The organism is Pseudomonas putida (genome assembly GCF_025905425.1).
Classification (GTDB): Bacteria; Pseudomonadota; Gammaproteobacteria; order Pseudomonadales; family Pseudomonadaceae; genus Aquipseudomonas; species Aquipseudomonas putida_AF.
This window is the reverse complement of sequence record NZ_CP109603.1, coordinates 5,237,083-5,292,591: the sequence shown is the minus strand read 5'-3', so window position 1 is coordinate 5,292,591 and position 55,509 is coordinate 5,237,083. Positions and strand designations below refer to the sequence as shown.

The following is a 55,509-nucleotide window of genomic DNA, read 5'->3' as shown; positions in this document are numbered from 1 at the left end:
ACCACCCTGCCCTGCTCATCCAGGATCGGCCGCAGTTCGACATCCACATGCTCAGGGCCTCGTGGCGTGTGATGAATGTGCAACACACGCTCCGGAACCTTGCTGTCCCATGCCTTGCGCATCGGGCAATGCTCACCGGCCTGGTCGCAAGGCACGGCATAGTGGTGCGAGACCTTGTGGCACTTTTCACCCAGCGGCGCTTGGTCGTCTCGGCCGAACTGACGGCGATAGGCCGCGTTGGCGGCGAGGATGTTGTAGTCGGTATCCAGCACGATGGTAGGCAGCGCATCGTGTTCGAGGTAGGAAACCAGCGCTAGGATGATGGGATGGGCTTGAGGCATGAGGGCACCGATGTGATAACCCGGCGCAGGGTAGCAAGGACTGCCAAACACTGCCATTGGCTGACAGTCGACTGCCAGTGTCACTGCCATGTTGCCGGGCAAGCGCCAGTCAGGCCCGCATTCATTGGCCAAGACCTGTGAAAAACCCTGGCATGCATCTTGATAAACCTCCGGTCACTGCCTACGCCTCTACTAGGGGTGGAGGAAACTTTGGAGAACGTGATGATCATCGGTAACAACCTTCACGTGGAAGCCTTCTTCGATGAGGCGACCTCGACCATCAGCTACCTGCTCATGGACGGCGAGACGCGCAAGTGCGCGTTGATCGACAGCGTCCTCGATTACGACCCCAAGTCAGGGCGTACCTGCACCGCCTCGGCAGACCGGTTGATCGCCAGGGTGGAGGCGCTGGGTGCGCAGGTGCAGTGGATTCTGGAAACCCATGTTCACGCAGATCACCTTTCGGCAGCGGCCTACCTCAAGCAAAAGCTCGGCGGCCACACAGCCATCGGAGCGCACATCACTCAGGTACAAAAAGTCTTCGGCGCGCTGTTCAATGCCGAACCCGGCTTTGCCCGAGATGGTAGCCAGTTCGATGCCCTGCTTGAGGACGAAGAAGGTTTTCGCATCGGCAACCTGCATGCCCGTGCCTTGCACACGCCGGGGCACACACCGGCATGCATGAGCTATGTGGTGGTGGATGGCGGTGAAACGGCGGTGTTCGTCGGTGACACGCTGTTCATGCCTGACTACGGCACGGCCCGCTGCGACTTCCCCGGTGCTGACGCGCGTACCCTGTACCGTTCGATCCGCCGCCTGCTGGCCTACCCCGACCAGACCCAGTTGTTCATGTGCCACGACTACCTACCGGGCGGGCGCGACATGCAGTACGTCACGACCGTGGCCGAGCAGCGCAGCAGCAATATTCACATCCACCACGGCATCGACGAAGACAGCTTCGTGGCCATGCGCGAAGCCCGCGACAAGACCCTCGACATGCCCGTGCTGATCCTGCCATCGGTGCAGGTCAACATGCGCAGCGGCCACTTTCCGAAGCCCGAGGCCAATGGCGTGAGCTACCTGAAGATTCCACTGAACAAGCTGTGATCGCTTTTCCCATAACGAGATTTCCAGGAATTACCGCCATGCCTGCCTTGCTGTCCCCTGCCAACGCTTCCAATACCGACCACCACAAAGTGGTCGTCGTCGGTGCCGGCGCCGCCGGTATCGCCACGGCGTCCAGCCTGATCAGCCGTGATCCATCGCTGGATATTGCGCTGATCGACCCTGCCGAAGTGCATTACTACCAGCCCGGCTGGACCATGGTCGGCGCAGGTGTGTTCAAGGCGCCGAGCACGGCGCGCACCATGGCCTCGACCATTCCCCGGGGCGTGCAGTGGATCAAGGCACGGGTGCAGGGCTTCGACCCCTTGGGCCAGCTCGTTGTCCTCGAAGGTGGCCGCACCATCAGCTACGAGCAACTGGTGGTTTGCCCAGGCCTGAAACTCGACTGGCAGGCTATTGATGGCCTGAGCGAGACCTTGGGCCGCAACGGCGTGACCTCCAACTACCGCTACGACCTGGCCCCTTACACCTGGCAACTGGTGCAGAAGCTCAAGCAAGGCCGTGCCCTGTTCACCCAGCCGCCGATGCCGATCAAGTGCGCCGGTGCGCCGCAGAAAGCGCTTTACCTGTCTTGCGACCATTGGTTGCGTCACGGTCATCTAGGGCAGGTAAAAGCCAGCTTCTTCAACGCCGGTGCCGTGCTGTTTGGCGTGGCCGACTACGTCCCTGCACTGATGGCTTATATCGACAAGTACGCTGTAGACCTCAACTACGCCCACCGCCTGGCGGTGGTGGACGGCCCCGGCAAGCGTGCGACGTTCGTGCGTACATTGGCCGATGGCAGTACTGAAACCCGCATCGAGGCCTTCGACATGCTGCATGTGGTGCCGCCGCAGGTGGCGCCCGAGTTCATTCGCGAAAGCCCGCTGGCGGATGCCGCTGGCTGGGTCGATGTCGACCCGCAGACCTTGCGCCACCGAAAGTTCACCAACATCCATGCCTTGGGCGACGTGGCCAACACCAGCAATGCCAAGACTGCTGCGGCCGCGCGCAAGCAGGCGCCGGTGGTGGCCAACAATGTGCTGGTGGCGTTGGGCAGGCTCCCTACCCTCGCCATGTACGATGGCTATGGCTCCTGCCCGCTGACTGTCGAGCGCGGCAAGATCGTGCTGGCCGAGTTCACGTATGGCGGTAAGGTGGCGCCGAGCCTCCCGCGCTGGTTGCTCGATGGCCGACAGCCGACGCGTCTGGCCTGGCTGCTCAAGGCGCGGGTGCTGCCGCCCTTGTACTGGAAAGGCATGCTCAAGGGGCGTGAATGGATGGCGCGGCCGCAGCCGTTGGTAGCCGAGGCTGGGAAGTGATCGAACATCAACTGTTGGGCGCGGTGCTGGGGGCGATCATCGGGGCTGTGCTGGCATTGACCGGCGCAGGGGGCGGTATTCTCGCGGTGCCGCTGCTGGTGTTCGGCCTTGGCCTGTCGATGGTCGAAGCGGCGCCGGTCGGCCTGTTGGCGGTGGGCCTGGCTGCAGCCGTAGGTGCCGTGCTGGGGTTGCGCCAGGGATTGGTGCGCTATCGTGCGGCGTTGTTCATTGCCCTGATCGGCGTAGCGGTCGCGCCCTTGGGGTTGATGCTGGCGCATCGCGTGCCCAATACGCCGCTGCAATTGGTATTCGCCGGCGTGCTGGTCTATGCCTGCCTGCGCATCTGGCGCAAGGCGGCCAGGGAGCTGCGCGGCGCAGCCAACGACGCTCACCGGTACATCGAACCGTGCGTGCTCAACCCCTTGCAAGGGCGCTTGCGTTGGACGCTACCCTGCGCACGTGCCTTGGCAATGACCGGTGCACTGTCGGGTTTGTTGTCCGGCCTGCTGGGGGTGGGCGGTGGTTTCGTGATCATTCCAGCCTTGAACCGCTACACCAATTTGCGCATGGCCAGCATCGTCTCCACCTCGCTGGCGGTGATTGCGCTGGTATCCACCGGTAGCGTGGTCAGCGCCAGCCTGGCAGGCGTCATGCACTGGCAGGTCGGCGCACCTTTTGCTGCTGGGGCGGTGATCGGCCTGCTGCTGGCGCGGCCCCTGGCGGCCAGGCTGGCAGGGCCGCGCGTGCAACAGATGTTTGCCGTGGCGGGTTGGCTGGCTGCCCTACTGCTGGCCGGCAAGGCACTATGGAGCTAGCAATTCGCCCTGTTCAGCGGCACACAGCGCCAGCAGGTAGTCCCACACTACCCGCAGGCGTACCGACTTGTGCAGTTCACGCCGGGTGCAGATCCAATAGCTGCGCTGGATGGTTTCGCTGGGCAGCACACGCACCAGCGTCGGGTCATGGCGCGCCATGAAGTTGGGCAGCACGGCAATGCCGAGGCCTGCACGAGCGGCCTGTTGCTGGGCGATCACGCTGGTGCTGCGAAACGCCACATTAGGGGCGCGGCAGAAGCTGTTGAGAAACAGCAGCTCCTGGCTGAACAGTAGGTCATCGACGTAGCCGATCCAGCTGTGCCGGGCCAGGTCTTCGCGGTTGCGCAGCGGCGGCGCGCGGTCGAGGTAAGCTTGGCTTGCGTAGAGCGCCAGGCGATAGTCAGTGAGTTTGCGAGTGATCAGCAGGTCGGCATTGGGCCGCTCCAGGTGGATGCTGATTTCGGCCTCGCGGTTGAGGATGCTGACGAAACGCGGCACGGCCACCAGTTCCACCTCAAGGCCTGGGTAGCGCTCGAACAGCGCATTCATGCGTGGAGTGAAGAACATGATGCCAATGCCTTCGGTCACGCCAAGGCGGATCTTGCCCAGCGGGGTGATGGCCTGGGTGATTTCTTCCTGCGCCAGCAAGGCGACGTTTTCCATGGCTTCGGCGTGCTTGAGCAGGGCCTGCCCGGACGGGGTCAGGTCGTAGCCTTGGGCGTGCTGTACGAACAGTGGCGTGCCCAGGCTTTTCTCGATGCTCTCGATATGCCGGGCGACCGTGCTGTGGGTGGTGTTGAGGCGCTTGGCAGCAGTTAGCAGGCGGCCGCTGCGCTGCAACTCTAGGAAAAACCGCAGATCGTTCCAGTCGAACATGCTGATCCCTGTGCATCCCGATTACGCGGTCCTTGTGTAGGCGCGTGTATTTCCCATGGTGGCCGCTGTGCTAAAACGCACAGCGGCTGCGCGAAATCTCGTGTTTCCACAGCGAAATTAATCAATAAGATGGGTCGGGACAAGAACAATAATCAGGCGCGAGGTTGCACATGCCATCAGCCGATTCTGTCTTCGACTACGTGGTCGTAGGCGCCGGTCCCGCCGGGTGCCTGCTGGCCAATCGTTTGTCCGCCGACCCTTCCTGCCGCGTGCTGCTGCTGGAAGCGGGTGGCCGTGACAACTATCCCTGGATCCACATCCCCGTCGGCTACCTCTACTGCATTGGCAACCCGCGCACCGACTGGTGCTTCAAGACCGAGGCGCAACATGGCCTGGGCGGGCGTAGCCTGGGTTATCCACGGGGCAAGGTGCTTGGCGGTTGTTCCTCGATCAACGGCATGATCTACATGCGCGGCCAGGCGGCCGACTATGACCACTGGGCCGAGCAAGGTAACCCAGGCTGGGCCTGGAAGGACGTACTGCCACTGTTCAAAGCCAGCGAAAACCACTTTGCCGGTGACAGCGAGCACCATGGCGCTGCCGGTGAATGGCGGGTCGAGCGCCAGCGTTACAGCTGGCCGATTCTCGACGCGTTCCGCGATGCGGCCGAGCAAAGTGGCATCGCCAAGGTCGACGACTTCAACACCGGTGACAACCAGGGCTGTGGATACTTTCAGGTCAACCAGCGCAGCGGTGTGCGCTGGAATGCCTCCAAGGCGTTTCTGCGGCCCGTGCTCAGCCGGCCGAACCTGACCGTGCTGACCGGCGTGGAAGTCGATCAGGTGTTGCTCAATAACACCCGTGCCCGTGCGGTAAAAGCCCGCTGGCAAGGTGCCTGGAATGAGTTCGCTGCACGTCGCGAGATTGTTCTGTGCGCGGGTGCCGTAGGCTCGCCGGGCATCCTCCAACGTTCTGGCATCGGCCCACGCAAGCTGCTGGAAGACCTGGGGATTGGCGTACGGCATGACATGCCCGGCGTCGGCGGCAACCTGCAGGACCACCTGCAATTGCGCCTGATCTACCAGATTCGCAACACTCGCACCCTTAACCAGATGGCCAACAGCCTGTGGGGCAAGATGGGCATGGGCCTGCGTTATCTCTATGACCGCAGCGGCCCGCTGGCCATGGCGCCGAGCCAGCTGGGCGCCTTTGTGCGCTCCAGCCCCGAGCATGCCACCGCCAACCTGCAGTACCACGTGCAGCCCTTGTCGCTGGAGCGGTTCGGCGAGCCGTTGCACCGCTTCCCGGCATTCACCGCATCGGTGTGCAACCTGCGCCCGGTCAGCCGCGGGCGCATCGATATCCGCGCTGCAGATATGCAAAGCGCCCCACTGATCGACCCCAACTACCTCAGCGACCCACAGGACTTGCGTGTCGCCGCCGACGCCATCCGTATGACCCGGCGCATTGTCCAGGCCCCTGCCCTTGCGGCTTTCGCCCCACAGGAATACCTGCCGGGCGCTGCCCTGCAAAGCGAAGAAGACTTGTTCGAGGCTGCAGGCAAGATCGGCACCACCATCTTCCACCCTGTGGGTACCTGCCGCATGGGCAGTGGCCCGCTGGATGTTGTGGATAACCAGCTGCGGGTGCATGGCATACCCGGCCTGCGGGTGGCGGATGCCTCGATCATGCCGCAGATCACCTCCGGCAATACCTGTTCACCCACGCTGATGATCGCCGAGAAGGCCGCGCAACTTATCCTCAGAGGAGCTGCAACCCAGACCTACCTAAACGAAGACGCAATACCGACGCCCTGACCCGGGTGCGTGCAACACCGGCAGCTTGCGGTCGGAGGCTGCCGACAGTGGAACAAAAAGAATAATCACTGTGGCCTGTGGGCCGAGGACAGCAACGATGTCGGATTACATCCAAGAGCAGGGTGCGACGGCCAGCAGCTCCAGCCGTCGTGAAGAACGAAAGATCATTTTCGCGTCATCCCTCGGGACAGTTTTCGAGTGGTATGACTTTTTTCTCTATGGCGCGCTGGCGGCGGTCATCAGCAAGCAGTTCTTTGCTGGGGTCAACGACACCACGGCCTTCATCTTTGCGCTGATGGCCTTCGCTGCGGGCTTTTTGGTCCGCCCTTTTGGTGCGCTGGTGTTTGGCCGGTTAGGCGACATGATCGGGCGCAAGTACACCTTCCTGGTGACTATCGTGCTGATGGGCCTTTCGACCTTTGCCGTTGGCCTGCTGCCCACGTATGCCAGCATTGGTATCGCGGCGCCGATCATCCTGGTGATCCTGCGCATGCTGCAAGGCTTGGCGCTGGGGGGCGAGTACGGCGGCGCGGCAACCTACGTGGCCGAGCATGCGCCACCCGGTAAGCGCGGGTTCCATACCGGTTTCATTCAATCCACCGCCACGCTCGGGCTGCTGCTGTCGTTGCTGGTCGTGTTGGGTAGCCGTTACATCAGTGGTGACCAGTTCGAAACCTGGGGCTGGCGCCTGCCGTTCCTGCTGTCGATCTTCTTGCTGGCGATCTCCACCTGGATCCGCATGAGCATGCACGAATCGCCAGCCTTCGTGAAAATGAAGGCTCAGGGCAAGATCAGCAAATCGCCGATCCGCGAATCGTTCACCTCCTGGCCGAACCTCAAGGTGGTGCTCACTGCCCTGTTCAGCATCAACGCCGGCCAGGCCGTAACCTTCTACACCGCGCAGTTCTACGTGCTGTTCTTCATGACCCAGATGCTCAAGATGGACCCCGCCCAGGCCAACACGTTGCTGATCATCAGTGTGGTGATCGGCGCGCCGTTCTTCGTGTTCTTCGGTTGGCTGTCGGACCGCATCGGGCGTAAGCCGATTTTGATGGTCGGCCTGCTGCTTGCGACCGTGCTGTACTTCCCGCTGTTCAAGGCGCTCAGCCATTACGCCAACCCGCAGATCGACGCCGCCAGCCGCCAGGCGCCGATCGTTGTGACCGCCGACCCGCAGGGCTGCACCTTCCAGTTCGACCCGGTCGGCAAGGCGCGTTTCGACAGCCCGTGCGACAAGGTCAAGACGTTCCTGGTCAAGCAGGGGCTGCCTTACAGCTCGGTGAGCGTGGCGGGCAGCGAGGTGGTGGTCAACATCGGCGACAAGAGCATCAATGGCTTCGACGAGGCTGCCATGCGCTCGGCGATCGAGCAGGCGGGGTACCCAGCCAAGGCTGACCCTGGGCAGGTCAACCAAGTGATGGTGGTGGTGCTGATCGTGGCCATGATCCTGATCGCGACCATGACGTATGGCCCGCTGGCAGCGGTGATGGTCGAGCTGTTCCCGACCCGTATCCGCTATACCTCGATGTCCCTGCCCTATCACATCGGCAACGGCTGGTTTGGTGGCTTCCTGCCGACGGTGTCGTTCGCGCTGGTGGTGTATACCGGGGATATTTTCTATGGGCTGTGGTACCCGGTGCTGGTCACCGGCATCAGCTTGGTAGTGGGTATCTTCTGCCTGAAAGAAACCAAGGATGTGGATATCGACAAGGTCTGACGAGCCCTAGGCTCACCCATAAAAAAACCGGCTTAAGCGCCGGTTTTTTTATGCCTCTGAAAAACTTATGCACGTTTTTCGCAAATCTGTCATGTGAAGAAATAAACAGCTAATTCAATCACTTACTGCATACTTCAAACAGGTGTCGGAAAAATTGCTCACAAGTTATCCACAGATCGTCAGGCAATCTGCTCCTGCGGTTTTTCGTCAACCGGCGGCAGCGAACCCAGGGCCCTTTGCGTGGCCTCGTTCCAGGCGGCGGCGCGGTCATTGAGCTCGGCAATTGCACGAGGACCGGTGCCGTTGGCATACATCGGTTCACCGATCACCACCTCGATGGTGCCCGCACGCTTGCCCCAGCCAGCCTTGGGCCAGAACTTGCCGGCGTTGTGCGCGATCGGCAGCACCGGCAGCCCGGCGTTCACCGCCAATGCGGTACCACCGCGGGAGAACTTGCCGACCGTCCCAAACGGCACACGCGTACCTTCCGGGAAGATCAGCACCCACACACCCTGCTTGAGCAGCTCGTCACCCTTGCTGGCCACATGGCGCAGGGCTTCCTTGGGGTTGTCGCGGTTGATTGCGATGGGCCGCAGCATGGCCATGGCCCAACCGAAGAACGGCACGTACAGCAGCTCGCGCTTGAGCACCTGGCTGAGCGGCGAGAAGTACTGGGAAAGGAAGAAGGTCTCCCAGGTGCTCTGATGGTTGGACAGGATCACGCACGGCTCACTCGGCACGTTCTCGGCGCCGGTGATCTTGTAATTGATGCCCAGGATGGTGCGGGTCAAAAATAACGCGCAACGGCACCAGTACACGTTGATGAACGTGTAACGCTTGGGGAACGACAAGAATGGCGCGACAAAGAAGCTCAGGGAGCACCACAGCAGCGAACTGGTGCCCAGCAGCAGGTAAAAAAGAAAGATTCTGATCGCCTGCAGGATCGACATAGTGGCATGTACCGTTGCGGGGCTTGCCCGCCTCAGAAAATGCGCCCGAAGGCGCACCGTTTAAATTAGTTCTCTGGCGATAGCTGCCAGATCGTCGAAAATCAGTGTAGTTTCAGGGACGCCTTTTTCCAGGGTCCGCTCGCCCTTGCCGGTTTTAACCAGCACGGGCTGTGCACCGACGGCCAGGGCGGCCTGAAGGTCACCTTGGCTGTCGCCGACGAACCATACGCCGCTCAGGTCGGCGTGGTAATGGTCGGCAATTGCCTGCAGCATGCCTGGCTTGGGCTTGCGGCAAGCGCAGCCCTCGTCCGGCCCATGCGGGCAATACACGATATGGCCCACTTCGCCGCCCTGCTCGGCCACCAACGCACGCAGGCGCGCGTGCATGGCCTCGAGGGTATCCAGCGAGTAATAGCCGCGGGCGATGCCGGACTGGTTGGTGGCCACGGCCACCGTCCAGCCCGCCTTGCTCAACTGCGCGATGGCCTCGACCGAGCCGGGAATGGGGACCCACTCCTCCAGCGACTTGATGTAGGCGTCGGAGTCGTAGTTGATCACCCCGTCACGATCGAGAATCAGCAGTTTCAAGGCTTACCCCAGCAGCGAGATGTCGGCCACACCCAGGAACAGACCGCGCAGGCGGCTGAGCAGGGCATAACGGTTGGCGCGGACCTTGGCGTCCTCGGCATTGACCATCACCGCCTCGAAGAAGGCGTCGACCGGGTCACGCAGGGCCGCCAGGCGGGCCAGCGACTCGCTGTACTGACGTGCAGCGGCCATCGGTTGCACGGCCTGGTCGGCCTGCTGGATGGCCGAGTACAGGGAGAACTCGTTGGCGTTGTCGAAGTACTTGGGCTCGACCTGTTCGGCGATGGCGCCTTCGGCTTTGCTTAACAGGTTCGACACACGCTTGTTCACCGCAGCCAGGGCTTCGGCTTCCGGCAGTTTGCGGAAGGCCTGCACCGCCTGCACGCGCTGGTCGAAGTCCAGGGCAGAACCCGGCTTCAGGGCACGCACCGACAGGTAGGTGGCAACGTCGATGCCTTCGTCTTCGTAGCGCGCACGCAGGCGATCGAAGATGAACTCCAGCACCTGCTCGGCAAGGCCAGCGGCCTTGACCTTGGCACCGAACTGTTTGACCGCGAACTCGGCGGCACCGGTCAGGTCCAGGTCCAGTTGCTTCTCGATCAGGATGCGCAGAATGCCGAGCGCGGCGCGGCGCAGGGCGTACGGGTCTTTGCTGCCGGTAGGCAGCATGCCGATGCCGAAGATGCCGACCAGGGTGTCGAGCTTGTCGGCGATCGCCACGGCAGCACCGGTAACGGTCTCTGGCAACTCAGCGCCAGCGCCGCGTGGCATGTACTGCTCGTTCAGGGCCATGGCGACGTCTTGCGGCTCGCCATCGTTGAGCGCGTAGTAGTAACCGGCAACGCCCTGCATTTCAGGGAATTCGCCGACCATCTCGGTGGCCAGGTCGCACTTGGACAGCAGGCCGGCACGCGCGGCGCGCTGGGCGTCGCCGCCAATCAGCGGGGCAATGAACGCGGCCAGCCTGGAAACGCGCTCGGCCTTGTCGTAGACGGTGCCCAGTTGAGCCTGGAACACCACGTTCTTGAGGCGCTCGTTGAAGGTTTCCAGCGGCTGCTTCTTGTCTTGCTTGAAGAAGAACTCGGCGTCGGTCAGGCGTGGGCGCACGACCTTTTCGTTGCCTTCGATGATCTGCTTCGGGTCACGGCTTTCGACGTTGGCCACGGTGATGAAGCGCGGCAGTAGCTTGCCTTCGCTGTCCAGCAGGCAGAAGTACTTCTGGTTGTCCTGCATGGTGGTGATCAGGGCTTCTTGCGGCACGTCGAGGAAACGCTCCTCGAACGAGCACACCAGCGGCACCGGCCATTCGACCAGGGCGGTCACTTCGTCCAGCAATGCCGGCGGCACGATGGCACTGCCTTCCTGCTGCAGGGCCAGTTCTGCGGTGCGTTTGGCGATCAGCTCACGGCGCTCGGCGAAGTCGGCCAGCACGTAGGCTTTGCGCAGGTCTTCGACGTAGTTGGCCGGGGTGGTGATGACCACGTTCTCCGGGTGATGGAAGCGGTGGCCACGGGACTCACGGCCAGCCTGCTGGGCGAGGATGGTGCAATCGACGACCTGGTCGCCGAGCAGCATCACCAGCCACTGGGTCGGGCGCACGAACTCTTCGCGGCTGGCGCCCCAGCGCATGCGCTTGGGGATCGGCAGGTCGTTGAGCGAGTCTTCGACGATGGTCGGCAGCAGGCTGGTAGTGGACTTGCCCGGGATGTGCTGGGAGAAACGCAGCTTGGCGCCGCTCTGGTCGATTTCCGACAGCTCTACACCGCACTTCTTGGCAAAGCCCAAGGCAGCTTGGGTCGGCTCACCGTCTTTGAAAGCAGCCTGCAAGGGCGGGCCGTCGATGTTGATGCTGCGGTCAGGCTGCTGCACGTCGAGCTGGCGAATCAGTACCGCCAGGCGACGCGGTGCGGCGTATACCGACTTGCTGGCGTAGTTCAGGCCAGCGGCCTGCAGGCCTTTCTCGATACCAGCCAGGAAGGCGTCGCCCAGGCTGGCGAGGGCCTTGGGTGGCAGCTCTTCGGTGCCCAGTTCTACCAGGAAATCTTGAGCACTCATTGTGCAGCCTCCAGCTTAGCCAACACTTCGTCACGCAGTTCAGGGGTGGCCATCGGGAAGCCCAGGCGTGCGCGGGCTTGCAGATAGCTTTGCGCCACGTCCCGGGCCAGGGTACGTACGCGCAGGATGTAACGCTGGCGCTCGGTCACCGAAATAGCGCGGCGCGCGTCGAGCAGGTTGAAGGTGTGCGAGGCCTTCAGGACCATTTCGTAAGTCGGCAGCGGCAGGTCCAGCTTGATCAGGCGGTTGGCTTCGCTTTCGTAGAAGTCGAACAGCTCGAACAGTTTCTCGACGTTGGCGTGCTCGAAGTTGTAGGTTGACTGCTCCACTTCGTTCTGGTGGAACACGTCGCCGTAGGTAACCTTGCCGAACGGGCCATCGGCCCAGACCAGGTCGTAGACCGAGTCGACACCCTGGATGTACATGGCCAGGCGCTCCAGGCCATAGGTGATTTCACCGGTGACCGGGTAGCACTCGATGCCGCCCACTTGCTGGAAGTAGGTGAACTGGGTCACCTCCATGCCGTTGAGCCAGATTTCCCAGCCCAGGCCCCAGGCGCCAAGGGTCGGCGATTCCCAGTTGTCTTCGACGAAACGGATATCGTGGACCAGCGGATCCAGGCCAATGGCTTTCAGCGAGCCGAGGTACAGCTCCTGGAAGTTGGCCGGGTTCGGCTTGAGCACCACCTGGAACTGGTAGTAGTGCTGCAGGCGGTTGGGGTTTTCGCCATACCGCCCGTCGGCAGGGCGACGGCTAGGCTGCACGTAGGCGGCGTTCCAGGTCTCTGGGCCGACGGCGCGCAGGAACGTGGCGGTATGGAAAGTGCCGGCGCCTACTTCCATATCGTAGGGCTGAAGCACCACACAACCTTGAGCTGCCCAGTAGTTCTGCAGGGCGAGGATCAGGTCTTGGAAGGTACGCACGGCTGGCGTAGGCTGGCTCACGAAATTCACCTGTATCTGGGGATGCGGATGTAAAGAGCGGGAGTATAACCTGATTCGCCTCGCCCTCTACTCATTGGAGCCTTATGCCACGCTGCTTTTGGTGTACCGACGATCCGTTGTACCAGGCCTACCATGACCAGGAATGGGGAGCACCGCAGCGTGATCCGGCGTTGCTGTTCGAGATGCTTTTGCTCGAAGGGTTCCAAGCGGGGCTGTCATGGATCACGGTTTTGCGTAAACGCGAGCGTTATCGCGAGGTCATGCACGGCTTCGATCCGGTGAAATTGGCGCAGATGAGCGATGAACGGATCGAAGAATTGATGCTCGACGCCGGCATTATCCGTAACCGCCTCAAGCTCAAGGCTGCCCGGCGCAACGCCCAGGCCTGGCTGGCTGTGGATAACCCGGCCGAGTGGCTCTGGTCGTTCGTGGGCGGCGCGCCCAAGGTCAACCATTTCACGGGCCGCAGCGATGTGCCGGCGGTCACCGATGAGGCCAAGGCGATGAGCAAGGCCCTGCAAAAAGCCGGCTTCACCTTTGTTGGCCCGACCATCTGCTACGCCTTCATGCAGGCCACCGGCATGGTCATGGACCACACCACCGATTGTGATCGCTACGCCGCCTTGGCGCGTTGAAGGGTTACAATGCGCGCCTTGCTGAAATAAGGAATTCGCCTGTGGAAAAGTTCAAGGGCGCCCTGATGGTCGGGGTGCTTCGACTGTTCGCCAAGCTGCCCTGGGGCGCGGTGCAGCGCGTCGGTGCCGGGATCGGCTGGCTGATGTGGAAAATCCCCAACGGTTCGCGCAACGTCGTGCGTATCAACCTGGCCAAGTGCTTCCCGGAGATGGACCCGGCCGAGCGTGAGCAATTGGTCGGCCACGCGCTGAGAGATATCGGCAAATCCTTTGTCGAGAGTGCCTGTGCCTGGATCTGGCCGCCGCAGCGTTCGCTGGAGCTGGTCAAGGAAGTGCACGGCCTGGAAGTGCTGGAGCAGGCCCTGGCCTCGGGCAAGGGCGTAGTGGGTATCACCAGCCACCTGGGTAATTGGGAGGTGCTTAACCACTTCTATTGCAACCAGTGCAAACCAATCATCTTCTACCGTCCGCCGAAGCTGAAAGCTGTGGATGATTTGCTGCGTGAACAGCGCGTGCAGATGGGCAACCGGGTGGCGCCTTCGACCAAGGAAGGCATCCTCAGTGTGATCAAGGAAGTGCGCCGCGGTGGCCAGGTGGGGATTCCTGCCGACCCGGAGCCGGCAGAGTCGGCCGGGGTGTTCGTGCCGTTTCTGGGGACCCAGGCGCTGACCAGCAAGTTCGTGCCGAACATGTTGGCCGGTGGCAAGGCGGTGGGGGTGTTCCTGCATGCCCTGCGGCTGCCGGATGGGTCTGGGTTCCGGGTGATTCTGGAGGCGGCGCCGGAGGCGATGTACAGCACGGATGTGACTGAGTCGGCGGCGGCCATGAGCAAGGTGGTCGAGCGGTATGTGCGCGAGTACCCGAGCCAGTACATGTGGAGCATGAAGCGCTTCAAGAAGCGGCCGGCTGGGGAGCCGCGCTGGTATTGAGATTTTGGGGGCGCTTTGCGCCCCATTCGCGGGACAAGCCCGCTCCCACAAGAGCCTGCGTACACCGGACAATGTGGGAGCGGGCTTGCCCCGCGAATGGGCTGCAAAGCAGCCCCGGCAATCTCAGACTTTATTCAACTTCTTGAGAAAAACAGTCATCTCTTTCTCGGCCTGCTTGTCCCCATGGGCCTGCGCCGCCACGATCCCGTCCTCCCAGGCCTTGCGCGCCGCCGCCACATCACCCTGCAACTGATACGCCTTACCCAGCAACTTCCACGCCGCCGAATACTTCGGATCCTGCTCCACGCATCGCGCCAGGTGCACCGCCGCTTCAGCGCCATTGCCCTCGTCCAGCCAAGCCTTGCCCAGGCCGAACCTCAGCAGCGGGTTATCCACACCCTTGGCCAGCATCTTTTCCAGCGATTCGCGCATGCCCTCTTCCCCTAGAAGAAACTCAAGCCGACGTGGAACAGCTTCTCCACATCCCGAATGTGCTTTTTATCCACAACGAACAGAATCACGTGGTCACCCGACGCGATCATCGTGTCGTCGTGGGCAATCATCACCTCTTCGTCGCGAATGATCGCGCCGATGGTGGTGCCTGGCGGCAGGGCAATGTCTTCGATGGCCTTGCCAACTACCTTGCTCGACTTCGAATCGCCGTGCGCCACGGCCTCGATAGCCTCGGCGGCGCCGCGGCGCAAGGAGTGGACGCTGACGATATCGCCACGTCGCACGTGGGCCAGCAACGTGCCGATGGTGGCCAACTGGGGGCTGATGGCGATGTCGATTTCACCACCCTGCACCAGGTCGACATAGGCCGGGTTGTTGATGATGGTCATCACCTTGCGTGCGCCCAGGCGCTTGGCCAACAGCGACGACATGATGTTGGCCTCATCGTCGTTGGTCAGGGCCAGGAAAATGTCGGCGTCGGCGATGTTCTCTTCGAGCATCAAGTCCTTGTCCGACGCACTGCCCTGCAGCACCACGGTGCTTTCCAGGGTGTCGGAGAGGTGACGGCAACGCGCCGGGTTCATCTCGATGATCTTCACCTGATAGCGGCTTTCGATGGCCTCCGCCAGGCGCTCGCCGATCTGCCCGCCACCGGCGATGACCACGCGTTTGTTGGTCTCGTCGATGCGCCGCAGCTCGCCCATCACGGCGCGAATGTCTTTTTTTGCGGCGATGAAAAACACTTCGTCATCGGCTTCGATCACGGTGTCGCCGCGTGGGGTGATGGGCCGATCACGGCGGAAAATTGCTGCCACGCGGGTATCGACGTTGGGCATGTGCGCGCGAATCTGGCGCAGTTGCTGGCCCACCAGCGGGCCGCCATAGTACGCCTTGACCGCCACCAGCTGCGCCTTGCCTTCGGCGAAGTCGATCACCTGCAGTGAGCCTGGGTGCTCGATCAGGCGCTTGATGTAGTTGGTCACCACCTGTTCGGGGCTGATCAGCACGTCCACCGGGATGTGGTCGTTGTGGAACAGCTCTTCGCGGGTGAGGTAGGCCGATTCACGTACCCGGGCGATCTTGGTCGGGGTGTGGAACAGCGAATAAGCGACCTGGCAAGCCACCATGTTGGTCTCGTCGCTGTTGGTCACCGCCACCAGCATGTCGGCGTCATCGGCGCCGGCCTGGCGCAGCACCGTTGGCAGCGAGCCGCGGCCTTGCACCGTGCGGATGTCCAGGCGGTCGCCGAGGTCGCGCAGGCGCTCGCCGTCGGTGTCGACCACGGTGATGTCGTTGGCCTCGCTGGCCAGGTGTTCCGCCAGCGTACCGCCCACCTGCCCTGCGCCGAGGATGATGATCTTCATCCGCTACTCCCTAACCGTTGTGCTTATCCGCGTGACGCGGCGATCTTGATCAGCTTGGCATAGTAGAAACCGTCGTGGCCGCCTTCCTGGGCCAGCAACTGGCGGCCATGTGGCTGGCGCAGGCCGGCCTCGGTGGCCAGGTCCAGCTCACGGGCGCCCGGGGTGCGGGCGAGGAAGGCCTCGATCACCTCGGTGTTCTCGGTCGGCAAGCTGGAACAGGTGGCATACAGCAGCATGCCGCCCACTTCCAGGGTCGGCCACAGGGCATCGAGCAACTCGCCTTGCAGCGTGGCCAGGGCCGGGATGTCGTCGGCCTGACGGGTCAGCTTGATGTCCGGGTGGCGGCGGATCACACCGGTGGCGGAGCACGGGGCGTCGAGCAGGATGCGTTGGAACGTTTTGCCGTCCCACCAGCTGGCGGTGTCGCGTGCATCGCAGGCGATCAGTTCGGCGTCCAGTTGCAGGCGATCGAGGTTCTCGCGCACGCGGGTCAGGCGCTTGGCCTCCAGGTCAATGGCCACCACATGCGCCAGGCCGGCCTCGGCTTCGAGCAGGTGGCAGGTCTTGCCACCTGGGGCGCAGCAGGCGTCGAGCACGCGTTGGCCGGGGGCCAGGTCGAGCAGGTCGGCGCAAAGCTGCGCGGCTTCGTCCTGCACGCTCACCCAACCCTCGGCAAAGCCAGGCAGGCTGCGCACATCGCAGGCCTCATTCAGCACGATGCCGTCACGGCTGTACTGGCAAGCGCTGGCGCCAACGCCGGCCTCAGCCAGCAAGGCCAGGTAGGCCTCGCGGCTGTGGTGGCGGCGGTTGACCCGCAAAATCATTGGCGGGTGGGCGTTGTTGGCGGCGCAGATGGCTTCCCATTGCTCGGGCCAGAAGGCCTTCAGCGATTTTTGCAGCCAGCGCGGGTGGGCAGTGCGCACCACCGGGTCGCGCTCCATGCCGGCGAGCAGCGCTTCGCCTTCGCGTTGGGCGCGACGCAGCACGGCATTGAGCAAGCCCTTGGCCCACGGCTTTTTCAGTTTATCGGCACAGCCAACGGTTTCGCCGATGGCGGCGTGCGCCGGGATGCGCGTGTAGAACAGCTGGTACAGGCCGACCAGCAGCAGCGCTTGCACATCGGCATCGGCGGCTTTGAACGGCTTTTGCAGCAACTGCGCGGCGAGCAGGTCGAGGCGCGGCTGCCAGCGGGCGGTGCCGAAGGCCAGGTCCTGGGTCAGGCCACGGTCGCGTTCGTCGACCTTGTCCAGTTGCGCCGGCAACGAGCTGTTCAGCGAGGCCTTGCCGCTGAGCACAGCGGCCAAGGCACGGGCGGCGGCCAGGCGTGGGTTCATTGGCCGAGCACCTTGCCGTTGGCGAACTTCTCGCGGCGGCTGTTGAACAGGTCGCTGAAGTTCAGGGCCTTGCCGCCCGGCAGTTGCAGGCGGGTCAGGCTCAATGCCTGGTCACCGCAGGCGACCACCAGGCCCTCCTTGCTGGCAGACAGGATTTCGCCAGGGGCGCCGTTGCCTGTGGACAACTTGGCGGCCAGCACCTTCACGCTTTCGCCGTCCAGGGTGCTGTGGCACACCGGCCACGGGTTGAAGGCACGGACCAGGCGCTCCAGCTCTACCGCTGGGCGGCTCCAGTCGATGCGCGCTTCGTCTTTGTTCAGCTTGTGAGCATAGGTGGCCAGGGCGTCGTCCTGGATTTCACCCTGCAGCGAGCCGTCGGCAAGGCCGGCGATGGCCTGTATGACCGCAGGTGGGCCCATTTCGGCGAGGCGGTCGTGCAGGGTGCCGCCGGTGTCTTCGGCGCTGATTGGGGTGACTACCTTGAGCAGCATCGGGCCGGTGTCCAGGCCTGCTTCCATGCGCATCACGGTCACGCCGCTCTCGGCGTCGCCGGCTTCCACGGCGCGCTGGATCGGCGCTGCACCGCGCCAGCGTGGCAGCAGCGAGGCGTGGCTGTTGATGCAGCCCAGACGCGGGATATCCAGCACCACCTGCGGCAGGATCAGGCCATAGGCGACCACCACCATCAGGTCCGGCTTCAGCGCGGCCAGTTCGGCCTGGGCATCGGCGTTACGCAGGGTTTGCGGCTGGAACACCGGGATGTCATGGGCCACGGCCAGTGCTTTGACCGCACTTGGCATCAGCTTCTGGCCACGGCCTGCTGGGCGGTCCGGCTGGGTGTAGACGGCCACGATCTCATAGGGGCTGTCGAGCAGTGCCTTGAGGTGTTCGGCGGCAAACTCTGGAGTGCCTGCGAAGACGATGCGCATGGAGTTCTCGCTGCAAAAAAGAAAAAGGCTTGCCGGAGCAAGCCTTCTGGAAGGTGGGGATCAGGCTTGCTGGCGGTGCTGCTTTTCCAGCTTCTTCTTGATCCGGTCGCGTTTGAGCGTGGACAGGTAGTCGACGAACAGCTTGCCGTTGAGGTGATCGAATTCGTGCTGCACGCACACGGCCAGCAGGCCTTCGGCTTCGAGCTCGAACGGCTTGCCGTCGCGGTCCTGGGCTTTGACGCGCACCCGCAGTGGGCGGTCGACGTTTTCGTAGAAGCCAGGTACCGACAGGCAACCTTCCTGGTACTGGCCCATGTCGTGGGTCAGTTCCTCGACGACGGGGTTGATGAAGACCCGTGGCTCGCTGCGGTCTTCGCTCAGGTCCATCACCACAACCTGCTTGTGGACGTTGACCTGGGTCGCCGCCAGGCCGATGCCAGGCGCTTCATACATGGTTTCAAACATGTCGTCGATCAGCTGGCTCAGGGCGTCGTCGAACACCGTCACCGGTTTGGCGAGGGTGCGCAGGCGCGGGTCCGGGAATTCGAGAATGTTCAAGATGGCCATAAGGTCGGGCAGTCACTGTGCGTTCGGTTGAAAACTGAGCACACATAATAAAGGTAATCGGGGGATTCGGCACCTGGCAAAGCTCGGCTAGGGTTTTAACGGACGGCTTATCACCCATTTGATGGACAGGTTGTCAAAGCGTTATCAACACAGTTATCCACAGGTTGTGCCACGTCGATGGCCCTGTTTCGATCAAGGATGATCTTTATGCCAATGCACCATTCGTCGCCTTGTGCGCCTGCCGAACTGGAAGCGCGGTTGCGCCTGCACCGCCTGCCGGAGACAGGATTGCGCCGTTTTCACAGCCTGCTGCAAGCCTTTGGCAGCGCGTCATCGGCGCTCAGCGCGCCAGCCGCCGCCTGGCGGGCACTGGGCTTACCACAGGCCAGCATCGATGCCCGGCGCAGTGCCGAAGTGCGTGACGGCGCATTGGCTGCGATGGCCTGGTTAGAGCGTCCCGGCCAGCATTTACTGATGTGGGACAGCCCTGGCTACCCTGCTCTGCTGGCAGAAATCGACGACCCACCGCCGCTGCTTTTCGTCGCCGGCGACCCCGCGTTGCTTGAAAAGCCACAGCTGGCAATTGTGGGCAGCAGGCGTGCTTCACCCCCCGCGCTCGACACCGCCAGGGCATTTTCCCGCTACCTGACGCAGGCCGGTTTCACCATCACCAGTGGTCTTGCTCTGGGTATCGACGGTGCCGCTCATCGGGCCGCTCTGCAGGCTGGAGGGAGCACGATTGGGGTGCTTGGAACGGGGTTGCAAAAACTTTATCCACAGCGCCATCGCGAGCTTGCCCAGGCGATGATCGATAGCGGTAGCGCGCTGGTTTCCGAGTACCCCCTGGATGCCGGGCCGCTGCCGGGCAACTTCCCACGGCGTAATCGCATCATCAGTGGCTTGTCGCTGGGCGTGCTGGTGGTCGAGGCGAGCCTGGCCAGTGGCTCGTTGATCACGGCGCGCCTGGCGGCCGAGCAGGGCCGCGAGGTGTATGCCATCCCTGGCTCCATCCACCACCCAGGCGCCAAAGGCTGTCATCAACTGATCCGTGACGGGGCGCTACTGGTGGAGAGCGTGGGGCAGATACTGGAAAGCCTGCGGGGCTGGCAGAATTTGCCCCCGGCCGTGGTGGAAACGCTCGATCATCCCCTGCTCGCCTTGCTGCATGCCGCGCCACAGACGACCGAGAGCCTGGCCCACTGCAGCGAACAGCCATTGGCCCAGGTGATGGCGCAGCTCACCGAACTGGAGCTCGAAGGGCGGGTCAGCAATGAAGCCGGGCGTTGGTTTGCCCGCGCGGGCTAAGTACACTGCTCACAAGCAAGGTTTATAGGTGGAGAGACAGCAATGGTGAGCAGTTTTCGTGTGCAACAAGCCGCACGTGAGATCCGGGCGGGTGCGGTGATCGCCTACCCGACGGAAGCGGTCTGGGGCCTGGGCTGCGACCCGTGGAACGAGGACGCGGTGTATCGCCTGCTGGCGCTCAAGTCGCGGCCTGTGGATAAAGGGCTGATCCTGATCGCCGACAATATCCGCCAGTTCGACTTTTTGTTCGAGGATTTCCCTGAAGACTGGATCGACCGCATGGGCAGCACCTGGCCGGGGCCGAATACCTGGCTGGTGCCGCACCAGGACTTGTTGCCGGAGTGGGTGACGGGGCAGCACGACACGGTGGCGCTGCGGGTCAGTGACCATCCACAGGTGCGTGAACTGTGCGCGCTGGTCGGGCCGCTGATTTCCACCTCCTGCAACCCAGGCGGCCGCCCGGCTGCCAAGACCCGGTTACGGGTGGAGCAGTACTTCCATGGGCAGTTGGATATGGTGCTGGGTGGGGCGTTGGGCGGGCGGAAGAACCCGAGTGTGATTCGCAACCTGGCGACTGGCGAAGTCGTTCGCCCGGGCTGATACCTATCCACAGGCCTGGCGGGTGACTTGGGCTCCCACAGGTTAGAGCCTGGTCCACCGTAGATTTTCTGATTTTGTCTTGAAGGGCTGGCGCGCGATCGTGTGAGGGCTGATAGGTGCTCGCCTTGATGCTTCCTTCGCCTGTGAGATCGAGCGCCGCCCGAGCGGCGCTCGATTTGCGCGACACCACAGAAACCAAGGCGAGCGCCTGGTTGCCGTTACGCGGTCTGCGTGCGCCAAATCTATTGAGGGTGTGGCCTAGGCCTGATTGCCCGAAAAACAAAGGCCGCATAAGCGGCCTCAATGGTAGGGATGTACTCGCCCGGATAACTTGAGCTCAGCCAGCGCACCAGTACAACCTGAAGAAGAAACGCTACGCTTCCAAACCAGCACGGTCAAGGCAGCGCCCTTTTTCTCGCGTGCTGTGCATACGCCTCCTGTTGCCTTACGTGATCAGGGTTTTCTGATTATTACCAAAATGGCTGTCCAGCCGACCACTTCGGAAATATCCTACGATTCGCGTCCTCTGCCGTCACCTTCTCAGTGGGAACCTCTGCCCTTAGGCTTAAACCGTCGCCGAATAACTTGGCGATCGGGTGTGGTAACCCGGATGTGCTTGAGGCGTCACAGCTATGGCAGCTGTGCGCGGGAGGCGTCATGCCTGCCGGGGCCGCCTCCAGCCCGGTTTACCACCTCGCGTACAGCTGCCGCCCAAATCGCGTGGTAACGGCTTGATGGCAGCTCCAAGCTCTGGAGCAAATCATGAAAAAAATCGTTCCAAACCCTCCTCTTCCATGCACCTCCACCCGCCCGTTTGGCCGCTGCGATGCAGGCCACGAACCGCTCTTCACCGTAAACCCAAACATTTCCGCCGAAGACGCTTTGGTCCACGTAGCTCTGTACTTGCGTGGCGCCTACGAGACAGGATCCAAAGCCCTCGAGTATCTGCGCGACGAAGGCCGTGGTATCTACTGGTCCAGCTTGCATTCCATTGAAATGGCAGAGGGATTGGTAGAGTCAATTCTTGACGGTGTAGAGTCTCCGTAAGATTTTTTTTGCCGTTCGTCAGCTACTCAAGAGAGTGTAGGTTTCGTTCGTGATAACGTTCGCGACCTAAGCGAAACCACACTATCGTTGACAGCTCGGCGTTTTCCGGTAGGCTGGCGCCTAGGAGCGACGGCCTACCGGGGAACGCCGAGCTAAAAAACATAATTTTTTTGCTCGCGCTTGATGGTCTACTCTTGTGTTGCATAAGGCACGAATTGAGTCGCCAATTTTTTGCGGCTTTATAAACCAGGATATTCACGATGAGAACTGAAGAACGCGTTGAAACGGCTCCTGTAACAGTCGTTCGCAGCAAAGAGCCCCAGAGCTCCGTTATCTTCTCAGATGCTTTTGCTCAACGCAGAAAGCAGAAAGAATATCAGCAAGCAATAAGCCAAATAGCCGAGCGTGCCAAAAAACTCGATTGGTAGTAGAAAATGGCAACAGGGACAGTTAAGAGTTTTCCTAGTCAAGGCAAAGCGGAAGGTCTAAAGCCAGAGCGCGGTCAAGATATTCAAGAAAGAATCAAGTCACGCCGAACTAATGAGTTAGTCATTGGTGTGTGCGGTGCAGTGGGTTGTAATCTGCAAGATGTAGTTTCGGAGTTGAGAGATCAGTTTAGTGCTTTCTCTTACGAGGTTACAGTTGTCAAGGTTAGTTGGCTGATTAAGCAGTTGGCATCAAAACATAGTGATCTGATTCCAAACGGTTTAGATATTGATTCAATCGAGTCGCTTGATCTCTTTTCGCGTTACACTGCTCTTCAAGACTTGGGTAATGCTATTCGAGAGAGATTTTCAGTAGATGCGTTAGCCATTCAGGCTATCACGCATATATCTACGAGCCGACAAGTCAAAATGAACGAGAGCGGTGATACTAATCCACCGCGCGCAGTTTATATAGTCGATCAGCTTAAACATCCTGCTGAAATTGAACTGTTTCGCCTCACATATAGAAATGCATTTTTTCTTTTAGGCGTGATGAGTCCTCAAAGCGCTCGGCTGGAGTATTTAAAAACTGAAGGATTAACTGCTGTTGATGCTCAGAACTTGATTGAGCGTGACAGGAAAGATAATGTTAAACATGGTCAGCAGTTAGAAAAAACATTCCATAAAGCTGATTTTTTTGTAAAACATAGTTTAACGAGCTCTGGAAATATTATTGATCCATGTCGTCGATTTGTTGGCTTGGTTCATGGGGAGAATGGAATAACTCCAACCCGTGATGAAGCTGGTATGTACGCTGCTTATGCAGCATCTCTGAAATCTGCTTGCCTCAGTAGGCAAGTCGGCGCAGCTATCGCTAACGTTTCGGGAGACATCCTCTCTGTTGGCTGGAATGATGTTCCGTCTGGCGGTGGCGGCCTTTATCACGAAGAGTCGAAGAACGATCAGCGTTGTGTTGTTCATGGAAAAAAATGCTATAACGACGACACTAAACGGCGCTTGGCTAAAGAAATCGTAGCGATACTCTCGTCACTACAAAGCGGCGAAAAATCTAACACAGATAACGAGTTAATTACTGTAAAAGATATTTTTGAAACAAATGTTGTCGGGCTGAGTGAGAAAAGTTTCAAGCAGGTACTTAGTCAATCTGAAGCAGAGCGTTTAACAAAAGAAATTTTAGAAGTCACCTCGCTTGGATCGATTATCGAATACTCTCGGGCAATTCATGCTGAAATGGAAGCAATTTTAAATATCGCGAGAGGCGGTAAAAGTAAGACCTCAGGAGCTGTAATGTATACGACTACATACCCATGCCATAACTGTGCTCGGCACATTATTGCTGCTGGGATTTCTCGGGTTGTCTACATTGAGCCTTATGAAAAAAGCCTCGCAATGAAGTTGCATTCAGATGCTATTTCCCTAGATGCGCCTTCGAATGAAAAAGTATTTTTTGAAAATTTTGAAGGCGTTTCTCCTAAGCGCTACACTACACTTTTTGAGTTTAGTCATCTGCGGAAAGATGAATTTGGTCAAGCTAAAAGATTTGTAGGTAGGGATGCCTCTTTAATATCTCATGAATATTTAGATTCGTATATTGATGTTGAAAGCAAGGTGGCCGTTAAAGGTTTCGAAGATAGTGGCGAAATCGCTGAATAGTGCTTTTAGTTTAAATAGTTCAATGTGGAGCCGCATAGCGGCCCCACAGTCCCATGTTTAAGGTGTCAAAATAGTCGACCCCACCGTCCTGCGCGCCGACAACTCAGCCTGTGCCTTGGCCGCCTCACTCAGCGGATATCGCTGCTGGATATCCACAATCAGCTTGCCGCTGGCAATCATCGCAAACAGGTCATCGGCCATGACCTGGGTGTTCTCGGCATTGTTGGCATAACTCGCCAGGGTCGGCCGGGTGACATACAGCGAGCCCTTCTGCGCCAGAATCCCCAGGTTAACCCCGCTCACCGCGCCTGAAGCATTGCCAAAGCTCACCATCAACCCGCGCGGCTGCAGGCAATCCAGCGAGGTCAGCCAGGTATCGGCGCCCACACCGTCATATACCACCGGGCACTTTTTGCCGTCGGTCAGCTCCAGCACACGCTTGGCCACGTCTTCGCGGCTGTAGTCGATGGTTTCCCACGCCCCCAGCGCCCTCGCCCGCTCGGCCTTCTCAGCGGAGCTGACGGTACCGATCAACTTGGCACCCAGCGCCTTGGCCCATTGGCAGGCCAGCGAACCCACGCCACCGGCAGCGGCATGGAACAGGATCACGTCGCCCGGCTGCACCGCGTAGGTCTGCTTGAGCAGGTACTGCACGGTCAGGCCTTTGAGCATAACCGCCGCCGCCTGTTCGTAGCTGATGTTGTCCGGCAGCTTGACCAGGTTGGCCTCGGGCAGCGTGTGCACCTCGCTGTAGGCGCCCAGCGGGCCGCCGGCATGGGCAACGCGGTCACCAACCTTCAGGCGCGTGACGGCCTCGCCCACCGCTTCGACCATACCAGCGGCCTCGGTGCCCAGCCCGGAGGGCAAGGACGGCGGTGCGTACAAGCCGCTGCGGAAATAGGTGTCGATGAAGTTCAGGCCGATCGCATGGTTACGCACGCGAACTTGCTGAGGCCCAGGCGGGGCGGGTTCGAACTCTACAAGCTGCAGCACTTCTGGGCCGCCATGCTGGCTGAACTGGATACGCTTGGCCATCTCGCACTCCTGTTGTCGGGATTGGTAACAGCCCTCTATCGGACGCCTTTGCTTGATCGCCGTCAACTGCGACGCGTCAGCCGCCGGTGGTATGCTACGCGGCGAATTCTTCTCTGCCCGCTCCAGGTGACCCGATGACCAGCCGCACCGAGGCCGTGAAAGCCTACCTGCTCGACCTGCAAGACCGCATCTGCTCCGCCCTTGAAACCGAGGACGGCGGCGCCCGCTTCGTCGAGGACGCCTGGACGCGTGAAGCCGGTGGCGGGGGGCGTACGCGGGTGATCGGTGAGGGCAAGGTGATCGAAAAAGGTGGGGTCAATTTCTCCCACGTGTTCGGCGCCGGCCTGCCGCCCTCGGCCAGTGCCCACCGACCCGAACTGGCGGGCCGTGGCTTCGAGGCCCTGGGTGTGTCGCTGGTGATCCACCCGCACAACCCACATGTACCAACCTCCCACGCCAATGTGCGCTTCTTCATCGCCGAAAAAGAGGGCGAAGAGGCGGTGTGGTGGTTCGGCGGCGGCTTCGACCTGACCCCGTACTACGGCAATGAAGAAGACTGCATCCACTGGCACCGCGTGGCCGAGCAGGCCTGCGCGCCGTTCGGCGCCGATGTGTACCCGCGCTACAAAGCCTGGTGCGACCGATACTTCCACCTCAAGCACCGTGGCGAGCCTCGCGGCATCGGCGGGTTGTTCTTCGACGACCTGAACGAGTGGGACTTCGACACCTGCTTCGCCTTCATCCGTGCCATTGGCGATGCCTATGTCCAGGCCTACCTGCCGATCGTCCAGCGCCGCAAGGACACGCCCTACACCGCCGAGCAGCGCGAGTTCCAAGAGTACCGTCGCGGCCGCTACGTGGAGTTCAACCTGGTCTATGACCGTGGCACCTTGTTCGGCCTGCAATCGGGTGGCCGCACCGAGTCGATCCTCATGTCGCTGCCACCGCAGGTACGCTGGGGGTACGATTGGAAGGCCGCGCCCGGCAGCGAAGAAGCGCGCCTGACCGAGTACTTCCTGCAAGATCGCGACTGGCTCGCCCAGTAAAGCCTGTGGATAACCGAGGAGCCCCCAATGGACCAGTACGTCGTTTTCGGTAACCCCATCGGCCACAGCAAGTCGCCGCTGATCCATCGCCTGTTCGCCGAACAGACCGGCCAGGACCTGGAATACACCACCCTGCTGGCGCCGTTGGACGAGTTCAGCGATTGCGCCCGTGGCTTCTTCAAGCAGGGCAGTGGCGGCAATGTCACCGTGCCATTCAAGGAAGAAGCCTACCGCCTGTGCGACAGCCTGACCCCGCGTGCCCAGCGGGCGGGGGCGGTGAATACCTTGAGCAAGCTGGCCGACGGCACGCTGCAGGGGGACAACACCGACGGTGCTGGGCTGGTGCGCGACCTGACCGTGAACGCGGGGGTGGAGTTGGCGGGCAAGCGTATCCTCATCCTGGGCGCCGGTGGCGCGGTGCGTGGGGTGCTGGAGCCGATCCTGGCGCACGATCCGCAGTCGTTGGTGATCGCCAACCGCACCGTGGAGAAGGCCGAGCAGCTGGCGCGAGAATTCGATGACATGGGGCCGGTGGTGGCCAGCGGCTTTGCTTGGTTGCAAGAGCCGGTGGACGTGATCATCAATGCCACCTCGGCGAGCCTGGCGGGCGAAATGCCGCCGATTGCCGACAGCTTGGTCGAGCCTGGGCGCACGATTTGCTACGACATGATGTATGGCAAGGAACCGACGCCGTTTTGCCAGTGGGCTACCAACCTTGGCGCGGCCAAGGTGTTGGATGGGCTGGGGATGCTGGCTGAGCAGGCGGCTGAAGCGTTCTTTATCTGGCGTGGCGTGAGGCCGGATACGGCGCCGGTGTTGGCTGAACTACGCCGGCAGCTCGCTCGGGGTTGACGCCGTCGGGGCCGCTTCGCGGCCCATCGCAGCGGTTCGGCGCACCGACAAGCCAGCTCCTACAAGTACAGCGCCGACCTCGGGCCTTGTGATATCCCTGTAGGAGCTGGCTTGCCTGCGATGGGCTGCAAAGCAGCCCCAAGATCTCAACCCAACCTCAATCCTCAAACCTGATCGGACACAACTCCACCCCTTCCAGCTTCTGCAATTCCTCGACCACCTGCGGCCGCGCCCGCTGCAAGGTCAAACTCCCCCCTGCCCGCCGCAACCGCCGTGCCTCCCTGTGCAACATATCCACACCCGAATAATCAATGAAGTTCACCTGCCGCGCATCGATCACCACATGTGGCCCCTGGCAGCGCTGCAAGCGCACTTGCAGGTAATGCGCCGCGCCAAAGAAAATCGACCCGCCCACCCGCAGTACATCGGCCTGCCCTTCGCGGCTCTGCTGCACCCGTGGCCGTGAAGTGCGCTTAAGGTAGAAGAACAGCGAAGCCAGCACCCCGGCGTAGATCGCGGTCTGTAGCTCCAGCAGCAAGGTCGCGGCGGCGGTCAGGGCCATGACCAGAAACTCCGAGCGGCTGACCCTGAACAGCGCCCGAATGCCACGGTGATCCACCAACCCCCAACAGATCAGCAAGATACTGCCTGCCATGGCCGGGATCGGCAGGTGAGCGATCAGCCCTGCCCCGGCAACGGCAAACAGCGCGACCCACAGGGCCGAGAACACCCCTGCCAGGGGGGAGCGGGCGCCTGCGTCGTAGCTCAGGCCCGAGCGGGTGAAAGAGCCTGATGACAGGTAACCGGAGAAAAACCCGCCGACGATGTTCGACAGGCCCTGGGCGCGGATCTCCTGGTCAGCGTCGATCAGCTGTTCGGAGCGCGCAGACAACGCGCGGGCAATCGACAGGCTGGTGACCAGGCCGAGCATGCCCACTGCCACCGCCGTCGGCAGCAGCCGCAGCATCAGCTCCACGTCCAGCAGCGGCAACGGGCTCAACGGGGGCAACTGGCCGCTAAAGGCCGATACCCGCGGCACATGGCCAAAAAAGCCAGGCAGTGCCCAGGCCAGCAAACTGACCACAACCAGGCTTATCAACAGGCTTGGCCAGCGTGGCCGCCAGAGCTTGAAGGCCATGCCGATCAGCACCGTGGTCAGCCCCAATATCAGCGATGGCAGGTCAACCTCACCGGCGTGGCTGGCCAGGTCTTGGACGGTTTTCAATGCCGTGGCCTGGCTCGGCAGGTCCATGCCCAGCAGGTTGGGCAACTGGCCAAGGGCGATGACGATGGCGGCGCCCAGGGTGAAGCCGAGCACCACCGAGTGAGAAACGAAATTGACCACGGCGCCAAACCGCAGCAGGCCAAGCAAGAGCTGGAAGATGCCCGCGAGAAAGGTAAGCAGCAGGACCAGCGTGACGTAGTCGGCGCTGCCCGGCACCGCCAGTGGGCTGACGCTGGCGTAAAGGACGATCGAGATGGCTGCAGTCGGGCCGCAGATCAGGTGCCAGGAAGACCCCCACAAGCAGGCGATGAGCACCGGGACGATGGCGGCGAACAGGCCATATTCGGCGGGCAGGCCGGCGATCAGGGCGTAGGCGATGGATTGCGGCAGGGCAAGGATGGCACCGCTCAGGCCGACCAGCAGGTCCTGGCGCAGACTGCGGCCCGATTGACGGGGGAGCCAGGCAAGGAAAGGCAGTAGCTGGATGAGGCGGTGCATGGGTTATCCATATTCCTGAAGTTGCGCTGTCCGCCTGTGGGAGCGGGCTTGCCCGCGAAGAAGCCACCGTGGTGCATGGCACCGGCTTTGCCGGTATTCGCGGGCAAGCCCGCTCCCACAGGGGATTGCAGTGTGCAGTTAATCAGAGTTTGTCTTTGACGGCCGCGAGGGCATCCCCACCGGCCTTGGTGCTGACCCCAGCCAACCACCCTGGCAGTACCTCGGGATGCGCCTTCACCCACGCCTTGGCCGCATCATCGAAGCTCACCTTTTTATCCACAACCTCGGCCATGATGCTGTTTTCCATGTCCAGGGTAAATCTCAGGTTGCCCAGCAGCTTCGCCGTATTCGGGCATGCTTGTGCATAACCTTTGCGGGTTAGGGTATAGACCTCGCCCTTGCTGCCGAACCATTTTTCACCGCCAGTCAGGTAATGCATTTTCAGCTTCACGTTCATCGGGTGCGGTGTCCAGCCGAGGAAGGTGATGAACTGGTTCTTCTTCACGGCGCGGTCTACTTGCGCGAGCATCGCCTGCTCACTCGATTCGACCAGCTTCCACTGGCCGAGATCGAACTCATTTTTGTCGATGATCGCTTTGAGCGACAGGTTGGCGGGCGCGCCAGAGCCGATCCCATACAGCTTCTTGTCGAACTGGTCGGCATGCTTTTGCAGGTCGGCGAAGTCTTTTACCCCGGCGTTCCACACATAGTCGGGCACCGCGAGGGTGAACTCGGTGCCTTCGAGGTTGCGCGACAGCTGCTGCACATCGCCATTGGCGATGAACTTGTCATGAAACCCCTGGTGCGCCGGCATCCAGTTACCGAGGAAGGCATCGACGCGCCCGTCCTTGAGGCCGCCGTAGATGATCGGCACTGCCAGGCTGTCGACCTTTACCTGGTAACCGAGGCTTTCCAGAAGCAGGCGGGCGATGGCGTTGGTGGTGGCGATATCGCTCCAGCCGGGGTCGGCCATCTTCACGGTGCTGCATTGCGCGTCTTCGGCGTGAGCTGTGACAGCGCCCAGGCTCAGGGCCAGGGCGAGCACGGCGATGGAGAACTTTTGCATGGCGAACTCTCTTCTCAATCCAGAGGGGCGGGCTGTGGATAACGGGCCTTGCGCTCGAGGTCGTCGAGATCGATGTGGTTGCGCATGTACTGTTGGCTGGCGTCCACCAGCGGTTGGTGGTCCCAGCTTTCCAGTTTGCCGATGGCCAGGGCCTCGGCCACTAGGCGGCGGCGGCGCTGGCTGGCCAGCACCTGCTGGCGCAGGGTGGGGATGTCCCAACGCTGCCGGGCTTCATCGGCAAATGCCTGCAGCAGCGCCTGATGGTCCGGGCTGCTGGCGAGGTTCTCCCGCTCGTGCGGGTCGCGGCTCAGGTCATAGAGTAGCCATGGGTCGTCTTCGCTGTACACGAACTTGTATGGCCCACGGCGGATCATCATCAGCGGGCCGACCGTGCCTTCGGCCATGTATTCGCCGATCACTTCGTCGTGGCCACCCTGCCCTTGCAGGTGGCCCAGCAGCGAGCGGCCGTCCAGGTGCAGGGATTTGTCCACAGTGCCGCCGGCCAGTTCGACCAGGGTCGGCAGCAAGTCGCAGGTGGATACCGAGGCGCTCACGCGTGCGGCGGCAAAGCGTTTGGGTGCGTGGACCAGCAGTGGCACGCGCGCCGACATTTCGAACCAGTGCATTTTGTACCAAAGGCCGCGCTCGCCAAGCATGTCGCCGTGATCGCCTGAAAACACGATCAAGGTATCTTCCGCCAGGCCGCATTCTTCAAGGGTTTGCAGCAATTGGCCAATGTTGTCGTCGATGTAGCTGCAGGCGCCGAAGTAGGCGCGGCGGGCGTCGCGGATCTTGTCCACAGGCAGGGGCTTGTCCCACAGGTCGTAGACTTTGAGCAAACGCTGCGAATGGGGGTCTTGCTCGTGCTGGCTGAACTCGGCGCGGGGCATGGGGATATCCACACCTTCGTAGCGATCCCAATAGCGTTTGGGGATGGTGTACGGGTCGTGGGGGTGGGTCATCGACACGGTCAGGCAAAACGGCCGGCCATCGTCTTCGCGCACGTGGTCGTAGAGATACTGGCGGGCCTTGAACACCACCTCCTCGTCGAAATCCAGTTGATTGGTGCGCACGCAGGGGCCGGCCTGCAGCACCGACGACATGTTGTGGTACCAGCTCGGGCGCTCGTCGGGGGCGTCCCAGTTCACGGCCCAGCCGTAATCGGCGGGGTAGATGTCGCTGGTCAGCCGTTCCTCGTAGCCGTGCAACTGGTCCGGGCCGCAGAAGTGCATCTTGCCCGACAGCGCGGTGCGGTAGCCGAGACGGCGCAGGTAATGAGCATAAGTCGGCACATCAGCGGGGAAGTCGGCGGCGTTGTCGTAGGCGCCGATGCGGCTGGGCAACTGGCCGCTGACCAGGGTGAAGCGCGACGGTGCGCACAGCGGGCTGTTGCAGTAGGCAGAGTCGAACACCACGGCCTGCTCGGCGAGGCGGGCGAGGTTGGGCATGTGGATGGGCGAAGGGGCATAGATTGGCAGCATGGGCGCGGCCATCTGGTCGGCCATGATGAACAGGATATTGGGGCGTGTCATGGTTGGCTTCCATCGTTGAAGGTTATGCGAACCGCTTGCCTACCAAGATGCGACTGTGGATAACATGGGTAAAGCCCATGCCGGGCAATGACTGGGATTAGCTGAGCTTATGTTTGAGCGCCTTGCCGAGCTGTCGCTCGATACCCTGCGCGTGTTCGAGGCCGCTGCACGGTTGCGGGGCTTTACTGCTGCGGCGCTTGAGCTGGGGACCACCCAGCCCGCCGTGAGCCAGCAGGTAAAGCGCCTGGAGGCCCAGCTGGGTACCCGGCTGTTCGACCGGATCTACCGGGGCATTGCGCTGACCGAGGCTGGCCAGTTGCTGTTCGAGCAGGTGCACCAAGGGCTGCAGGCCATGGACGATGGGCTGGCCCTGACCAGTGGTCGGGGCCAGCGCGAGGTGCTTCAGGTGGCAACCGACTTTGCCTTCGCGTCGTTCTGGCTGATGCCCCGCTTGCAACGCTTTCATGAGGCTTATCCACAGGTGGATGTGAGCCTGGTGACGGGTGAGCGCAGTCAGGCGATGCTGCGGCCGGATATTGATGTGGCGGTGCTGTTTGGTGATGGGCGCTTTCATCAAGGCGAAAGTCGGTGGCTGTTCGATGAAGAGGTATTCCCGGTTTGCAGCCCACGGCTGATTCATGGCAAACCCTTGTCAGCCGTGGCTTTGCAGCGTTTGCCGTTGCTTCACCTGCGGGGTGAACAGGCCAGCCGCTGGTTTGATTGGGCGGGGGTGTTTCGGGGGTTTGGCGTAGACAGCCCACCGCCGCCGGGGCAATTGCGCTTTGATAACTACACCTTGTTGATCCAGGCAGCGATTGCCGGGCAAGGGGTGGCGATTGGCTGGGGGCACCTTGTGGATGGGCTGGTTGAACAGGGGCTGCTGTGCCGGCCGTTGGAGGGCAGTTTGCGGTCGGCGCGGGGGTATTACGTGGTGCTGCCGCCGCGCAAGCGGCGGGGGGCGTTGATCGAGCGGTTTGTTGATTGGCTGGAAAATGAGCGTGAGGCTTGAGGGCCTCTTCGCGGGGCAAGCCCGCTCCCACCGGTACACCACAGGATTGGACAGCTGTGCAGTACTTGTGGGAGCAACTGTCTTCTTGTGGAAGCTGGCCTTGCCGGCGATGGGGCGCGTAGCGCCCCAGGCCCGGCTGTGCCGGGCATCGCCAGCAAGGCTTGCTCCTACGAATGAGCTATTTGCTCCTTCCAGGGCGTTCCGGTCTTGAGCATCGCATTTAGCCTCACTATCAATACTCGCATACACGCCACCACCGATACTTTCGCGCACTTCCCCTGGGCTCGCAGTGCTTTGTAGCGCTCGCAGAAGTCCTTGTTGTGCCGTATCACCACCCAGCAGGCCATATAGAGCGCCCGCCTGACTTGTGAGCGTCCCCCCCAGATTGAACGCTTGCCCGACTGCTTGCCGCTGTCCTGGTTGAACGGCGCAACACCGACCAAGGCGGCAATTTCCTTCTTATCCACCTGGCCCAGCTCTGGCAGCAAGGCCATCAGCTTTCCGGCAGTAATCAGACCAATTCCTTTGACTTGAGTGAGCTGTTTAACCCGATCATCAGGCAAAGCTGCTGCCTGCTGTGCGATCTCTTGTTCCAGCGCTCGAATTTCACCCTTCAGATAGGCGATGTGTTGTTCCAACCGCAAACAAACACTGGGAGCCCGCGCCTGCTTCAGGCGCCGCTTGTCATCGTCGCGCTGTTGGACGAAGCGATCCCGCTGCATAAGCAGTTCGCGCAGCAAAGCCCGCTCGGGTGTCATCACCTGGCAAGGCCGTGGGGGCATAACTTCAGCCAGGTGAGCCAAAACAGCTGCGTCAATGGGATCGGTCTTGGCGCGTTTACCCATCGACTTGGCAAAGTCCCGGGCACGACTGGGATTGATCCGGCAAACCGGAAAATCGGCATCCTGCAGCGCTTTGAGGACATTGCACTCGTAGCCACCGGTAGCTTCGAGCAAGACCATTGAAATTGCATACTCGCCAAGCTTTTCGACGAGCAGTTGGAATCCCTTCAAGTCATTGGAAACACTGAAGTTCACCCCCTCAGGACGGATGTGAACAGCAAGTGTGGCACTGGAAACATCGATGCCGACAGAGGAAGACATGGCCAAACCCTCTTAAACTCAAGGAGTGAGAGCGCTTTGGCTTGGCCCACGCTTGTGATTCGAGATTACGCCCCTCATCCAACTGTTCGGGCTCTCGCCAAAGTGGAACGGTGAATGGCAGCTTTTGCTCCCACACGTGCTCTGGGCACCTCGGGCTATCAGCTTGCCATTCACCGCTCTCACTTCAGATTCTATTCCCTCTCCAAGACACAAGCGGGCTTGCCCCGCGAAGAGGCCTCAGGATACGAAGTTCAAATGCTCGCCCCGATGCAAACCCAGGTCGAGCATATCGACCATCCCCGCCGCCACGCTCGCCGGGTCGGCCTGGGGGGCATTGATCAACGTCCAGTGCAGCGCACTGCGTTGCAGCCCATCGACAACCTGGTCCACGCCCTCGCGCTCTGCATCGGTGTAATCACCGGGCCTGTCCAGCACATCGAAATCGCCCACCAGCAACAGCCGGCGTATAGTCGTACGCGCAAGCCCGGTCACCAGCGCCTCGCTCATTCGCCATTGCGTGGGCAGGTCAGCCGGTGCCAGCGCTGACAGCAAGGCAACCACCGCCGAGCCGCCCGCAGCCCCCTGCTCCGCCTGGTCGGCACTCTTCAGCCCGCCTATCTTGAAATGCAGGCCGGGGCGTGGCGCATGGCGGTTGAGGTCTTCGACCACGGCAGTCACTTCGTGCTGGCGTGACAGCAGCTCGGCCATCAGCGCACTGCCAAGGGCGCACTCGCCCCCGAACAGGACCAGCTTGAACACTGGGGTTTCGGCATTTTTCACTGCATCACTCCCTTTGCAGGTGGTGATGGTTTGACCGCAATCAGGAGTTATCGTGCAGAGGATCAAGGGGTATCACGCCCACGTGTACTACGACGCATCGACCATCGAGCAGGCGCGTGAATTGTGCGAAGAGGCCGCGCGGCTGTTCCCCGTGACCATGGGGCGCATGCACCAGCAGCCGGTCGGGCCGCATCCGGACTGGAGCTGCCAGCTGGCTTTCGGGCCTGAGGTGGTGGGGGTGGTGTTGCCGTGGCTGGCGCTGTACCGCAAGGGGTTGGTGGTGTTTCTGCACCCGCTGACCGGGGATGAGCTGGCGGATCACCGCGACCATGCGATCTGGATGGGGGCTGTGCGGCCGCTGAAGCTGTCGATTTTTGGCGGCTAGATGGGGGCCGCTATGCGGCCATTCGCGGGGCAAGCCCGCTCCCACAGGTCGAGTGCTTTCTGACAGATTGCAGTGAACCTGTGGGAGCGGGCTTGCCCCGCGAAGAATGCAACGCCAATCAGCGTCGAGCGCCGCGCACCCCTTCAGCCAGCGCCGAGCACAGGCTCAGCACATCGTTAACCGCCTGATCGGCATCCTTGGCGTGAGCGATCTTGTCGACCAGCGCCGACCCCACCACCACACCATCGGCCAGGCGGGCAATCGCCGCGGCCTGCTCCGGCGTGCGAATGCCAAACCCAACGCTGATCGGCAGGTCGGTATGCCGACGCAGGCGGGCGATGGCTTCGGTCACGTGCTCGGTGGTGGCCGAGCCAGCACCGGTCACACCGGCGACGGACACGTAATAGACGAACCCGGAGCTGCGCTCCAGTACACGCGGCAGGCGTGCATCGTCGGTGGTCGGGGTGGTCAGGCGGATGAAGTCGATGCCCGAAGCCTGGGCCGGGGTGGCCAGCTCGGCGTCATGCTCTGGCGGCAGGTCGACGATGATCAAGCCATCGACGCCGGCTTCCTTGGCTTCTGCGACGAACTTTTCCACGCCAAAGCGGTGGATCGGGTTGTAGTAACCCATCAGCACGATTGGCGTGGCCTGGTTGCCCACGCGGAATTCGCGAACCATCTGCAGGGTCTTGGCCAAGGTCTGGCCCGCTTCCAAAGCACGCAGGGTCGCCAGCTGAATGGCCACGCCATCGGCCATCGGGTCGGTGAACGGCATGCCCAACTCGATCACATCGGCGCCGGCCTCTGGCAAGCCCTTGAGGATGCGCAGCGAAGCGTCATAGCCCGGGTCGCCCGCGGTAACGAAGGTGACCAGTGCCGAACGGCCTTCGGCCTTCAGTTCGGCGAAGCGTTGTTCAAGACGGCTCATGCCTGTTTCTCCTGGGCGGCCATGTGGTTCATCACGGTTTGCATGTCTTTGTCGCCGCGACCGGACAGGCACACGACCATCAAGTGGTCCTTGGGCAGGTTCGGTGCGCGCTTGATCGCTTCGGCCAGGGCGTGGGAGCTTTCCAGGGCCGGGATGATGCCTTCCAGGCGGCAGGTGGCGTGGAACGCATCGAGGGCTTCGTCATCGGTGATGCTGACGTACTCGACACGCTTCACTTCGTGCAGGTAGGCGTGTTCCGGGCCGATGCCCGGGTAGTCGAGGCCGGCGGAAATCGAGTGGGCGTCGGTGATCTGGCCGTCAGCGTCCTGCAGCAGGTAGGTGCGGTTGCCGTGCAGTACACCCGGCACGCCGCCGTTCAGGCTGGCGGCGTGTTTGTCGGTGTGCACGCCGTGGCCGCCAGCTTCGACGCCGATGATCTGTACGCTTGGCTCTTCAAGGAACTCGTGGAACAGGCCCATGGCGTTGGAGCCGCCGCCGACGCAGGCGACCAGGCTGTCGGGCAGGCGCCCTTCCTTCTCTTGCAACTGGGCACGGGTTTCCTTGCCGATGATCGACTGGAAGTCGCGGACCATCGCCGGGTACGGGTGCGGGCCCGCCACGGTGCCGATCAGGTAGAAGGTGTCTTCGACGTTGGTGACCCAGTCGCGCAGGGCTTCGTTCATGGCGTCTTTCAGGGTGCCGGTGCCGGCGGTGACCGGGACAATTTCGGCGCCCAGCAGCTTCATGCGGAACACGTTGGCCTGCTGGCGCTCGATGTCGGTGGCGCCCATGTAGATCACGCAAGGCAGGCCGAAGCGGGCAGCCACGGTGGCGGTGGCCACGCCGTGCATGCCGGCACCGGTTTCGGCGATCAGGCGTTTTTTGCCCATGCGTTTGGCCAGCAGCACCTGGCCGATGCAGTTGTTCACCTTGTGCGCGCCGGTGTGGTTGAGCTCTTCACGCTTGAAGAAGATTTTTGCCCCGCCACAGTGCTCGGTCAGGCGCTCGGCGAAATACAGCGGGTTCGGGCGGCCGATGTAGTCGCGCTGGAAGTAGGCCAGCTCTTCGAGAAACGTTGGGTCAGCCTTGGCGGCTTCGTATTCGCGGGCCAGGTCCAGCACCAGTGGCATCAGGGTTTCTGCCACGTAGCGGCCGCCGAACGAGCCGAACAGGCCGTTGGCGTCTGGGCCAGGGCGGTATTGAGTCTGGGTCATGGGGCGCTCCAAGGCGTAATGAATGAGTGATGGGCTTTACTCTAACCACGCAACGCCCGGCTGAAAACCGATAAGATTGCGCAAACCTGTCAGGAAAACTCACAAGACAATGGCTCAGGACCTTCCCCCGCTCAATGCCCTCAGGGCCTTCGAGGCCACTGCCCGGTTAAACAGTGTCAGTCAGGCTGCCGAAGCGCTGCATGTGACCCACGGGGCAGTCAGCCGGCAGATCAAGGTACTTGAAGAGCACCTGGGTATCGCGCTGTTCGTCAAGGACGGGCGTGGCATCAAACTCACAGATGCCGGTGTGCGCCTGCGTGATGCCAGTGGCGAGGCATTCGACCGGTTGCGTGGCGTGTGCGCCGAGTTGAGCCGGGATGTCAGCGAGGCACCCTTCGTCCTCGGTTGTTCTGGGAGCCTGCTGGCGCGTTGGTTCATCCCCCGGCTTGGGCGGCTCAAGGCCGACCTGCCGGAGCTGCGCCTGCACCTGTCAGCCGGGGAAGGTGACCTGGACCCACGGCGCCCCGGCCTGGACGCCTTGCTGGTGTTTGCCGAGCCGCCGTGGCCAGCGGACATGCAGGTGCACGTGCTGGCCGAAGAACGCATCGGGCCTGTACTGAGCCCCCACTTTGCCGGGTTCGAGCGTTTGCGCGGTGCGCCGCCCCAGGCCTTGCTGGGCGAAGTGTTGCTGCACACCACCTCACGCCCGCAGGCGTGGCCTGCCTGGGCGGCGCAGCAGGGGCTCGATTCGGCGGCGTTGCCGTTCGGCCAGGCATTCGAGCACCTGTACTACCTGCTGGAGGCCGCAGTGGCTGGGCTGGGCGTGGCGATTGCGCCACAACAGCTGGTGGCGGACGATCTGCGGGCTGGGCGGCTGGCGGCACCTTGGGGGTTCTCATCCACGCATGCGGCACTGGCGTTGTGGGTGCCCCGGCGCGCCGCAGATGGGCGCGCCGAGCAACTGGCGCAATGGCTGCGCCAGGAATTGCAGCTGCAGATTGCTTAGTTGCGCTTGTACAGCAGCCATGCCGCCAACAGGCCCAACGCACCCACGGCCACTCCGGCGGTGGTGATGGGGTGCTCCTGGGCGTAGTCACGGGTGGCGATACCTGTCTGACGGGTGCGGGTCTTCACTTCCTCGTAGGCGTCGCTCAGCAGGCTGCGCGAATGTTTGAGTGCGCTTTCGGCGTTGCTGCGGATTGCCTTTACCGACTTCTGGGACTCCTCCGAGGCATCGTGCTTGAGGTTCTCCAGCGATTTCAGAAGGCTTTCGATCTCCGCTTCCATGCTTTCCAGGGATGTTTTACGCAGCGAGTTGCGATGCATGTTGACTCTCCTTCGGGGATGGACTGTAAGGAATGCGACTGCGCAGGGTTGCGAAAGTGCGATCGAACTTTCGCCCATGGCGATGGCTCGCAGGTAAACCAGGCCTGCGCTGCTAGGCTCAATCTGACCGTCATCCAAGGAGAGTGCACATGTCCGATCATCACACTTACAAGAAGATCGAACTGGTTGGGTCGTCGCCCACCAGCATCGAGGACGCGATCAACAATGCCCTGGCCGAAGCGGCCAAGAGCATCAAGCACCTGGAGTGGTTTGAAGTGATCGACACGCGGGGTCATATCCGTGACAACAAGGCGGCGCACTTTCAGGTCACGCTCAAGGTAGGGTTCCGTATTGCCAACAGCTGAAACGCTGCCGGGGTAGCTGGCGCCGGCAAGATGGGGTAATAGAGAGGGGGCGCCTGTGCGGCGCCCTCTTTGATTTTCATCTGTACAAGGAAAGCGATCGATGAAGAAACTGATTCTGGCGGCGGGCCTGATGGCACTGGCGGGCGGTGCGCTGGCGGCGGGCAAGCCGTGTGAAGAACTGAAGGCAGAGCTTGCCGCCAAGCTGGATGCCAAAGGCGTGCAGGGCTACACGCTGGAGATCGTCAAAAAAGGCGACGCAGCGGGCAAGGTGATTGGCAGTTGTGAAGCCGGTACCAAGGAAATTGTCTACCGGCGTGGTTGAGTGACGGCCCCTTCGCGGGGTTACCCGCGAAGGGGCTACTCGGCCTTCAAGGCCTGCGCCAACAGTTCATAGGACCTGACCCGGTCCGCATGCTCATACAGGTCACAGGTAAAGATCAGCTCATCCGCCCCGGTCTGCTCCAGCAGCACTTGCACTTTTGCCCGCACCTTCTGCGGGCTGCCTATCATCGCCAGGCCTAAGAAGCTCATCACCGCATCGCGCTCGTGGGGTAGCCACAGCCCATCCATGCTTTGTACGGGCGGGCGCTGCATCAGGCTTTGCCCTCGAATCAGGGCAAGAATGCGCTGGTACACCGACGTGGCCAGGTACTCGGCCTGCTCGTCGGTTTCGGCCACCACCATCGGTATGCCGAGCATCACGTAGGGCTTGTCCAGCGTGGTGGAAGGCTTGAAATGGTTGCGGTAGACGCGGATCGCCTCGTGCATGTAGCGCGGCGCGAAGTGCGAGGCGAACGCATAGGGCATGCCGCGCATGCCCGCCAACTGCGCGCTGAACAGGCTTGAGCCGAGCAGCCACATCGGCACCTCGGTGTCATGCCCTGGCACGGCGATCACTTTTTGATCATCAGTGCGCGGGCCGAGGTAGCGCGACAGCTCTTCGACATCATCGGGGAAGTCGTCAGCGCTGCCGGAGCGCTCGCGGCGCAGGGCGCGGGCGGTCATCTGGTCGGAGCCCGGTGCGCGGCCCAGGCCCAGGTCGATGCGGCCTGGGTAGAGGCTGGCCAAGGTGCCGAACTGCTCGGCGATCACCAGCGGCGCGTGGTTGGGCAGCATCACACCACCGGAGCCGACCCGGATGGTCGAGGTGCCGCCCGCCAGGTAGCCGATCAACACCGAGGTCGCGGAACTGGCAATGCCATCCATGTTGTGGTGCTCAGCGACCCAGAAGCGGTTATAGCCGAAGCGTTCTGCGTGCTGCGCCAGGTCCAGCGAGTTACGCAGCGACTGGGCCGGCCCGCTGTCGGCGCGCACGGGCACCAGGTCGAGGGTGGATATTTTCAGGTCACGCAGCTGCGTCATCGGAGCCTCCTTGAAGGTGGTTGGCCAGAGGCCTTTTGAACTCTGTATGGGCACATTCGGTGGATTCAATGCTTGCGGTCAGATTGATCTGAACTTGCTGTGGGAGGCCGCCCTCTGAACCCATAAGCATGTCACTCCACGATATGTAAATGCAGCGACCAGGAGGCATCATGAAAAAGACAGCATCGGCGATCTGGCAAGGTGGCCTGAAGGATGGCAAAGGCCTGCTTTCGACTGAAAGCGGCGCGCTCAAGCAGAACCCCTACGGCTTCAATACCCGTTTCGAAGGCTCGCCAGGCACCAACCCGGAAGAGCTGATTGGCGCTGCCCATGCCGGTTGCTTCTCGATGGCGCTGTCGATGATGCTCGGTGAGGCGGGCTTGACCGCAGACCGCATCGATACCATTGCCGAGGTGACGCTGGATAAACAACCCGACGGCTTCGCCATCACGGCCGTGCACCTGATTCTGAAGGCCAAGGTGCCGGGCGCCAGCGAGGCGCAGTTCCTTGAGATTGCCAACAAGGCCAAGGCCGGTTGCCCGGTTTCTAAAGTGCTCAACGCCACCATCAGCCTGGATGCCTCGCTGGTGGGCTAGGCGGCGCAACGGGGGCGGTTTGCTGTAGTCTAAACAGCAACGGCAGCACGACTGCCCTTTGAGGAGCCGTTCCATGATCCGCGTAGCAATCGCCGTGTTGGCCTCCCTGCTCGCCACGTCCAGTTTGGCGGCGGTTAAGCCGTGCGAAGAATTGAAAGCCGAGATCGAGGCCAAGATCCAGGCACAGGGCGTAGCGTCCTACACCCTGGAAATCGTGCCCAACAGCGAGGTCAAGGACCAGAACATGGTCGTGGGTAGCTGCGAGGGTGGTACCAAGAAGATCATTTACCAGAAGAATGATCGCTAGGGTCTAGTTGGCTGGGGGCGCAAAGCGCCCCCCAAAGTCAGGGAATGCAAAACACGTTGCTGGGCTCGTTCACCACCACCGTGCGGCTGGCGTCGTACAGCAGTACCTGCGGCTCCATCACCGGCGCGCGGGCCTCCAGGCGATAGCGTTCGCCGGCTTTGAAATTGTCATAGCGCACCGTCAGGTAGCAGGTACGGTCCCTGGGCTGGGACATCATGCCGCCACCGTAGATCTCATAATCAAAACGCACCACCAGTTCATGCTTGCCAGGCGTCACCTGGAAGTATCGGCCATCCTCCAGCCGCTTGCCGTCGAGGCGGTCGGCCATGATGACTCTGCCGGGGGTGATGGTGGAAAGCTCGACCCAGGCCTGCTTGGGGTCGACGGGCGGCAAGGGGCTGGCGCAAGCCCCCAGTGCACTGAGGGCGATCAGCATCATGGGCTGGCGCATGGCAAAACTCCCACTTGCGACTCACAAGCTACAAGCATAGCGCCGTTTGCGGGGTTCAGGTGCGCTGACAGCCCGCTGGCAGGCCTTGGCCCACCAGTTTTTGCTGGTGGTCGTAGAGTTTGATCCAGGGACGGAAGCCAATGCTGCCCGCCTGCAGTTGGTAACGTTGCCCGGCGCTGAAGTCCTTGAACGTCAGGTTGAGCTGGCAATCGCGCCACAGCGGCTCGTTCACCGGGCCGATATTGCTCGGGGTGACCGGGAACTGGTAGCGCACGGTCAGTTCGTGGCTGCCGGGGGGCACTTCAAAGTAGCGCGTGTCGGCCCAGTCGCGTTCGTCTACCTGCACGGCGTGCAGCGACGTTTCGTCCTGGGGTGTGAGGTCGACCCACGCCTGGTTCGGATCGGGGTCCGGCAGGGTCGAGCACGCGGACAACAGCATGAGTGTGCTGGCGGCAAACAATGGACGCATGGCGAAACTCCCCCCTGGCGAGATAGTCTTGGAGCGAATTGGCCGTGAGCGAGTCAGACAGTCCCAGATGCTTCGACTTTTTCTTTTTCAGCGCTCAGACCCTGGGCCACTCGACCGTGTTTTCAGCCGTTTTGTTCCCCTGCTGGCGGCTGTTCTGCTGAACGGTTGTAGTGGCGTTGGCTATTACAGCCAGTTGGCAGAGGGCCAGTTGCAGCTGTTGCGCGCGCGTCAGCCGGTGGAACAGGTGATGGCAGACCCGGCCAGCAGCCCGCAACTGCGTACGCGCTTGCAGCATGCCGAACAGGCCCGGGTGTTCGCCAGCCAGCAGTTGAAACTGCCGGACAACCGCAGCTACCGGGTTTACGCCGACCTGGGTCGCCCCTACGTGGTGTGGAACGTGTTCGCCACGCCGGAACTGTCGTTGCAACCCGTGACGCACTGCTTCCCGATTGCGGGCTGCGTGGCTTATCGCGGCTATTACCGTCAGGGGGCGGCGCGTGGCGCGGCGGCGTTGATGCGTGAGGCGGGTATGGATGTGTATGTGGGCGGCGTCGAGGCGTACTCGACCCTAGGCTGGTTCGATGACCCGTTGCTGTCATCGATGGTCGGCTGGGGAGATGAACGGCTGGCTTCGCTGATTTTCCATGAGCTGGCCCATCAGCGTTTTTACGTACAGGACGACACGGCATTCAACGAGTCGTTTGCCACCTTCGTCGAGCAGGAGGGGGCGCGGCAATGGCGCGCGGCGCGCGGGCTTGCAGCGATCGAGGATGACCAGGCGGCGCAGCGGGACCAGTTCATTCGGTTGGTGCTGGCCAGCCGTGAACGGCTTCAGGTGATGTACGCAGGCCCCCTGGATGACGCGCACAAGCGGGTGGCGAAGCAGGCGGAGTTCGAGCGGCTGCGGCGTGAGTACCGAACAGTGCGTGATAGCCAGTGGGGTGGCGATACGCGTTATGACGCCTGGATGTATGGGCCGATGAGCAATGCCAAGCTGCTGCCGTTTGGGCTGTATGACCAATGGGTGCCGGCGTTTGCGGCGGTGTTTCGGGAGGTTGGCGGGGATTGGGGGCGGTTTTATGAGCGGGTCGAGGCGTTGGGGCGATTGCCGGTCGAAGCGCGCCAGGCGGCGTTGGCGCGGTTTGTGGTTAGCCAATGAGATTGTGGGGCCGCTGTGCGGCCCATTCGCGGGCAAGCCCGCTCCCACAGTTACAGCGCCGCCCTTGAGTTCAGCGATATTTTTGTGGGAGCGGGCTTGCCCGCGAATGGGCTGCAAAGCAGCCCCAATCACTATCAAGCTTTGATAAAGGCCCGATGCATCTCGGCCAACGTCGCGAAATGAAACGCCGGCGCCTGGGCCTTCAGCTCTTCCTCACTACCAAACCCATACCCCACCGCCACTGCCTGCAGCCCGTTGCTGCGCGCACCGATCAGGTCATGCTTGCGATCGCCGATCATCAGCGTCTGCGCCGGGTCCAGCCCTTCCTCGTCCAGCAAGTGGCGAATCAGCTCGACCTTGTTGGTACGCGTGCCGTCCAGTTCGCTGCCATAAATCACCTTGAAGTGATGGTCGAACGCAAAGTGCCGGGCAATCTCGCGGGCAAATTCCCAAGGCTTGGACGTGGCCACATACAGCGTGCGCCCCTGCCCATTGAGGGCTTCGAGCAGCTCCGGCACACCATCGAACACCTGGTTCTCGTAAAGACCGGTAACGCGGAAGCGCTCGCGATAGAAATTGACCGCCTCCCACGCCTTGGCTTCGTCGAAGCCGTAAAACTGCATGAATGCCTGCAGCAAGGGCGGGCCGATGAAGTGTTCGAGGCGGGTCAGGTCCGGCTCATCGATACCCAGTTTGGCCAACGCGTACTGGATGGAGCGGGTAATCCCCAGCCGTGGGTCGGTCAGGGTGCCGTCGAGGTCGAAAAGGACATTCTGTTGGTGCATGTAAGCGATTCCACTCAAGTCATTCTGGTTGGTCGTAGCCTTCGGCCAGGTGCTGGTCCTTGAGCTTGACGTAATTGCCGGCGCTGTACGGGAAGAAGGCCCGCTCCTTGTCGGTCAGCGGCCGGGCCTGTTTCACCGGGCTGCCGACATACAAGAAGCCGCTCTCCAGGCGCTTGCCGGGCGGTACCAGGCTGCCGGCGCCAATGATCACCTCGTCCTCGACGATGGCGCCATCCATGATGGTGCTGCCCATGCCGACCAGGATACGGTTGCCCAGGGTACAGCCATGCAGCATCACTTTGTGACCGATGGTCACGTCATCGCCGATGATCAGCGGGAAGCCATCCGGGTTGAAAGGGCCGGCATGGGTGATGTGCAGGACGCTGGCGTCCTGCACGCTGGTACGTGCGCCGATGCGGATGCGGTGCATGTCGCCGCGTACTACAGTCAATGGCCAGACCGAGCTGTCTTCGCCGATCTCCACATCGCCCAACACCACCGCCGAGCGGTCGATGAAGGCCCGTGGTCCAACTTTCGGAGTGTGTTGCTGGAAGCTTCGGATGGCCATGATAGGGTCTCTCATCTGTGCCGATAGGCAGGCTGCCTGCTGCGGTCGGCGTCGATTGTAATTAAGATGGTCCAGTGTTTCTTCTGCCAAGGTATCCAAACCGTGAGTGCGACCAACCCGCTTCTGCAGCCCTACGATCTGCCGCCCTTCTCGGCGATCCGTGCCGAACACGTGCTGCCGGCGATCGAAGAGATCCTGGCCGACAACCGTAAAGCCATTGCCGAAATTCTCGAGCAACAGGGCAAGAACCCCTCCTGGGCTGGCCTGGTGCTGGCCATGGACGAACTCAATGACCGCCTGGGCGCGGCCTGGAGCCCGGTCAGCCACCTCAATGCCGTGTGCAACAGCAAGGAACTGCGCGAGGCCTACGAGTCTTGCCTGCCGGCGCTGAGCGCCTACTCTACCGAACTGGGCCAGAACCGTGCGCTGTTCGATGCCTATGAAGCGTTGGTCAACAGCCCGGAAGCGGCTGGTTTCGACGTGGCGCAAAAGACCATCCTCGAACACGCCCTGCGTGACTTCCGTCTGTCGGGCATCGACCTGCCTGCCGACAAGCAGCAGCGTTACGCCGAAGTGCAGAGCAAGCTCAGCGAACTGGGCAGCCGCTTCTCCAATCAGTTGCTCGATGCTACCCAGGCCTGGACCAAGCACGTCACCGACGAAGCCGCGCTGGACGGACTGACCGATTCGGCCAAGGCGCAGATGGCTGCTGCGGCCCAGGCCAAAGCGCTGGATGGCTGGCTGATCACCCTGGAGTTCCCTAGCTACTACGCGGTAATGACCTACGCCAGCGACCGCGCCCTGCGCGAAGAGCTGTATGCCGCCTATTGCACCCGCGCCTCGGACCAAGGCCCCAATGCCGGCCAGTTCGACAATGGCCCGGTGATGCAGGAAATCCTCGACCTGCGCCAAGAACTGGCCCAACTGCTGGGCTACCCGAACTACGCCGAGCTGAGCCTGGCCACCAAGATGGCCGAGACCAGCGACCAGGTGCTGAACTTCCTGCGTGACCTGGCCAAGCGTTCCAAGCCATTCGCTGCCCAGGACCTGGAACAGCTCAAGGCCTATGCCACCGAGCAAGGCTGCCCGCAGTTGTCCAGCTGGGATGCCGGTTACTTCGGCGAGAAGCTGCGCGAGCAACGTTACAGCGTGTCGCAAGAAACCCTGCGTGCCTACTTCCCGATCGACAAGGTGCTGTCTGGCCTGTTCAGCATCGTCCAGCGTCTGTACGGCATCGAAATCGCCGAGCTCAAGGGCTTCGACAGCTGGCACCCGGATGTGCGCCTGTTCGAAATCAAGGAAAACGGCCAGCACGTCGGCCGTTTCTTCTTCGACCTGTATGCCCGCGCCAACAAGCGTGGTGGCGCCTGGATGGACGGTGCCCGTGACCGTCGCCGCACCGTCGAGGGCGTGCTGCAGAGCCCGGTGGCCAACCTGGTGTGCAACTTCACCCCCGCCGCGCCAGGCAAGCCGGCGCTGTTGACCCACGATGAAGTCACCACCCTGTTCCACGAGTTCGGCCACGGTCTGCACCACTTGCTGACCCGCATCGAGCACGCGGGTGTGTCCGGCATCAACGGCGTGGCCTGGGATGCGGTCGAGCTGCCAAGCCAGTTCATGGAAAACTGGTGCTGGGAACCGGAAGGCCTGGCGCTGATCTCCGGCCATTACGAGACCGGCGCTGCCCTGCCCCAGGACCTGCTGGACAAGATGCTGGCGGCGAAAAACTTCCAGTCGGGCATGATGATGGTGCGCCAGCTGGAGTTCTCGCTGTTCGACTTCGAGCTGCACGCCACCCATGGCGACGGCCGCAGCGTGCTCGACGTGCTCGAAGGCGTGCGCGACGAGGTGTCGGTGATGCGCCCACCGGCGTACAACCGCTTCCCCAACAGCTTTGCGCACATCTTCGCGGGCGGTTATGCGGCGGGTTACTACAGCTACAAGTGGGCCGAAGTGCTGTCGGCAGACGCCTTCTCGCGCTTCGAGGAAGAAGGCGTGCTCAATGCCGACACCGGTCGTGCCTTCCGCGAGGCGATCCTGGCACGGGGTGGTTCGCGTGAGCCGATGGTGCTGTTCGTCGACTTCCGTGGCCGTGAGCCTTCCATCGATGCATTGCTGCGCCACTGCGGGCTGAGCGAGGACGCGGCGGCATGAGTGAGGTAGTTGTGAACAAGACCAAGAAACGCTTCATCGCCGGGGCAGTCTGCCCGGCGTGCAGCGAGCCCGACAAGCTGATGATGTGGAACGAGGATGGCGTACCGCACCGCGAGTGCGTGGCCTGCGGCTTCACCGACACCCTCAACGAACAAGGCCTGTCGGTGCCCTCGGAACTCGGCACCCGGGTCAACCACCTGGCGCCCAAGGCAGCACCGGCCAAGGTGCAGACCGTGCAGTTCTTCCCCAACCCCAAGTTGAAAAAACCGGCTGAATAAGGCCGTGATGCCACCTGGGCTCTGGCCCGGGTGGCCTCTTCCCGACCGCTTGCAGTGCGGTAGATAGTCAAAGCACGCGGCTTACCCAGGCGGCGCACCCTCTCGCTTCCCCACGCGTAAGGTGAAGCAGCATGACTATCGATAATCCTCTTTTGCAACCCGGCAACGTGCCTGTCGACTATGACGCCATCACGCTGGAAAACATGCGTGCAGCGTTCGACCATGTGCTGACGGCCCACAAGCAAGGCATTACCAGCATCATCAAAGCACAGCAGGCCTTGCCTACCTGGGATGACCTGGTGCTGGCGGTAGATGATCTGGATGCCCAGCTATTGGCGGCGCTGAATGCGGCCACGCCGCTGGTAGGCAAGGGTTCCGCCTGGGCAGGCGCCATTTTTGGCTTCTCCACAGAGACCACTGTTCGGTTTGATCAAAAATTCACCAACAGCAGCTTGCACGCCTTGTATGAGCGCTTGGCGAGCAGTGCCATCGGCAAGAATCTGGATACCCAACAGCGTGCCACCCTGCGTTGGCACCTGCACAAGTTCGCCACCAGTGGCGCGCTACTCGATGCTGCGGGCAAGGCACGCCTGGCTGACCTGCAGGCTCAGATCAGTGCGTCGAGCGACGCCTTTGCCAGCAATCTCGAACGCCCGGGCCTTGCGATCGATGATGAAGCCGAACTGCACGGCATTCCACCACGGGTTCGTGATGAGCTGGCGGTGCGGGCGCAAGCAGCCGGTTCGTCAGGTTGGTTGATTGCCTGTGAGAGCGCTGCCACCGAAGCCGTGCTGAGGCATGCCGAGAGCCGCCAACTGCGCGAGCGCGTGTATCGGGCCTATCACACCCGTGGCGTCAGTAACGACCCTTTGCTGGACAACGGCACACACCTGCAACGGCTGGCGCAATTGCGGGCGAAGAAGGCGCACTTGCTTGGCTTTGCCAGCCACCTGGAGCAGAGCCTGAATGCCAAGAGTGCCGGGTCGGTCGCTCAGGTGCGCAGCTTTTTGCATGACTTGGCCGACGACATTCGTCCCGCCATGCTGCAATGGCGCTCGAAAATCGAGCGCCAGGCTGTTGCACAGGGTTTGGGCCAGGTAAAGCCCTGGGACATTGCCTATCTGCAGGCCGCCTCGCGCACGGTGCTGTCCACCGAAGCCTTGCGCGAATACTTTCCGCTGAACAGCGTGATCGTGGCTTTGCAGCAGCTGGCGCAACAGCTGTTTGGTCTGGTGCTGACACCCAAGCACCTTGCGACCTGGGATGACAGCGTGCAGGCATTCGAGGTGTGGCAGGACAATGCGCTCATTGGTCTGCTCTATGTGGATGCCGTGCAGCGCACCGGCAAGCAAGCTGACTCGGTCTACACCCTGTACATACGCAATCGCCGGGTGACTGCCGAGGGGATCTATCAGGCGGCTTCAGTGGTGGTTTGCTGCGATGTGGCGCAACCGGCCACGGGTACCCAGCCTCTGCTTGATCACCTGTCGCTACGCAAAATGTTCCATGAGTTTGGCCATGCTCTGCATCACCTTCTGGTGCGCACTACCAACCATGTGATGTCCAATGTGACCGAGCTTGGCACCGATGGTGTGGAATTGTTCGGCACGCTGTTCGAGCGGTGGTTATGGGACGCGAACTACCTGGTAGCGATCTCATCGCACCAGCACGATGGCAGCCAGCTCACACCTGCACGGGTCGAAGCGTGTTTGAGCCGGCTACGCCAGGAAGGCGTGGAGGACGCGGCCCGTCACTTGAGCCTGGCCTTGTTCGACATTGATCTGCATGCAGCGCCCAATGATGGCAGAACCCTTGAACAGCGCTTGGATGCTGCGCACGAACGCTGCGGCTACTGGCCGCTGGCTGATTTTGAACACCCGGCACATGCCTTTGACCACTTGATAAGTGGATACGATGCCGGCTACTACGCGTATATCTGGGCAAACGTGCATGCCTTCGACCTGTTCAGCCGATTTGAAGCGCAAGGCTTGCTTGACCGTGCAACCGGGCGCGCGCTGCACGATGCGTTGTTCGCGCCGGGCGCTTCGCGGCCGTTACGTGAGGGCATCGAAGCGTTCCTCGGGCGTGCACCGAGCACCGCTGCTTATCTGAGTTGGCATGGCCTGGCCTGAACCCATGGTGCCCTGACCAGAGGTGCTGGAGCGATCAGGCTAGCCGGTATACTGTATGTAAATACAGTAATGAGGCAGGCCATGAAACCTCAAACACCGCAAAAGGGCCGTGGAACGGCGCACAATCCGCACAACCGCTTCGCCCCTCGCTCGTGCGTGGCGGAGGATGACGGCTGGTATCAGGAAGTCCCGGTCACCCAAGGTACCGAAGTGCGGATCGAGACCGCCAAGACGGTCATCAGCCGCAATACTTCGCCCGACCTGCCCTTCGACCGCTCCATCAACCCCTACCGAGGCTGCGAGCACGGCTGTATCTACTGCTATGCCCGCCCCTCCCACGCGTATTGGGACCTTTCCCCTGGGCTGGATTTCGAAACCAAGCTGATCGCCAAGACCAACGCCGCCGAAGTGCTCGAACAACAACTGAGCAAGCCGGGTTATGTCTGCGCGCCCATCAACCTGGGGTCCAATACCGACCCTTACCAGCCCATCGAGCGCGATCATCTGCTGACCCGGCGCTTGCTTGAGGTGCTCTTGCGCTTCCGCCACCCAGTGACCATCGTCACCAAGGGGTCACTGGTGCTGCGTGACCTCGACCTTTTGTCCGAGATGGCCAGCCAGCGCCTGGCACGGGTGATGATCAGCCTGACGACGCTGGACGATGACCTCAAGCGGGTGCTCGAACCCCGTGCGGCATCACCCAAGGCGCGGTTGCGGGCGATTCGGGTGCTGCGCGAGGCGGGGGTGCCGGTGGGGGTGTTGTGTTCGCCGATGATTCCAATGATCAACGACAGCGAACTGGAGCGCCTGCTGGAGGCTGCAAAGGAAGCGGGTGCGCAGAGCGCTGCCTACATGATGTTGCGCCTGCCGCTGGAGGTGGCGCCGCTGTTCGAGCAGTGGCTGCAAGACCATTACCCCCAGCGTGCGGCCCATGTGTTAAGCCTGATTCGCCAGAGCCGGGGTGGCGAGCTTTATGACAGCCGCTTTGGCGCGCGGATGCGGGGCGAGGGCGTGTTTGCCGAGCTGTTGGCGCAACGGTTTGCCAAGGCCACGCGACGGTTGGCGTTTGAAGGGCGGGAAGCCCAAGCCCTGGACTGCTCGGCGTTCTGCCCGCCTGGCGGGCAGATGGCGTTGTTTTGATCCTTAGTGCAACTAATCCAACTCCATAATTCTATTGCAGGCTCTTGGCAGTTGATGTTTTTTTGCTATTATTCAACTCCCGCCTTATGTATCTGGAACGCCTGTTCTAGAGCCTCCGAATTAAGTTTCAGTTAAGTTTTCCCCGCTAGCGTAGGCAATCAGTCAACGAAGACTGTGATCTGTGGCCTGTGCGTGTCATCTAAATCCCTGCATAGCCAGAATCTTTCACCGGTAAAATGGACTTACCTACACACCGCCAAGAGGATGAATCATGCCCGTCAAGGACCCATCCAAGGTCGTTCCGGATGTACCCGCCGAGAGCGCCGATGCTGCTCTTAAGCACATCGTCGACGGCTTCCTGCGCTTTCATCATGATGTCTTCCCCGACCAGCAAGAGCTGTTCAAGAAGCTCGCCACCGCGCAAACGCCACGCGCCATGTTCATCACCTGCGCCGACTCGCGCATTGTCCCCGAACTGATTACCCAAAGTTCGCCAGGCGACCTGTTCGTGACCCGTAACGTGGGTAACGTAGTGCCGCCGTATGGCCAGATGAACGGCGGCGTTTCCAGCGCTATCGAATACGCTGTACTGGCACTGGGCGTGCACCACATCATTGTCTGTGGCCACTCTGACTGCGGCGCGATGCGTGCGGTACTCAACCCGCAATCGCTGACCAAGATGCCGACCGTTTCCGCCTGGCTGCGCCACGCCGAAGTGGCACGCACCGTGGTCGAGAACAACTGCTCCTGTGGCAGCGAGCACGAAACCATGCAGGTGCTGACCAAAGAAAACGTCATCGCCCAGCTGCATCACCTGCGCACTCACCCTTCGGTCGCCTCGCGCCTGGCGGCGGGTGAGCTGTACATCCACGGTTGGGTCTACGACATCGAGACCAGCAAGATCGAAGCGTATGACGCCGCCAGCGACAGCTTCCTGCCCCTGGCTGCGGGCGAGCCAGTCCCCTGCGCTACCCCGAGAGGCCGCTACTAAGCGACCCATCCACCGCTAGAACCTTGATAGCCGGCTGCACCCTGCAGGGGTGTGGCGCGGCCTTCGGCTGCCTTGAATTCCCTGACTGCCCTGCCGGCGTGCTTGCTGGCGGCCCGCGCCTGCGCGCCGGTCAGGGGCCAACGTGCTCATGGCCAGAGGAATGGCCGTGCAACAGAAAATGGAGAAACACGGTGAACATTACACAGTTGAAAGCGGCCTTGCCGCGAGAGTTGTTGGCATCGGTGGTGGTATTTCTGGTCGCCCTGCCCTTGTGCATGGGGATCGCCATCGCGTCGGGGATGCCGCCCGCCAAAGGCCTGATTACCGGCATCATCGGCGGCATTGTAGTGGGCTTCCTGGCGGGTTCGCCGCTGCAGGTCAGCGGCCCGGCGGCCGGCTTGGCGGTGCTGGTGTTCGAATTGGTGCGCCAGCACGGTGTGGCCATGCTTGGGCCGATTCTGCTGCTGGCCGGGCTTTTGCAATTGCTGGCTGGGCGCTTGCGCCTGGGTTGCTGGTTTCGCGTGACCGCACCGGCGGTGGTGTACGGCATGCTGGCGGGTATCGGCGTGCTGATCGTGCTGTCGCAGGTGCATGTGATGTTCGATACGGCGCCGCAGCCCTCGGGCATGCAGAACCTGCTGGCGTTTCCTGCGACCTTGGCCACTGCCCTGCCACTGGAACGCGCAGGTTCGGGCTGGCAAGCCGGTGCTCTTGGCCTGGGCACCATCGCGGTGATGTGGGGCTGGGAGCGCTTGCGGCCACAGAAGCTGCGCTTCATTCCCGGTGCCTTGCTGGGCGTGGCGGCAATGACGCTGATCAGCCTATGGCTGGCCTTGCCGGTGAATCGGGTTCAGGTACCGGCAGACCTTTCTGAGGCCATCGACTGGATACGCCTGGATGATCTGATGAACCTGGCCGACCCGACCCTGCTGGTGGCCGCATTCGCCCTGGCCTTCATCGCCAGCGCCGAGACCTTGCTGTCGGCAGCTGCGGTGGACCGTATGCACAGCGGCCAGCGCTCGGACTTCGACCGGGAACTGTCGGCCCAAGGCATCGGCAACATGCTGTGCGGCGTGCTGGGCGCCTTGCCGATGACCGGGGTGATCGTGCGCAGTTCGGCGAATGTCCAGGCCGGTGCGCAGACCCGCGCCTCGGCGATCTTCCATGGTCTATGGCTGTTGGCGTTCGTCGTGGTGTTGAGCAGCGTGCTGCAGCAGATTCCGGTGGCGAGCCTGGCGGGTGTGCTGGTGTTTACCGGCGTCAAATTGGTGGACTTCAAGGCGTTTCGTGGATTGCGCCGGTATGGCCGTATGCCGATGTTTACGTACGCAGCGACTGCCCTGGCGATTATTTTCACCGACCTGCTGACGGGCGTGCTGCTGGGCTTTGCCTTGACCTTACTCAAGCTGGCGTTCAAGGCGGCGCGGTTGAAGATCAACCTGGTGAGCCTGGGCAAGCCCGGGCACATGGAGCTGCGTCTGAGTGGTGCGGCGACTTTCCTCAAGGTGCCGGCGCTGACCCAGGTGCTGGATACCGTGCCGGCAGGGACCACCCTGCATGTGCCCTTGAGCAACCTTAGCTACATCGACCACTCGTGCCTGGAACTGCTTGAGGACTGGGGCCGGAGCAATGCAGCCAAGGGCTCGCGCTTGCTGATCGAGCAGCGGCGATTGAAGCGGCGGATCGAAGGGCGGCTGCGGACGACGGCGGGGGTTATTTAGCTGTTGTGTTGCCTGAGCGGGCCTCTTCGCGGGCAAGCCCGCTCCCACAGGGTGAATTGCATACCCTTTGGGGGAGCGGGCTTGCCCGCGAAGAGGCCGGTGCAGCCAGCATCAATGCCGGATGTCAGGCCGGTTGGCCCAGCTCCACACCCAGTTGTCGCGAAAGGCACGGCCAACGCTTCCAGGCGGCGCCCGTCTCGGGGCTGCACAAAGTCGCGCGGTAAGCCTTCACCGTCTCTGCGGCAAAGCTCTCGTCATTGAGCATCTCGTCAACCGAATGATGCACCACTTCATCGAGCTGGTTGGCGAACGTCTCGCCGATCAGTTGGTGGGCAATCAGGTTGGCCATCGTGGTGTCGAACGGAATCAACGGCTGCTGGAAGTGGCGGATATACAGGTCGTTGACCTCTTCCACCAGGCGATGCGCCAGGTAGGCCTCATCCAGCAGGCAATCCAGGCCCACATGCCCCTGCATCACGCTGGGTGGTTGCAGGAAATAAGCTTCGGCAATCTTCAGTACCGGCTTGATCTGCGACTCGATACCGGCTTCGCGGGCCACCTCGTGGGCAGCCTCCAGCAGCTCTGGAACCTGGTCGATGTAGGCGCTGACGAAACGCGCCAAGGTACCCTGGGCGTCCTGCTCAGGCAGTTGAATCGAGGGGTGCAGATGGGGCAGTTGCAACTCGAGACGCTGTTTCAATTGGCCGGTCTGGCCTTCGTGTTGATGGGCTTGGTTAATCTGCTCGCGTACCGCAGCGATGTTCATGACAACTCCAGGGACATTACGTTTCAAACGGAAGACACTAAATTAGCTCGGTATACAGAATACCTAAGACGTATTTGTTATAAATCGCGCAAACGTGTGCATGCTCTGGCATATCGGGATGCCACTATTGGGCCATATCCTATCAAGCACGCGGTTTTCAGGGCATTCGGCAATTTCGTGAAGTTCATTTCACAGGCTTCATTGCGTGCCATTGGTCGCTGTCTATACTCCCGTTGAACGTGATTCGTTGATGAGGCCCGTCTGCTTTTGCAGGGGCTCGGTCGTCGAAGCCAGGCAGTCTTGACCGCCGTTCCCTCTTGCCGCAGGCCACGCCTCCGGGACAACAAGAATTAGAAGGGGAACCCGCAATGATGCGACATCCACATGTCTGGATGGGCCTCCTGTTGTGGACGGTTTTAGGTCAGGCCAACGCAGCCTGGACCGTCAACATGCACCCGGGGGCGACGGAAGTCTCCAACGCCGTCTTCGACCTGCACATGACCATTTTCTGGATCTGCGTGATCATCGGCATCGTGGTGTTTGGCGCGATGTTCTGGTCCATGGTCGTCCACCGCCGTTCCACCGGCCAGCAGGCTGCGCATTTCCACGAGCACACCTGGGTGGAAATCATGTGGACCGTGGTGCCGTTCCTGATTCTGGTGGCCATGGCCATCCCCGCGACCAAGACCCTGATCGACATCTACGATGCCAGCGAATCGGACATCGACATCCAGGTCACCGGCTACCAGTGGAAGTGGCACTACAAGTACCTGGGCCAGGATGTGGAGTTCTTCAGCAACCTGGCCACCCCCGCCGACCAGATCCATAACAAGGCCCCCAAGGACGAGCACTACCTGCTCGAAGTCGACCAGCCGCTGGTGCTGCCGGTGGGCGCGAAAGTGCGCTTTCTGGTAACCGCCGCCGACGTGATCCATTCCTGGTGGGTGCCGGCGTTTGCGGTCAAGCGTGATGCCATCCCAGGCTTCGTCAACGAGGCCTGGACGCGCATCGAGAAGCCCGGCATCTACCGTGGCCAGTGCACCGAGCTGTGCGGCAAGGACCATGGCTTCATGCCGGTGGTGGTCGAGGTCAAGTCCAAGGCCGACTACGACACCTGGCTCGGTGAGCGCAAGGCCGAGGCGGCCAAGCTCAAGGAGCTGACCAGCAAAGAGTGGACCCTCGACGAGTTGGTTGCGCGAGGCGACAAGGTCTACCACACCACCTGCGTGGCCTGTCACCAGGCCGAAGGCCAGGGCCTGCCGCCGATGTTCCCGGCCCTCAAAGGCTCGAAGATCGCCACCGGGCCGAAGGAAGGCCACCTGAGCATCGTCTTCCACGGCAAGCCTGGCACGGCCATGGCCGCGTTCGGCAAACAGCTCTCGGAAGTCGATATCGCCGCCGTGGTCACCTACGAGCGCAACGCCTGGGGCAACAACAAGGGCGATATGGTCACGCCGAAGGATGTGCTGGCGCTCAAGCAGGCAGAAGCGCAATGAACCGGGTTACGCGCGGCAATCAATGGATTGCAGGAGACAGGACATGAGTGCAGTGATCGACGACCACGCCCACGGCCATGAGCACGCCCACGGCCCGGCCAAGGGCTTGATGCGCTGGGTGCTGACCACCAACCACAAGGACATCGGCACGATGTACCTGTGGTTCGCCTTCATCATGTTCCTGCTCGGTGGCTCGTTCGCCATGGTGATCCGCGCGGAGCTGTTCCAGCCGGGGCTGCAGATCGTCGAACCTGCGTTCTTCAACCAGATGACCACCATGCACGGGCTGATCATGGTATTCGGCGCCGTGATGCCGGCCTTCGTCGGCCTGGCCAACTGGATGATCCCGCTGATGATTGGCGCGCCGGACATGGCCCTGCCGCGGATGAACAACTTCAGCTTCTGGTTGCTGCCGGCGGCTTTCCTGCTGCTGGTCTCGACCCTGTTCAGCCCTGGTGGCGGGCCGAACTTCGGCTGGACCTTCTACGCCCCGCTGTCGACCACCTATGCCCCGGCCAGCGTGACCTTTTTCATCTTTGCCATCCACCTGATGGGCATCAGCTCGATCATGGGGGCGATCAACGTGATCGCCACCATCCTCAACCTGCGTGCCCCCGGCATGACCTTGATGAAAATGCCGCTGTTCGTCTGGACCTGGCTGATCACCGCGTTCCTGCTGATTGCGGTGATGCCCGTACTGGCCGGTGTGGTGACCATGATGCTGATGGACATCCACTTCGGCACCAGCTTCTTCAGCGCGGCCGGTGGCGGTGACCCGGTGCTGTTCCAGCACGTGTTCTGGTTCTTCGGCCACCCCGAGGTGTACATCATGATCCTGCCGGCCTTCGGCGCGGTCAGCTCGATCATCCCGGCGTTCTCGCGCAAGCCGTTGTTCGGTTACACCTCGATGGTCTACGCCACCGGGGCGATCGCCTTCTTGTCGTTCATCGTCTGGGCGCACCACATGTTCGTGGTCGGC

56 protein-coding genes (2 of these 56 cut by a window edge) are annotated in these 55,509 nt (G+C 61.7%); 30 read left to right on the top strand and 26 right to left on the bottom strand.

The genetic code is table 11. From position 1 onward, the window contains the following. A protein-coding gene (locus OGV19_RS23835; protein ID WP_264310920.1) for a sigma-54 interaction domain-containing protein crosses the window boundary here: on the bottom strand, positions 1-341 show its 5' portion. It extends 964 nt beyond the left edge of the window; only the first 341 of its 1,305 coding nucleotides appear in the window; the start codon lies at positions 339-341; its stop codon lies off the left edge, out of view. 222 nt (positions 342-563) lie between these two features. Here OGV19_RS23835 and OGV19_RS23830 point away from each other — a divergent pair, with 222 nt between their 5' ends. Genes OGV19_RS23830 through OGV19_RS23820 form a run of 3 tightly spaced genes read left to right on the top strand, consistent with a single transcriptional unit; the run spans position 564 to position 3,582 of the window. After that, positions 564-1,448, top strand: a complete 885-nt coding sequence (locus OGV19_RS23830) for an MBL fold metallo-hydrolase (RefSeq protein ID WP_264310919.1) — start codon at positions 564-566, stop codon at positions 1,446-1,448. Positions 1,449-1,486: 38 nt separating this feature from the next. Next, positions 1,487-2,767: an NAD(P)/FAD-dependent oxidoreductase gene (locus OGV19_RS23825; protein WP_264310918.1), complete on the top strand. Its 1,281-nt coding sequence runs from the start codon at positions 1,487-1,489 to the stop codon at positions 2,765-2,767. Then, positions 2,764-3,582 carry a sulfite exporter TauE/SafE family protein gene (locus OGV19_RS23820; protein WP_264310917.1) on the top strand — a complete coding sequence of 273 codons (819 nt, stop codon included), beginning with the start codon at positions 2,764-2,766 and terminating at the stop codon, positions 3,580-3,582. The genes OGV19_RS23825 and OGV19_RS23820 overlap by 4 nt, the downstream gene beginning before the upstream one ends. Here the strand turns inward: OGV19_RS23820 and OGV19_RS23815 are convergent. Beyond that, positions 3,571-4,458, bottom strand: coding sequence for a LysR family transcriptional regulator (locus tag OGV19_RS23815; RefSeq protein ID WP_264310916.1), 888 nt, complete (start codon positions 4,456-4,458; stop codon positions 3,571-3,573). The genes OGV19_RS23820 and OGV19_RS23815 overlap by 12 nt on opposite strands. Positions 4,459-4,628: 170 nt before the next feature. Here OGV19_RS23815 and OGV19_RS23810 point away from each other — a divergent pair, with 170 nt between their 5' ends. Next, on the top strand, positions 4,629-6,275 hold the full coding sequence (locus OGV19_RS23810; protein WP_264310915.1) for a GMC family oxidoreductase: 1,647 nt from the start codon (positions 4,629-4,631) through the stop codon (positions 6,273-6,275). 97 nt (positions 6,276-6,372) lie between these two features. Continuing rightward, entirely contained in the window at positions 6,373-7,992 is a 1,620-nt protein-coding gene (locus OGV19_RS23805; protein ID WP_264310914.1) for an MFS transporter, read from the top strand. A 179-nt stretch (positions 7,993-8,171) separates the two neighbouring features. Here OGV19_RS23805 and OGV19_RS23800 read toward each other — a convergent pair whose 3' ends face one another. The 4 genes from OGV19_RS23800 to glyQ are packed head-to-tail and all read right to left on the bottom strand — an operon-like array spanning position 8,172 to position 12,529. Beyond that, complete coding sequence (locus tag OGV19_RS23800; RefSeq protein WP_264310913.1) at positions 8,172-8,942, bottom strand: lysophospholipid acyltransferase family protein; 771 nt, start codon at positions 8,940-8,942, stop codon at positions 8,172-8,174. A 60-nt stretch (positions 8,943-9,002) separates the two neighbouring features. Next, the gene (gene gmhB / locus OGV19_RS23795; protein ID WP_264310912.1) at positions 9,003-9,530 is read right to left on the bottom strand and encodes a D-glycero-beta-D-manno-heptose 1,7-bisphosphate 7-phosphatase; all 528 of its coding nucleotides are present in this window, start codon (positions 9,528-9,530) and stop codon (positions 9,003-9,005) included. Positions 9,531-9,533: 3 nt separating this feature from the next. Further along, a complete protein-coding gene (glyS, locus tag OGV19_RS23790; RefSeq protein ID WP_264310911.1) occupies positions 9,534-11,585 on the bottom strand; it encodes a glycine--tRNA ligase subunit beta in 2,052 nt (683 codons plus the stop codon). Continuing rightward, positions 11,582-12,529: a glycine--tRNA ligase subunit alpha gene (gene glyQ / locus OGV19_RS23785; RefSeq protein WP_012312032.1), complete on the bottom strand. Its 948-nt coding sequence runs from the start codon at positions 12,527-12,529 to the stop codon at positions 11,582-11,584. Before glyQ ends, glyS begins: the two co-directional genes overlap by 4 nt. A gap of 83 nt (positions 12,530-12,612) precedes the next feature. On the opposite strand from glyQ, the gene OGV19_RS23780 reads away from it, so the two are divergent. Continuing rightward, entirely contained in the window at positions 12,613-13,164 is a 552-nt protein-coding gene (locus tag OGV19_RS23780) for a DNA-3-methyladenine glycosylase I (protein ID WP_264310910.1), read from the top strand. 41 nt (positions 13,165-13,205) lie between these two features. Then, positions 13,206-14,093 (top strand): lysophospholipid acyltransferase, encoded by an 888-nt coding sequence (locus OGV19_RS23775; protein WP_264310909.1) that lies wholly within the window; start codon positions 13,206-13,208, stop codon positions 14,091-14,093. Positions 14,094-14,216: 123 nt separating this feature from the next. On the opposite strand, the gene OGV19_RS23770 is transcribed toward OGV19_RS23775, so the two are convergent. Genes OGV19_RS23770 through def form a run of 5 tightly spaced genes read right to left on the bottom strand, consistent with a single transcriptional unit; the run spans position 14,217 to position 18,740 of the window. Next, positions 14,217-14,525 (bottom strand): tetratricopeptide repeat protein, encoded by a 309-nt coding sequence (locus OGV19_RS23770; protein ID WP_264310908.1) that lies wholly within the window; start codon positions 14,523-14,525, stop codon positions 14,217-14,219. An 11-nt stretch (positions 14,526-14,536) separates the two neighbouring features. After that, a complete protein-coding gene (gene trkA, locus OGV19_RS23765; RefSeq protein WP_033702460.1) occupies positions 14,537-15,910 on the bottom strand; it encodes a Trk system potassium transporter TrkA in 1,374 nt (457 codons plus the stop codon). A 23-nt stretch (positions 15,911-15,933) separates the two neighbouring features. Then, positions 15,934-17,244, bottom strand: a complete 1,311-nt coding sequence (gene rsmB / locus OGV19_RS23760) for a 16S rRNA (cytosine(967)-C(5))-methyltransferase RsmB (protein WP_264310907.1) — start codon at positions 17,242-17,244, stop codon at positions 15,934-15,936. Further along, a complete protein-coding gene (fmt, locus tag OGV19_RS23755; protein WP_264310906.1) occupies positions 17,241-18,173 on the bottom strand; it encodes a methionyl-tRNA formyltransferase in 933 nt (310 codons plus the stop codon). The genes rsmB and fmt overlap by 4 nt, the downstream gene beginning before the upstream one ends. Before the next feature lie 60 nt (positions 18,174-18,233). Next, complete coding sequence (def, locus tag OGV19_RS23750) at positions 18,234-18,740, bottom strand: peptide deformylase (protein ID WP_027592047.1); 507 nt, start codon at positions 18,738-18,740, stop codon at positions 18,234-18,236. Between the two features lie 207 nt (positions 18,741-18,947). Between def and dprA the strand changes: the two genes are divergently transcribed. From dprA to OGV19_RS23725, 5 genes are all read left to right on the top strand, one after another. Then, positions 18,948-20,045 (top strand): DNA-processing protein DprA, encoded by a 1,098-nt coding sequence (gene dprA, locus OGV19_RS23745; RefSeq protein ID WP_264310905.1) that lies wholly within the window; start codon positions 18,948-18,950, stop codon positions 20,043-20,045. 42 nt (positions 20,046-20,087) lie between these two features. Then, positions 20,088-20,645 (top strand): L-threonylcarbamoyladenylate synthase type 1 TsaC, encoded by a 558-nt coding sequence (locus tag OGV19_RS23740; RefSeq protein WP_043198577.1) that lies wholly within the window; start codon positions 20,088-20,090, stop codon positions 20,643-20,645. A gap of 762 nt (positions 20,646-21,407) precedes the next feature. Next, positions 21,408-21,692: a DUF3077 domain-containing protein gene (locus OGV19_RS23735; RefSeq protein WP_264310904.1), complete on the top strand. Its 285-nt coding sequence runs from the start codon at positions 21,408-21,410 to the stop codon at positions 21,690-21,692. 260 nt (positions 21,693-21,952) lie between these two features. Then, complete coding sequence (locus tag OGV19_RS23730) at positions 21,953-22,120, top strand: hypothetical protein (protein WP_264310903.1); 168 nt, start codon at positions 21,953-21,955, stop codon at positions 22,118-22,120. Between the two features lie 6 nt (positions 22,121-22,126). Further along, positions 22,127-23,791: an anti-phage dCTP deaminase gene (locus OGV19_RS23725; RefSeq protein ID WP_264310902.1), complete on the top strand. Its 1,665-nt coding sequence runs from the start codon at positions 22,127-22,129 to the stop codon at positions 23,789-23,791. A gap of 57 nt (positions 23,792-23,848) precedes the next feature. Here the strand turns inward: OGV19_RS23725 and OGV19_RS23720 are convergent, their stop codons facing one another. Continuing rightward, positions 23,849-24,826 carry an NADPH:quinone reductase gene (locus OGV19_RS23720; protein WP_264310901.1) on the bottom strand — a complete coding sequence of 326 codons (978 nt, stop codon included), beginning with the start codon at positions 24,824-24,826 and terminating at the stop codon, positions 23,849-23,851. 134 nt (positions 24,827-24,960) lie between these two features. Between OGV19_RS23720 and hemF the strand changes: the two genes are divergently transcribed. After that, positions 24,961-25,872: an oxygen-dependent coproporphyrinogen oxidase gene (gene hemF, locus OGV19_RS23715; RefSeq protein ID WP_264310900.1), complete on the top strand. Its 912-nt coding sequence runs from the start codon at positions 24,961-24,963 to the stop codon at positions 25,870-25,872. A gap of 27 nt (positions 25,873-25,899) precedes the next feature. Continuing rightward, positions 25,900-26,724, top strand: coding sequence for a shikimate dehydrogenase (gene aroE, locus OGV19_RS23710; protein ID WP_264310899.1), 825 nt, complete (start codon positions 25,900-25,902; stop codon positions 26,722-26,724). A 157-nt stretch (positions 26,725-26,881) separates the two neighbouring features. Here aroE and OGV19_RS23705 read toward each other — a convergent pair whose 3' ends face one another. From OGV19_RS23705 to betC, 3 genes are all read right to left on the bottom strand, one after another. After that, on the bottom strand, positions 26,882-28,447 hold the full coding sequence (locus tag OGV19_RS23705) for a SulP family inorganic anion transporter (protein WP_264310898.1): 1,566 nt from the start codon (positions 28,445-28,447) through the stop codon (positions 26,882-26,884). A gap of 142 nt (positions 28,448-28,589) precedes the next feature. Beyond that, positions 28,590-29,513 carry a choline ABC transporter substrate-binding protein gene (gene choX, locus OGV19_RS23700; protein ID WP_264310897.1) on the bottom strand — a complete coding sequence of 308 codons (924 nt, stop codon included), beginning with the start codon at positions 29,511-29,513 and terminating at the stop codon, positions 28,590-28,592. Between the two features lie 14 nt (positions 29,514-29,527). Continuing rightward, complete coding sequence (gene betC, locus OGV19_RS23695) at positions 29,528-31,045, bottom strand: choline-sulfatase (RefSeq protein ID WP_264310896.1); 1,518 nt, start codon at positions 31,043-31,045, stop codon at positions 29,528-29,530. 109 nt (positions 31,046-31,154) lie between these two features. Here betC and OGV19_RS23690 point away from each other — a divergent pair, with 109 nt between their 5' ends. Further along, positions 31,155-32,054: a choline sulfate utilization transcriptional regulator gene (locus OGV19_RS23690; RefSeq protein WP_264310895.1), complete on the top strand. Its 900-nt coding sequence runs from the start codon at positions 31,155-31,157 to the stop codon at positions 32,052-32,054. A 167-nt stretch (positions 32,055-32,221) separates the two neighbouring features. Here the strand turns inward: OGV19_RS23690 and OGV19_RS23685 are convergent, their stop codons facing one another. Both OGV19_RS23685 and OGV19_RS23680 read right to left on the bottom strand, forming a co-directional pair. After that, positions 32,222-33,157: an IS110 family transposase gene (locus tag OGV19_RS23685; protein WP_264309880.1), complete on the bottom strand. Its 936-nt coding sequence runs from the start codon at positions 33,155-33,157 to the stop codon at positions 32,222-32,224. 237 nt (positions 33,158-33,394) lie between these two features. Further along, positions 33,395-33,937: an NAD(P)-dependent oxidoreductase gene (locus OGV19_RS23680; protein ID WP_264310894.1), complete on the bottom strand. Its 543-nt coding sequence runs from the start codon at positions 33,935-33,937 to the stop codon at positions 33,395-33,397. A 52-nt stretch (positions 33,938-33,989) separates the two neighbouring features. Between OGV19_RS23680 and OGV19_RS23675 the strand changes: the two genes are divergently transcribed. Continuing rightward, a complete protein-coding gene (locus OGV19_RS23675; RefSeq protein ID WP_264310893.1) occupies positions 33,990-34,322 on the top strand; it encodes a DOPA 4,5-dioxygenase family protein in 333 nt (110 codons plus the stop codon). Between the two features lie 118 nt (positions 34,323-34,440). On the opposite strand, the gene trpA is transcribed toward OGV19_RS23675, so the two are convergent. Next, positions 34,441-35,250, bottom strand: a complete 810-nt coding sequence (gene trpA, locus OGV19_RS23670; protein ID WP_264310892.1) for a tryptophan synthase subunit alpha — start codon at positions 35,248-35,250, stop codon at positions 34,441-34,443. Further along, on the bottom strand, positions 35,247-36,464 hold the full coding sequence (gene trpB, locus OGV19_RS23665) for a tryptophan synthase subunit beta (RefSeq protein ID WP_264310891.1): 1,218 nt from the start codon (positions 36,462-36,464) through the stop codon (positions 35,247-35,249). The genes trpA and trpB overlap by 4 nt, the downstream gene beginning before the upstream one ends. 109 nt (positions 36,465-36,573) lie before the next feature. Between trpB and OGV19_RS23660 the strand changes: the two genes are divergently transcribed. Further along, entirely contained in the window at positions 36,574-37,470 is an 897-nt protein-coding gene (locus tag OGV19_RS23660) for a LysR family transcriptional regulator (protein ID WP_264310890.1), read from the top strand. Here OGV19_RS23660 and OGV19_RS23655 read toward each other — a convergent pair. Next, positions 37,467-37,790, bottom strand: coding sequence for an ElaB/YgaM/YqjD family protein (locus OGV19_RS23655; protein ID WP_027592031.1), 324 nt, complete (start codon positions 37,788-37,790; stop codon positions 37,467-37,469). The genes OGV19_RS23660 and OGV19_RS23655 overlap by 4 nt on opposite strands. Before the next feature lie 149 nt (positions 37,791-37,939). Here OGV19_RS23655 and OGV19_RS23650 point away from each other — a divergent pair, with 149 nt between their 5' ends. Beyond that, positions 37,940-38,155, top strand: coding sequence for a dodecin (locus OGV19_RS23650; RefSeq protein ID WP_264310889.1), 216 nt, complete (start codon positions 37,940-37,942; stop codon positions 38,153-38,155). 100 nt (positions 38,156-38,255) lie between these two features. Then, positions 38,256-38,477 carry a DUF1161 domain-containing protein gene (locus tag OGV19_RS23645; protein WP_264310888.1) on the top strand — a complete coding sequence of 74 codons (222 nt, stop codon included), beginning with the start codon at positions 38,256-38,258 and terminating at the stop codon, positions 38,475-38,477. 35 nt (positions 38,478-38,512) lie between these two features. Here the strand turns inward: OGV19_RS23645 and OGV19_RS23640 are convergent, their stop codons facing one another. Continuing rightward, a complete protein-coding gene (locus OGV19_RS23640) occupies positions 38,513-39,517 on the bottom strand; it encodes an LLM class flavin-dependent oxidoreductase (RefSeq protein WP_264310887.1) in 1,005 nt (334 codons plus the stop codon). Between the two features lie 170 nt (positions 39,518-39,687). Between OGV19_RS23640 and OGV19_RS23635 the strand changes: the two genes are divergently transcribed. Together OGV19_RS23635 and OGV19_RS23630 are read left to right on the top strand one after the other, a co-directional pair. After that, the gene (locus OGV19_RS23635; RefSeq protein WP_264310886.1) at positions 39,688-40,113 is read left to right on the top strand and encodes an OsmC family protein; all 426 of its coding nucleotides are present in this window, start codon (positions 39,688-39,690) and stop codon (positions 40,111-40,113) included. A gap of 73 nt (positions 40,114-40,186) precedes the next feature. Beyond that, on the top strand, positions 40,187-40,420 hold the full coding sequence (locus OGV19_RS23630) for a DUF1161 domain-containing protein (protein WP_264310885.1): 234 nt from the start codon (positions 40,187-40,189) through the stop codon (positions 40,418-40,420). Positions 40,421-40,457: 37 nt separating this feature from the next. Here the strand turns inward: OGV19_RS23630 and OGV19_RS23625 are convergent, their stop codons facing one another. Together OGV19_RS23625 and OGV19_RS23620 are read right to left on the bottom strand one after the other, a co-directional pair. Next, positions 40,458-40,871, bottom strand: a complete 414-nt coding sequence (locus OGV19_RS23625; RefSeq protein WP_033702484.1) for a PA0061/PA0062 family lipoprotein — start codon at positions 40,869-40,871, stop codon at positions 40,458-40,460. 55 nt (positions 40,872-40,926) lie between these two features. Beyond that, positions 40,927-41,340 (bottom strand): PA0061/PA0062 family lipoprotein, encoded by a 414-nt coding sequence (locus tag OGV19_RS23620; RefSeq protein ID WP_264310884.1) that lies wholly within the window; start codon positions 41,338-41,340, stop codon positions 40,927-40,929. A gap of 67 nt (positions 41,341-41,407) precedes the next feature. Here OGV19_RS23620 and OGV19_RS23615 point away from each other — a divergent pair, with 67 nt between their 5' ends. Next, positions 41,408-42,499 (top strand): aminopeptidase, encoded by a 1,092-nt coding sequence (locus OGV19_RS23615; RefSeq protein ID WP_264310883.1) that lies wholly within the window; start codon positions 41,408-41,410, stop codon positions 42,497-42,499. A gap of 134 nt (positions 42,500-42,633) precedes the next feature. Here OGV19_RS23615 and OGV19_RS23610 read toward each other — a convergent pair whose 3' ends face one another. After that, the gene (locus OGV19_RS23610; RefSeq protein WP_264310882.1) at positions 42,634-43,284 is read right to left on the bottom strand and encodes an HAD family hydrolase; all 651 of its coding nucleotides are present in this window, start codon (positions 43,282-43,284) and stop codon (positions 42,634-42,636) included. Between the two features lie 19 nt (positions 43,285-43,303). Further along, the gene (locus OGV19_RS23605) at positions 43,304-43,852 is read right to left on the bottom strand and encodes a gamma carbonic anhydrase family protein (RefSeq protein WP_264310881.1); all 549 of its coding nucleotides are present in this window, start codon (positions 43,850-43,852) and stop codon (positions 43,304-43,306) included. Positions 43,853-43,954: 102 nt separating this feature from the next. Between OGV19_RS23605 and prlC the strand changes: the two genes are divergently transcribed. From prlC to OGV19_RS23575, 6 genes are all read left to right on the top strand, one after another. Next, entirely contained in the window at positions 43,955-46,006 is a 2,052-nt protein-coding gene (gene prlC, locus OGV19_RS23600) for an oligopeptidase A (RefSeq protein ID WP_264310880.1), read from the top strand. Beyond that, on the top strand, positions 46,003-46,284 hold the full coding sequence (locus tag OGV19_RS23595) for a YheV family putative zinc ribbon protein (protein WP_264310879.1): 282 nt from the start codon (positions 46,003-46,005) through the stop codon (positions 46,282-46,284). Before prlC ends, OGV19_RS23595 begins: the two co-directional genes overlap by 4 nt. 137 nt (positions 46,285-46,421) lie before the next feature. Continuing rightward, positions 46,422-48,416: a M3 family metallopeptidase gene (locus tag OGV19_RS23590; RefSeq protein ID WP_264313995.1), complete on the top strand. Its 1,995-nt coding sequence runs from the start codon at positions 46,422-46,424 to the stop codon at positions 48,414-48,416. An 81-nt stretch (positions 48,417-48,497) separates the two neighbouring features. Further along, complete coding sequence (locus tag OGV19_RS23585; RefSeq protein WP_264310878.1) at positions 48,498-49,556, top strand: PA0069 family radical SAM protein; 1,059 nt, start codon at positions 48,498-48,500, stop codon at positions 49,554-49,556. 271 nt (positions 49,557-49,827) lie between these two features. Continuing rightward, a complete protein-coding gene (locus OGV19_RS23580; RefSeq protein WP_264310877.1) occupies positions 49,828-50,547 on the top strand; it encodes a carbonic anhydrase in 720 nt (239 codons plus the stop codon). A gap of 191 nt (positions 50,548-50,738) precedes the next feature. Then, on the top strand, positions 50,739-52,268 hold the full coding sequence (locus OGV19_RS23575) for a SulP family inorganic anion transporter (protein WP_264310876.1): 1,530 nt from the start codon (positions 50,739-50,741) through the stop codon (positions 52,266-52,268). 124 nt (positions 52,269-52,392) lie between these two features. Here OGV19_RS23575 and OGV19_RS23570 read toward each other — a convergent pair whose 3' ends face one another. Beyond that, positions 52,393-53,034 (bottom strand): hypothetical protein, encoded by a 642-nt coding sequence (locus OGV19_RS23570; RefSeq protein ID WP_264310875.1) that lies wholly within the window; start codon positions 53,032-53,034, stop codon positions 52,393-52,395. 368 nt (positions 53,035-53,402) lie between these two features. On the opposite strand from OGV19_RS23570, the gene coxB reads away from it, so the two are divergent. Both coxB and ctaD read left to right on the top strand, forming a co-directional pair. Continuing rightward, a complete protein-coding gene (gene coxB / locus OGV19_RS23565) occupies positions 53,403-54,530 on the top strand; it encodes a cytochrome c oxidase subunit II (RefSeq protein ID WP_264310874.1) in 1,128 nt (375 codons plus the stop codon). A gap of 43 nt (positions 54,531-54,573) precedes the next feature. Further along, on the top strand, positions 54,574-55,509 hold the 5' portion of the coding sequence (ctaD, locus tag OGV19_RS23560; RefSeq protein WP_264310873.1) for a cytochrome c oxidase subunit I. The gene runs 654 nt beyond the window's last position; 936 of the gene's 1,590 nt are visible here — the first part of the coding sequence; it begins with the start codon at positions 54,574-54,576; its stop codon lies beyond the right edge, outside the window.

What these genes read in the sequence shown, in the direction of transcription:
- trpA (WP_264310892.1), bottom strand. Translation starts at nt 35,250, where the DNA reads ATGAGCCGTCTTGAACAACGCTTCGCCGAACTGAAGGCCGAAGGCCGT.
- OGV19_RS23580 (WP_264310877.1), top strand. Translation starts at nt 49,828, where the DNA reads ATGCCCGTCAAGGACCCATCCAAGGTCGTTCCGGATGTACCCGCCGAG.
- coxB (WP_264310874.1), top strand. Translation starts at nt 53,403, where the DNA reads ATGATGCGACATCCACATGTCTGGATGGGCCTCCTGTTGTGGACGGTT.
- OGV19_RS23570 (WP_264310875.1), bottom strand. Translation starts at nt 53,034, where the DNA reads ATGAACATCGCTGCGGTACGCGAGCAGATTAACCAAGCCCATCAACAC.
- OGV19_RS23810 (WP_264310915.1), top strand. Translation starts at nt 4,629, where the DNA reads ATGCCATCAGCCGATTCTGTCTTCGACTACGTGGTCGTAGGCGCCGGT.
- OGV19_RS23645 (WP_264310888.1), top strand. Translation starts at nt 38,256, where the DNA reads ATGAAGAAACTGATTCTGGCGGCGGGCCTGATGGCACTGGCGGGCGGT.
- OGV19_RS23725 (WP_264310902.1), top strand. Translation starts at nt 22,127, where the DNA reads ATGGCAACAGGGACAGTTAAGAGTTTTCCTAGTCAAGGCAAAGCGGAA.
- betC (WP_264310896.1), bottom strand. Translation starts at nt 31,045, where the DNA reads ATGACACGCCCCAATATCCTGTTCATCATGGCCGACCAGATGGCCGCG.
- fmt (WP_264310906.1), bottom strand. Translation starts at nt 18,173, where the DNA reads ATGCGCATCGTCTTCGCAGGCACTCCAGAGTTTGCCGCCGAACACCTC.
- glyS (WP_264310911.1), bottom strand. Translation starts at nt 11,585, where the DNA reads ATGAGTGCTCAAGATTTCCTGGTAGAACTGGGCACCGAAGAGCTGCCA.
- OGV19_RS23595 (WP_264310879.1), top strand. Translation starts at nt 46,003, where the DNA reads ATGAGTGAGGTAGTTGTGAACAAGACCAAGAAACGCTTCATCGCCGGG.
- OGV19_RS23625 (WP_033702484.1), bottom strand. Translation starts at nt 40,871, where the DNA reads ATGCGCCAGCCCATGATGCTGATCGCCCTCAGTGCACTGGGGGCTTGC.
- rsmB (WP_264310907.1), bottom strand. Translation starts at nt 17,244, where the DNA reads ATGAACCCACGCCTGGCCGCCGCCCGTGCCTTGGCCGCTGTGCTCAGC.
- trpB (WP_264310891.1), bottom strand. Translation starts at nt 36,464, where the DNA reads ATGACCCAGACTCAATACCGCCCTGGCCCAGACGCCAACGGCCTGTTC.
- OGV19_RS23640 (WP_264310887.1), bottom strand. Translation starts at nt 39,517, where the DNA reads ATGACGCAGCTGCGTGACCTGAAAATATCCACCCTCGACCTGGTGCCC.
- hemF (WP_264310900.1), top strand. Translation starts at nt 24,961, where the DNA reads ATGACCAGCCGCACCGAGGCCGTGAAAGCCTACCTGCTCGACCTGCAA.
- OGV19_RS23635 (WP_264310886.1), top strand. Translation starts at nt 39,688, where the DNA reads ATGAAAAAGACAGCATCGGCGATCTGGCAAGGTGGCCTGAAGGATGGC.
- OGV19_RS23630 (WP_264310885.1), top strand. Translation starts at nt 40,187, where the DNA reads ATGATCCGCGTAGCAATCGCCGTGTTGGCCTCCCTGCTCGCCACGTCC.
- OGV19_RS23805 (WP_264310914.1), top strand. Translation starts at nt 6,373, where the DNA reads ATGTCGGATTACATCCAAGAGCAGGGTGCGACGGCCAGCAGCTCCAGC.
- OGV19_RS23650 (WP_264310889.1), top strand. Translation starts at nt 37,940, where the DNA reads ATGTCCGATCATCACACTTACAAGAAGATCGAACTGGTTGGGTCGTCG.
- OGV19_RS23720 (WP_264310901.1), bottom strand. Translation starts at nt 24,826, where the DNA reads ATGGCCAAGCGTATCCAGTTCAGCCAGCATGGCGGCCCAGAAGTGCTG.
- OGV19_RS23730 (WP_264310903.1), top strand. Translation starts at nt 21,953, where the DNA reads ATGAGAACTGAAGAACGCGTTGAAACGGCTCCTGTAACAGTCGTTCGC.
- OGV19_RS23800 (WP_264310913.1), bottom strand. Translation starts at nt 8,942, where the DNA reads ATGTCGATCCTGCAGGCGATCAGAATCTTTCTTTTTTACCTGCTGCTG.
- OGV19_RS23780 (WP_264310910.1), top strand. Translation starts at nt 12,613, where the DNA reads ATGCCACGCTGCTTTTGGTGTACCGACGATCCGTTGTACCAGGCCTAC.
- trkA (WP_033702460.1), bottom strand. Translation starts at nt 15,910, where the DNA reads ATGAAGATCATCATCCTCGGCGCAGGGCAGGTGGGCGGTACGCTGGCG.
- OGV19_RS23605 (WP_264310881.1), bottom strand. Translation starts at nt 43,852, where the DNA reads ATGGCCATCCGAAGCTTCCAGCAACACACTCCGAAAGTTGGACCACGG.
- OGV19_RS23735 (WP_264310904.1), top strand. Translation starts at nt 21,408, where the DNA reads ATGAAAAAAATCGTTCCAAACCCTCCTCTTCCATGCACCTCCACCCGC.
- OGV19_RS23815 (WP_264310916.1), bottom strand. Translation starts at nt 4,458, where the DNA reads ATGTTCGACTGGAACGATCTGCGGTTTTTCCTAGAGTTGCAGCGCAGC.
- OGV19_RS23740 (WP_043198577.1), top strand. Translation starts at nt 20,088, where the DNA reads ATGGTGAGCAGTTTTCGTGTGCAACAAGCCGCACGTGAGATCCGGGCG.
- choX (WP_264310897.1), bottom strand. Translation starts at nt 29,513, where the DNA reads ATGCAAAAGTTCTCCATCGCCGTGCTCGCCCTGGCCCTGAGCCTGGGC.
- OGV19_RS23655 (WP_027592031.1), bottom strand. Translation starts at nt 37,790, where the DNA reads ATGCATCGCAACTCGCTGCGTAAAACATCCCTGGAAAGCATGGAAGCG.
- OGV19_RS23620 (WP_264310884.1), bottom strand. Translation starts at nt 41,340, where the DNA reads ATGCGTCCATTGTTTGCCGCCAGCACACTCATGCTGTTGTCCGCGTGC.
- OGV19_RS23660 (WP_264310890.1), top strand. Translation starts at nt 36,574, where the DNA reads ATGGCTCAGGACCTTCCCCCGCTCAATGCCCTCAGGGCCTTCGAGGCC.
- OGV19_RS23825 (WP_264310918.1), top strand. Translation starts at nt 1,487, where the DNA reads ATGCCTGCCTTGCTGTCCCCTGCCAACGCTTCCAATACCGACCACCAC.
- dprA (WP_264310905.1), top strand. Translation starts at nt 18,948, where the DNA reads ATGCCAATGCACCATTCGTCGCCTTGTGCGCCTGCCGAACTGGAAGCG.
- OGV19_RS23690 (WP_264310895.1), top strand. Translation starts at nt 31,155, where the DNA reads ATGTTTGAGCGCCTTGCCGAGCTGTCGCTCGATACCCTGCGCGTGTTC.
- OGV19_RS23610 (WP_264310882.1), bottom strand. Translation starts at nt 43,284, where the DNA reads ATGCACCAACAGAATGTCCTTTTCGACCTCGACGGCACCCTGACCGAC.
- OGV19_RS23585 (WP_264310878.1), top strand. Translation starts at nt 48,498, where the DNA reads ATGAAACCTCAAACACCGCAAAAGGGCCGTGGAACGGCGCACAATCCG.
- OGV19_RS23705 (WP_264310898.1), bottom strand. Translation starts at nt 28,447, where the DNA reads ATGCACCGCCTCATCCAGCTACTGCCTTTCCTTGCCTGGCTCCCCCGT.
- OGV19_RS23615 (WP_264310883.1), top strand. Translation starts at nt 41,408, where the DNA reads ATGCTTCGACTTTTTCTTTTTCAGCGCTCAGACCCTGGGCCACTCGAC.
- aroE (WP_264310899.1), top strand. Translation starts at nt 25,900, where the DNA reads ATGGACCAGTACGTCGTTTTCGGTAACCCCATCGGCCACAGCAAGTCG.
- def (WP_027592047.1), bottom strand. Translation starts at nt 18,740, where the DNA reads ATGGCCATCTTGAACATTCTCGAATTCCCGGACCCGCGCCTGCGCACC.
- OGV19_RS23770 (WP_264310908.1), bottom strand. Translation starts at nt 14,525, where the DNA reads ATGCGCGAATCGCTGGAAAAGATGCTGGCCAAGGGTGTGGATAACCCG.
- OGV19_RS23830 (WP_264310919.1), top strand. Translation starts at nt 564, where the DNA reads ATGATCATCGGTAACAACCTTCACGTGGAAGCCTTCTTCGATGAGGCG.
- OGV19_RS23685 (WP_264309880.1), bottom strand. Translation starts at nt 33,157, where the DNA reads ATGTCTTCCTCTGTCGGCATCGATGTTTCCAGTGCCACACTTGCTGTT.